The 41187-nt window shown below is 29.5% G+C and carries 47 protein-coding genes and 1 rRNA gene (1 of these 48 cut by a window edge); 4 read left to right on the top strand and 44 right to left on the bottom strand.

What is annotated here, in order from left to right:
- From ACUSRV_RS15365 to yabG, 32 genes are all read right to left on the bottom strand, one after another.
- Positions 1-91 (bottom strand): 16S ribosomal RNA (locus tag ACUSRV_RS15365); the annotation flags it as partial.
- Positions 92-332: 241 nt separating this feature from the next.
- A complete protein-coding gene (locus tag ACUSRV_RS15360) occupies positions 333-518 on the bottom strand; it encodes a hypothetical protein (RefSeq protein WP_490142848.1) in 186 nt (61 codons plus the stop codon).
- A 242-nt stretch (positions 519-760) separates the two neighbouring features.
- Positions 761-2233, bottom strand: a complete 1473-nt coding sequence (gene lysS, locus ACUSRV_RS15355; protein WP_490142850.1) for a lysine--tRNA ligase — start codon at positions 2231-2233, stop codon at positions 761-763.
- A 74-nt stretch (positions 2234-2307) separates the two neighbouring features.
- A complete protein-coding gene (gene greA, locus ACUSRV_RS15350) occupies positions 2308-2784 on the bottom strand; it encodes a transcription elongation factor GreA (RefSeq protein ID WP_490142847.1) in 477 nt (158 codons plus the stop codon).
- 105 nt (positions 2785-2889) lie between these two features.
- Positions 2890-3858, bottom strand: a complete 969-nt coding sequence (gene dusB / locus ACUSRV_RS15345; RefSeq protein WP_490142846.1) for a tRNA dihydrouridine synthase DusB — start codon at positions 3856-3858, stop codon at positions 2890-2892.
- 127 nt (positions 3859-3985) lie between these two features.
- Complete coding sequence (locus ACUSRV_RS15340) at positions 3986-4756, bottom strand: type III pantothenate kinase (RefSeq protein ID WP_490142845.1); 771 nt, start codon at positions 4754-4756, stop codon at positions 3986-3988.
- A gap of 17 nt (positions 4757-4773) precedes the next feature.
- Entirely contained in the window at positions 4774-5367 is a 594-nt protein-coding gene (locus tag ACUSRV_RS15335) for an ECF transporter S component (protein WP_490142844.1), read from the bottom strand.
- Between the two features lie 175 nt (positions 5368-5542).
- Positions 5543-6499, bottom strand: coding sequence for a P1 family peptidase (locus tag ACUSRV_RS15330; RefSeq protein ID WP_490142843.1), 957 nt, complete (start codon positions 6497-6499; stop codon positions 5543-5545).
- Positions 6492-7469, bottom strand: a complete 978-nt coding sequence (locus ACUSRV_RS15325; RefSeq protein WP_490142842.1) for a biotin--[acetyl-CoA-carboxylase] ligase — start codon at positions 7467-7469, stop codon at positions 6492-6494. The genes ACUSRV_RS15330 and ACUSRV_RS15325 overlap by 8 nt, the downstream gene beginning before the upstream one ends.
- Before the next feature lie 99 nt (positions 7470-7568).
- Positions 7569-8780 (bottom strand): sodium ion-translocating decarboxylase subunit beta, encoded by a 1212-nt coding sequence (locus ACUSRV_RS15320; RefSeq protein ID WP_490142841.1) that lies wholly within the window; start codon positions 8778-8780, stop codon positions 7569-7571.
- 45 nt (positions 8781-8825) lie between these two features.
- Complete coding sequence (locus ACUSRV_RS15315) at positions 8826-9227, bottom strand: biotin/lipoyl-containing protein (protein ID WP_490142840.1); 402 nt, start codon at positions 9225-9227, stop codon at positions 8826-8828.
- A gap of 28 nt (positions 9228-9255) precedes the next feature.
- Positions 9256-9648, bottom strand: a complete 393-nt coding sequence (locus tag ACUSRV_RS15310; RefSeq protein ID WP_490142839.1) for an OadG family protein — start codon at positions 9646-9648, stop codon at positions 9256-9258.
- Positions 9649-9663: 15 nt separating this feature from the next.
- Positions 9664-11211, bottom strand: coding sequence for a methylmalonyl-CoA decarboxylase subunit alpha (gene mmdA, locus ACUSRV_RS15305; protein ID WP_490142838.1), 1548 nt, complete (start codon positions 11209-11211; stop codon positions 9664-9666).
- Between the two features lie 22 nt (positions 11212-11233).
- Positions 11234-11644, bottom strand: a complete 411-nt coding sequence (mce, locus tag ACUSRV_RS15300) for a methylmalonyl-CoA epimerase (RefSeq protein ID WP_490142837.1) — start codon at positions 11642-11644, stop codon at positions 11234-11236.
- A gap of 2 nt (positions 11645-11646) precedes the next feature.
- Positions 11647-12624: a methylmalonyl Co-A mutase-associated GTPase MeaB gene (gene meaB, locus ACUSRV_RS15295; RefSeq protein ID WP_490142836.1), complete on the bottom strand. Its 978-nt coding sequence runs from the start codon at positions 12622-12624 to the stop codon at positions 11647-11649.
- Positions 12625-13029 (bottom strand): cobalamin B12-binding domain-containing protein, encoded by a 405-nt coding sequence (locus ACUSRV_RS15290; protein WP_490142835.1) that lies wholly within the window; start codon positions 13027-13029, stop codon positions 12625-12627.
- A gap of 30 nt (positions 13030-13059) precedes the next feature.
- Positions 13060-14733: an acyl-CoA mutase large subunit family protein gene (locus tag ACUSRV_RS15285; RefSeq protein ID WP_490142834.1), complete on the bottom strand. Its 1674-nt coding sequence runs from the start codon at positions 14731-14733 to the stop codon at positions 13060-13062.
- 445 nt (positions 14734-15178) lie between these two features.
- A complete protein-coding gene (gene ftsH / locus ACUSRV_RS15280; protein WP_490142833.1) occupies positions 15179-17074 on the bottom strand; it encodes an ATP-dependent zinc metalloprotease FtsH in 1896 nt (631 codons plus the stop codon).
- A gap of 36 nt (positions 17075-17110) precedes the next feature.
- Positions 17111-18502, bottom strand: coding sequence for a tRNA lysidine(34) synthetase TilS (gene tilS / locus ACUSRV_RS15275; RefSeq protein WP_490142832.1), 1392 nt, complete (start codon positions 18500-18502; stop codon positions 17111-17113).
- 163 nt (positions 18503-18665) lie between these two features.
- Positions 18666-18845 carry a XapX domain-containing protein gene (locus tag ACUSRV_RS15270; protein ID WP_490142831.1) on the bottom strand — a complete coding sequence of 60 codons (180 nt, stop codon included), beginning with the start codon at positions 18843-18845 and terminating at the stop codon, positions 18666-18668.
- Between the two features lie 3 nt (positions 18846-18848).
- Positions 18849-19028: a XapX domain-containing protein gene (locus ACUSRV_RS15265; protein ID WP_490142830.1), complete on the bottom strand. Its 180-nt coding sequence runs from the start codon at positions 19026-19028 to the stop codon at positions 18849-18851.
- Between the two features lie 20 nt (positions 19029-19048).
- Complete coding sequence (locus tag ACUSRV_RS15260; RefSeq protein ID WP_490142829.1) at positions 19049-19729, bottom strand: hypothetical protein; 681 nt, start codon at positions 19727-19729, stop codon at positions 19049-19051.
- A gap of 9 nt (positions 19730-19738) precedes the next feature.
- Positions 19739-20155 carry a YwiB family protein gene (locus ACUSRV_RS15255; RefSeq protein WP_490142828.1) on the bottom strand — a complete coding sequence of 139 codons (417 nt, stop codon included), beginning with the start codon at positions 20153-20155 and terminating at the stop codon, positions 19739-19741.
- Positions 20156-20220: 65 nt separating this feature from the next.
- Positions 20221-21027 carry a glutamate racemase gene (gene murI, locus ACUSRV_RS15250; RefSeq protein ID WP_490142827.1) on the bottom strand — a complete coding sequence of 269 codons (807 nt, stop codon included), beginning with the start codon at positions 21025-21027 and terminating at the stop codon, positions 20221-20223.
- A gap of 3 nt (positions 21028-21030) precedes the next feature.
- Entirely contained in the window at positions 21031-22119 is a 1089-nt protein-coding gene (locus ACUSRV_RS15245) for a D-alanine--D-alanine ligase (RefSeq protein ID WP_490142826.1), read from the bottom strand.
- 149 nt (positions 22120-22268) lie between these two features.
- A complete protein-coding gene (locus tag ACUSRV_RS15240; RefSeq protein WP_490142825.1) occupies positions 22269-22838 on the bottom strand; it encodes a cell wall hydrolase in 570 nt (189 codons plus the stop codon).
- A 12-nt stretch (positions 22839-22850) separates the two neighbouring features.
- The gene (gene spoIIR, locus ACUSRV_RS15235; protein ID WP_490142824.1) at positions 22851-23771 is read right to left on the bottom strand and encodes a stage II sporulation protein R; all 921 of its coding nucleotides are present in this window, start codon (positions 23769-23771) and stop codon (positions 22851-22853) included.
- Between the two features lie 238 nt (positions 23772-24009).
- Positions 24010-24696, bottom strand: coding sequence for a GntR family transcriptional regulator (locus tag ACUSRV_RS15230; RefSeq protein ID WP_490142823.1), 687 nt, complete (start codon positions 24694-24696; stop codon positions 24010-24012).
- Positions 24686-25564: a 4-(cytidine 5'-diphospho)-2-C-methyl-D-erythritol kinase gene (ispE, locus tag ACUSRV_RS15225; protein WP_490142822.1), complete on the bottom strand. Its 879-nt coding sequence runs from the start codon at positions 25562-25564 to the stop codon at positions 24686-24688. Before ispE ends, ACUSRV_RS15230 begins: the two co-directional genes overlap by 11 nt.
- A 99-nt stretch (positions 25565-25663) precedes the next feature.
- A complete protein-coding gene (locus ACUSRV_RS15220; protein ID WP_490142821.1) occupies positions 25664-27214 on the bottom strand; it encodes a DUF3794 and LysM peptidoglycan-binding domain-containing protein in 1551 nt (516 codons plus the stop codon).
- Positions 27215-27312: 98 nt separating this feature from the next.
- Positions 27313-27576: a Veg family protein gene (locus ACUSRV_RS15215; protein ID WP_490142820.1), complete on the bottom strand. Its 264-nt coding sequence runs from the start codon at positions 27574-27576 to the stop codon at positions 27313-27315.
- Positions 27577-27731: 155 nt separating this feature from the next.
- Entirely contained in the window at positions 27732-28586 is an 855-nt protein-coding gene (gene yabG / locus ACUSRV_RS15210; protein ID WP_490142819.1) for a sporulation peptidase YabG, read from the bottom strand.
- A gap of 280 nt (positions 28587-28866) precedes the next feature.
- On the opposite strand from yabG, the gene ACUSRV_RS15205 reads away from it, so the two are divergent.
- Positions 28867-29793: a pseudouridine-5'-phosphate glycosidase gene (locus ACUSRV_RS15205; protein ID WP_490142818.1), complete on the top strand. Its 927-nt coding sequence runs from the start codon at positions 28867-28869 to the stop codon at positions 29791-29793.
- Between the two features lie 35 nt (positions 29794-29828).
- Here ACUSRV_RS15205 and ACUSRV_RS15200 read toward each other — a convergent pair whose 3' ends face one another.
- The 3 genes from ACUSRV_RS15200 to ACUSRV_RS15190 are packed head-to-tail and all read right to left on the bottom strand — an operon-like array spanning position 29829 to position 31232.
- Positions 29829-29990, bottom strand: coding sequence for a hypothetical protein (locus tag ACUSRV_RS15200; protein ID WP_490142817.1), 162 nt, complete (start codon positions 29988-29990; stop codon positions 29829-29831).
- 9 nt (positions 29991-29999) lie between these two features.
- Positions 30000-30497: an SEC-C metal-binding domain-containing protein gene (locus ACUSRV_RS15195; protein ID WP_490142816.1), complete on the bottom strand. Its 498-nt coding sequence runs from the start codon at positions 30495-30497 to the stop codon at positions 30000-30002.
- Between the two features lie 30 nt (positions 30498-30527).
- Positions 30528-31232 (bottom strand): peptide arginase family protein, encoded by a 705-nt coding sequence (locus ACUSRV_RS15190; protein ID WP_490142815.1) that lies wholly within the window; start codon positions 31230-31232, stop codon positions 30528-30530.
- A 147-nt stretch (positions 31233-31379) separates the two neighbouring features.
- Here ACUSRV_RS15190 and ACUSRV_RS15185 point away from each other — a divergent pair, with 147 nt between their 5' ends.
- Positions 31380-32282: a TMEM165/GDT1 family protein gene (locus ACUSRV_RS15185; protein ID WP_490142814.1), complete on the top strand. Its 903-nt coding sequence runs from the start codon at positions 31380-31382 to the stop codon at positions 32280-32282.
- 12 nt (positions 32283-32294) lie between these two features.
- Here the strand turns inward: ACUSRV_RS15185 and ACUSRV_RS15180 are convergent, their stop codons facing one another.
- Positions 32295-32966: an RluA family pseudouridine synthase gene (locus ACUSRV_RS15180; protein WP_490142813.1), complete on the bottom strand. Its 672-nt coding sequence runs from the start codon at positions 32964-32966 to the stop codon at positions 32295-32297.
- Positions 32966-33841 carry a class I SAM-dependent methyltransferase gene (locus tag ACUSRV_RS15175; RefSeq protein ID WP_490142812.1) on the bottom strand — a complete coding sequence of 292 codons (876 nt, stop codon included), beginning with the start codon at positions 33839-33841 and terminating at the stop codon, positions 32966-32968. The genes ACUSRV_RS15180 and ACUSRV_RS15175 overlap by 1 nt, the downstream gene beginning before the upstream one ends.
- Positions 33842-34069: 228 nt before the next feature.
- Here ACUSRV_RS15175 and ACUSRV_RS15170 point away from each other — a divergent pair, with 228 nt between their 5' ends.
- Both ACUSRV_RS15170 and ACUSRV_RS15165 read left to right on the top strand, forming a co-directional pair.
- The gene (locus ACUSRV_RS15170; protein WP_490142811.1) at positions 34070-34585 is read left to right on the top strand and encodes a ferritin; all 516 of its coding nucleotides are present in this window, start codon (positions 34070-34072) and stop codon (positions 34583-34585) included.
- 130 nt (positions 34586-34715) lie between these two features.
- On the top strand, positions 34716-35084 hold the full coding sequence (locus tag ACUSRV_RS15165) for a hypothetical protein (RefSeq protein WP_490142810.1): 369 nt from the start codon (positions 34716-34718) through the stop codon (positions 35082-35084).
- 100 nt (positions 35085-35184) lie between these two features.
- Here ACUSRV_RS15165 and ACUSRV_RS15160 read toward each other — a convergent pair whose 3' ends face one another.
- The 7 genes from ACUSRV_RS15160 to ACUSRV_RS15130 all read right to left on the bottom strand — a co-directional run.
- Positions 35185-35544, bottom strand: coding sequence for a hypothetical protein (locus ACUSRV_RS15160; RefSeq protein ID WP_490142809.1), 360 nt, complete (start codon positions 35542-35544; stop codon positions 35185-35187).
- 172 nt (positions 35545-35716) lie between these two features.
- Positions 35717-36214 (bottom strand): hypothetical protein, encoded by a 498-nt coding sequence (locus tag ACUSRV_RS15155; protein ID WP_490142808.1) that lies wholly within the window; start codon positions 36212-36214, stop codon positions 35717-35719.
- Positions 36202-37725 carry a TrkH family potassium uptake protein gene (locus tag ACUSRV_RS15150; RefSeq protein ID WP_490142807.1) on the bottom strand — a complete coding sequence of 508 codons (1524 nt, stop codon included), beginning with the start codon at positions 37723-37725 and terminating at the stop codon, positions 36202-36204. Before ACUSRV_RS15150 ends, ACUSRV_RS15155 begins: the two co-directional genes overlap by 13 nt.
- Positions 37726-37855: 130 nt before the next feature.
- A complete protein-coding gene (locus ACUSRV_RS15145) occupies positions 37856-38536 on the bottom strand; it encodes a potassium channel family protein (RefSeq protein ID WP_490142806.1) in 681 nt (226 codons plus the stop codon).
- Positions 38537-38548: 12 nt separating this feature from the next.
- The gene (locus ACUSRV_RS15140; RefSeq protein ID WP_490142805.1) at positions 38549-38941 is read right to left on the bottom strand and encodes a potassium channel family protein; all 393 of its coding nucleotides are present in this window, start codon (positions 38939-38941) and stop codon (positions 38549-38551) included.
- Positions 38942-39144: 203 nt separating this feature from the next.
- Positions 39145-39663: a response regulator gene (locus ACUSRV_RS15135; protein ID WP_490142804.1), complete on the bottom strand. Its 519-nt coding sequence runs from the start codon at positions 39661-39663 to the stop codon at positions 39145-39147.
- 12 nt (positions 39664-39675) lie between these two features.
- Positions 39676-41187, bottom strand: the 3' portion of a protein-coding gene (locus ACUSRV_RS15130) for a HAMP domain-containing sensor histidine kinase (RefSeq protein ID WP_490142803.1). 315 nt of this gene lie beyond the right edge of the window; the window shows 1512 of its 1827 coding nt (coding positions 316-1827); its start codon lies off the right edge, out of view; its stop codon occupies positions 39676-39678.

Raw genomic sequence — 41187 nt, 5'->3', positions numbered from 1 at the left:
TCCGCCGCTAGGACCGAAGTCCTCGCTCGACTTGCATGTGTTAGGCACGCCGCCAGCGTTCATCCTGAGCCAGGATCAAACTCTCATGATAAACTTGGCATTACTTTTAAATAAATGGTGTTTAATTGACCTACTGTTTAATTTTCAAAGTTCAATTTTCTTATTCCTTTTTCTTAAGGACAAGTAATACTATATCATGTGTAAAAATAATCGTCAATACTTTTTATATAATTTTTTTCAAAATAAAATTATATATACTTATTTCACATAAATATATATAATTCTACCAAAATAATAAATATTTTTAAATAAGATTTTCAAATATCTACTAATTATTTAGCTATCTTTTCTGTATAGTAATATTCAAATACATAACTAGGAGTTTTAGATACTTCTTTATTTACTTTTATGACTTTACGTGTTTTTACATCTCCTATTGCCATTTTACAAAAATGAACCATAACTTGACCAACCAATAAAGATATGCTTATCAAACATATCCAGTTAATTAATAACATATAACTACTCCCCCTAAACAAAATAAAATAAAATAAAAAAATAATATACATTTAATAGATTTCTAAAACTTATTCCTATTTCCTTTAGTAAAATTATCGTATATATCTTCGGCGTTTTATTATATAATTCTATTTTATCTATAATATATTTAATATATACATAATAAGATGTCATTTAATTTGCTATTGTGTTGAATTTATAATATTAAAAAGCCCTCCTAAATCTAGGAAGGCCTTTTTCGTTATTCTTCGTTATTATTATTTGCCGAATTATTTATAGGTTTCATAGTTGGGAATAATATTACATCTCTTATAGACGGAGAGTTTGTAAGTAACATCATAACTCTATCTATACCTATTCCTAAACCGCCTGTAGGTGGCAATCCTACTTCTAGAGCATTTAGGAAATCTTCATCCAGCATTTGTGCTTCTTCATCACCTAATTCTCTTTTTCTTAATTGAGCCATAAATCTTCCTCTTTGATCTATTGGATCATTAAGTTCTGAGAATGCATTTGCAATTTCCCACTTATTTACAAATGCTTCAAATCTATTAGTTATAGTTGGATCATCTGGGTTTCTCTTAGCTAAAGGTGATACTTCTACAGGATGATGAGTTATAAACGTAGGTTGAATTAGATGCTCTTCTCCAAACTCTTCAAATAAAGCATTTATAACCTCTCCTCTACTCATTTCCGGTACTATTTCTATACCCTTTTGCTTAGCAACTTCTATAGCTTCTTCATCAGTTTTTATTGTATCAAAATCCACTCCTGCATAAACCTTAACAGCTTCTTGCATGCTCATCCTCTTCCAAGGAGGAGTTAAATCTATTTCTGTACCTTGGTAATTAATTTTAGTTGTTCCTAGTGATCTTTGAGCCATATAAGCTACTATATTTTCTGTTAATTCCATTATATCTTTATAATCTGCATATGCTTGATATAACTCCATTGCTGTATATTCTGGATTATGCTTTATTGACATTCCTTCATTTCTAAACATTCTACCCATTTCATACACTTTTTCGAATCCGCCTACTATTAGCCTCTTCAAATATAATTCATTAGCTATTCTTAGGTACATATCTATATCTAAAGTATTATGATGAGTTATAAAAGGTTTTGCTGATGCCCCACCTGCTATAGTGTTTAGTATAGGTGTATCTACTTCTAAAAATCCTCTTTCATCTAAATACTCTCTTAAAGCTTTTGTAGCCTTGTTTCTTATTAAAAATGCATTTTTAACTTCTGGATTAACTATTAAATCAACATATCTTTGTCTATATCTTAAATCTTGATCTTTTAATCCATGGTATTTTTCTGGAAGCACTTGAAGAGACTTAGATAGTAAAACTACCTCATTAGCCTTTACAGATATCTCTTCCTTTTTAGTTTTGAATACTTCTCCTTTAACACCTATAATATCTCCTAAATCATATGTAACAAAAATAGAATAATCCTCTTCTCCTATTCTATCTTGTCTTATATAACATTGTATTCTACCTTCTTGATCTTGAATATCTATAAAACCAGCTTTTCCTTGTATTCTCTTGCTCATTATACGACCAGCTATAGATACACTTTTCCCTTCAAATCCTTCAAAATCTTCTTTTATTTCAATAGAATGTTGAGCTTGATCATACTTTTCTACTTTGAATGGATCTTTTCCCATTTCCTGTAGTTTCTCAAGCTTTTCCCTTCTAATCTTTAACATTTCATTAAGATCTTCATCAGGTCTTACATTTTGTATATTTGGTTCTTCATTATTCATTTGTTATACCTCCATATTTATCTTCTTATTTCTAATATTTTAAACTTTGCAATACCATCTGGTACATGAACGTCGACTACATCACCTATTTTTTTTCCTAAAAGTGTTCTTCCAACAGGTGATTCATTTGAAATCTTGAAATCATATGGATCTGCTTCTGCAGAACCTACTATTGTATATTCTACATCTTCGTCGAATTCTACATCCTTTACTTTAACTATTGATCCTACTGTAACTACATTTATATCTATCTTAGACTCATCAATTATAACTGCTTTTCTAATCATATTTTCAAGTTTTATTATTCTTTCTTCTAGTTGAGCTTGTTCGTTTTTAGCTTCGTCGTATTCAGCATTCTCAGATAGATCCCCAAAAGATATAGCTACCTTTATTCTTTCAGCAACTTCTCTTCTTCTAACAGCTTTAAGAAATTCTAACTCTTCTTCTATCTTTCTATAACCATCTTCAGTTAATAATATTTCCTTTTTTTCCATAACCCCTACAACTCCTCTTTTAAAATATATTTAGATGTTTTTTCTAGATTTATACCTATTTTATTCCAATTTATTTATGCGCTATATTATAATCTACTATTATTGCTATGTCAAGGATTCCTCTTTGTATTGGCTCAATAGACCTATGACACCTTCAACGCTCTCTATTTTGTTTATTTCGTCTCTAATCTTTGCAGAATTTTTTAGTCCTTTGAGATACCATGATACATGTTTTCTCATTTCTCGTACAGCTATATACTCTCCATCTTCTTCTACAGCTAGTTGTATATGTCTTATAGCTGTATCTATTTTTTCCTCTAGAGTAGGTTCACACAGAACTTCTCCTGTTTTAATATAGTGATCTACTCTTTTAAATATCCAGGGATTTCCTTGAGATCCTCTTCCTATCATTATAGCATCACATCTTGTTTGATTAATCATGTTTATAGCATCTTGTATATCAAAAATATCTCCATTTCCAATTACAGGTATACTAACATTTTCTTTTACCTTTGCTATTATACCCCAGTCAGCTTTTCCAGAATAATATTGCTCCCTAGTTCTTCCGTGTACAGCTATAGCACTTATCCCTACATCTTGAGCTATCTTTGCTATTTCAATGGCATTTATATTATTCTCATCCCATCCTTTTCTTATTTTTAATGTTACAGGCTTTTTGGAGTTCTTAACTACTTCTTTTAGAATAGCTTCTGCTAATTTAGGGTTTTTCATAAGTGCAGAGCCATCTCCATTTTTAACAACCTTAGGTGCTGGACATCCCATATTTATGTCTAATATTTCATTCGGATATTCATTTAATATTTGAGCGGCCCTTCCCATAAAATCTACATCAGAGCCAAATATCTGCACTGCTACGGGATGTTCTTTTTTATCTATCCTCAGCATTTTCTTTGTATTTTCATCATCATAGCATAATGCTTTGGCATTTATCATCTCTGTATATAATAAACCACAGTTCATCTCCTTACATAACAACCTAAATGGCAAATCAGTAACTCCAGCCATAGGGGCTAGAAAAACATTGTTATCCAAATTAACATTACCTATTTTCATCATTAAATCTCCTTACTATACTATTATTATAATTTATATATTATCCTAATATTTTAATCTTTCTTGATATATACTTTTCTATTTATTATAAAAAAAGAATTGGAATAAAATATCCAATTCTTTCTTATTATTCTCTATTTTTATCATATATTATTCTTAATCCTTCTAGAGTTAAGAACTTATCTACAGAATCTATTCTATCGGTTTCTGATGCTATTAAAGATGATAATCCACCCGTTGCTATTACTTTAACATCTTTATTTTTAAATTCTAGTTTCATCATATCTATAATTTTATCTACTAATCCTACATAACCATAGATTATCCCTGATTGCATTGCAGAAACAGTATTTTTACATATTGCCATCCCTGGTTTTGCTAGTTCTACCCTAGGAAGCTTCGAAGCCCTTTGAAATAATGCTTCACTAGATATTTTTATTCCAGGAGCTATAGTTCCTCCTAAGTATTCTCCTTTTTCAGATAGCGCACAAAATGTTGTAGCTGTGCCAAAATCAATTATAATAAGAGGAGTTCCATACTTTTCAATCCCTGCAACAGCATTTACTATCCTATCTGCCCCTACTTGCTTTGGATTGTCATATTTTATATTTAATCCGGTTTTTACACCTGGCCCTACTATTAAAGGTTGTTTTTTACAGTATTTTATGGAAAAATTCTCAAGAGAATGCATAACATTAGGAACTACAGATGATATTATTACATCTTTTACATTCTTTAGATTTAATCCATCAAACTGAAATAAATTATTTATAAGCACTCCATATTCATCTGATGTTTTCTCTTTATCAGTGCTTATTCTCCAGTCTTTTAAAAGCTTCTTTCCCTCATATACACCTAAAACCATATTGGTGTTTCCAACATCAAATACTAAAAGCATCTATTTTGACCTTCTTTCTAATTTTTGCCTGCTTTTAAAGCCGTTATGACACCCGTTACAACTAATGTGGATACTATAGCCTCTGGTATTCCATTAGTTGTTCCTATTCCTAAGATAATAGCTCCTGCTGAACTAGTGTCTCCTCCTATAGCTTTAACAAATTGAGCGGCATATAATATATATATCATACCTAAAACGCCTATGGTATTTGTCAGAGAGCCAATAGCTCCTGTTATAATAGCAGCTACTGTTTTGTTTTTAGTTGTTTTTATTATGCCAGTATACACATAATAAGAAGCTATACCTATAAGTATTCTAGGTAAAACAGAAACTAGTGGGTTTATAAATGCAAACGAAGTTATAGTTGGATTAGTTATAGCTTGCATTAAGCTAGTTAACCCAAATATAAGCCCTATTGCAGCTCCTACTATAGGTCCTTCCATTACAGCTCCAATTATAACTGGTATATGCATGATAGTGGCCTTAGTTGGTCCAATAGGTATATATCCTAATGGAGTCATTGATAATATTATAGATATTGCAGATAGCATACCTATAATTGTCATTCTTCTTACATTAGTTCTTCTAACACTGTTTGCTTGTATTTGCATAATAATGCTACACCTCCGTTCCAGCTCTTTATAGATGCCGGACAATTTTTTAGTTTTCAAAATAATATTGTATTTTAATACAGTCAAGCTCCATTTTTATGGATGCCAGCTACAACAAATTTATTTTATCAACTATGTATACAATTGTCAATTATTCTGTATACAATTATTCTTATTACTTATATATCTCATTATAAGATACTATATCTTTTATACCTTGTGCACTTTTTATAGCATTTATTATACTTCTTTGAACTACTTCTACAGCCATTGAGCCTACTAGATTTATATCAGCTTCAACTTCACCCGTTGCTAAGGTAAATATTGTATCTCCATCGTACATGGTGTGTATTGGAAAGATAGCTTTAGCATAACCATCGTGGGCCATTTGCGATGCCTTTTTACATTCTGACTTATTTAATTTTGCATTAGTTACTACAACTCCTATAGTAGTATTGTCTATAGAAAATCCACCTTTGTTTAATCCATTTTTCATGCTTTCATATGTATTTATAAATGTCTTTTTGTTTTCATCTAGTGTACCAGCTATTATTTTTCCATCTTCATATACATCTCCAAAGGCATTTACAGCTATTAATGCAGATACAACGAGCCCATTATCTAATCTTATCGAATAACTTCCCACTCCACCTTTTGTTACATAGTTCATACCATTAAGCTTTCCTACAGTTGCCCCACACCCCGCTCCATAATTACCTTGATTTAATTCCATAGTAGAGGCTACTTCACAAGCCTTATATCCCATATGGATATCTGGCCTTGATTTATAATCACCAACAGCTAGGTCAAATAATACAGCACCTACAACTATAGGCACTTTAGTCACTCCTACATCAAACCCTATACCCTTTTCTTCTAAATATTTACTTACTCCACATGTAGACTCTAGTCCAAATGCTGACCCTCCTGACAAAACAACTGCATGGACTTTATCTATTAAATTTATAGGATCTAATAAATCTGTTTCTCTAGTGCCTGGAGCAGCTCCCCTTACATCCACACTACATGTAGCGCCATTTTCACATATTATAACAGAGCAACCTGTTAATCCATTCATATCCTGAACTTGTCCAACTTTTATTCCTTCTACATCTAGTATATTATTATACATATCCCTCTTCTCCTCTTATAGATACTTCTCCTGATATTATTTCTTTTACACTATTATCCTCAAATTGTACAATAAGATTTCCATCTTTATTTATATCTATACATTTAGCCCTTGTTTTCTCACCATTTTTTAATAAGTATATATTTTTATTCAAAATTGCAGAGTATTTTTTACATATGTTTAAAATTTCTTCTTTGTCTTCGTTATATATATAGTTATTATATAGATTTTCGAATTCCATTAGTATTTCTCTAACTATATCTATTCTAGATAACTTATATCCTTCTTTATACAGAGATGTAGCTATATTTTCTATATCTTCATCAAAATCTAATGTTTTAATATTCATTCCTATGCCTAATACTACATAATTTACTTTATCTATTTCGGCTGCCAATTCAGTCAATACTCCACATATTTTTTTATTATTAATTACAATATCATTAGGCCACTTAATACTGCTTTTTACACCTAACTTATTCAAACTTTTTACAATACTTGCACCTGCTATTAATGTTATAAACGGACAATCGTATGGATTTATATCTGGCTTTAGTATTATACTCATCCATACTCCATCTCCCTTTCTAGAATACCACTTACGCCCCATCCTTCCTCTGCCTTTTGTTTGTTCTTCACTTATTATAACTGTACCATTTTCCATGTCATTTGCTATTTTCTTTGCGTAATCATTAGTTGAATCTATAGTATCAAAATGAAGTATATTTCTTCCTATAAATTTGGAGTTTAAGTTATATGTTATATTTTCTCTTGTAAGTATATCGTTTGGAGTCTCCGATATCCTATATCCTTTTTTATTTATAGATTCTATATTATATCCTTTATTTTTAAGAGTATTTATATGTTTCCATACTGCGGTTCTAGATATTCCTAGTAATTCAGATATTTCCTCTCCAGAAATAAAATCTTTATTTTTATCTAATAATATTTTAAGTATTTCTTCTCTCATACATACACCTCTCTTATAAATTATACTATCCTTGTAATTAGAAGAAGCTTAGTATATAAGATACTAAGCTTCTTACTTTAACTATTTTACATTACTTTTTTATCCAAATAAACTCAATAATATACCAGCCGCTACTGCAGAACCTATAACACCTGCTACATTAGGTCCCATAGCATGCATCAATATAAAATTTCCTGGATTTTCTTCTTGAACTACTTTTTGCGATACCCTTGCTGCCATAGGAACTGCTGATACACCTGCTGATCCTATCAATGGATTTATTTTTTCCTTGCTGAAGATATTCATTATCTTAGCAAATATAACTCCAGCAGCAGTTCCAACCCCAAACGCTACAACTCCTAATATAAATATAAATAATGTTTGAGCACTCAAAAATATTTCAGCTTGTGCAGAAGCGCCAACTGATAATCCTAGGAATATAGTAACTATATTCATTAACGCATTTGAAGCTGTGTCAGATAATCTATCTGCTACACCACATTCTTTTAGTAAATTCCCAAACATCAACATTCCTATTAAAGTAGCTGCAGCTGGTAACAATAATGAAACTAATATTGTAACTAGTATTGGGAATATTACTTTAACCTTTTTAGAAACAGGTTTACTTTGTTTCATAACTATAGCTCTTTCTTCTTTAGTAGTTAAGGCTCTCATTATTGGCGGCTGTATAATAGGTACTAGTGCCATATATGAATAGGCTGCAACTGCTATAGGAGCTAATAGATGTGGCGCCAACTTTGTTGTCAAATATATAGCTGTAGGTCCATCTGCCCCTCCGATTATACCTATAGAAGATGCTTCTTGAGCAGTGAATCCAAATAGCAAAGCTCCTATAAATGTAAAGAATATACCAAATTGAGCAGCTGCTCCTAATAATATGCTTTTAGGGTTAGATATAAGCGGACCAAAATCAGTCATAGCTCCTACCCCTAAAAATATTAAAGGAGGGAATATTCCAAGTTCATCTCCTTGAAATAAATAATAAAGCAATCCCCCTGGTGTTTGTGTATTTATGTTACTTTTAAAAATACCTTGTTGTGCATTTTGAGCATCTTGCATATTTTCTGGATTTAAAAACTGTATCAATGTACTTGGTTCAGACATAACTCCAGATAGAGGAAGATTTGAAAGTAGCATACCAAAAGCTATAGGTACCAATAATAAAGGCTCAAACCCTTTAGCCATAGCTAGATATAATAATACACATGCTACTATTATCATAACTAGCTGACGCCAATCCATATTAAAAATCCCCATTGTCTGTGTAAAATTATATAAAACTTCTCCCACCGGTCAGTCTCCCCTCTCCATGACTTCTCTTTTGTAAGATTATTATTATTTAAACGAAACTAATACATCTCCCGCACTTACCGACGATCCCTTAGATATATTTACAGAAGCTATAACCCCATCTACAGGAGCCATTATTTCATTTTCCATTTTCATAGCTTCTAATATTAATAACACCTGGCCTTTTTTAACATTATCTCCTTGTTTAACCTTTACATCATTTATAGTCCCTGGCATTGGAGCATTTATAACATCTCCTCCTTGTATCGAAGATGCTTGAGGAGTTGTTTCTACTTTTGGGTGTGCTGTTGGTAACGGTTGTGCTTGTGGTTGTGTTTTTTCGACTACTGTTGGTCTTGAAACTTGAGATGATGAAGTTACTCCAACTTCTTCTACTTCAACTTCATACGTATTTCCATTAACAGTTATATTATATTTTTTTATCATTTTATTTTCCTCCCACATTTTATCTAGGCTATTCCATAGTGTCTAATACAGTCCTGCTCTGCCAATTCCCTTGGATATTGTTAGTTCTAATTATTCTTCTTACTATAATAGTATTATCTGAATTTCCTCTTGACGCTACTATAGCTGCAGTTATAACTGATACTAACTCCTCTATATTCTCTTCCTTAGGTTGAGTATTGTTTAATATAGTCGTAGCTTGCTCTTGTTGAGTTTTAATTTCTATTTCTTTTTTCTTAGGCTCTTTTTGTAATAGCTTTATAAAAAATTGTATTAATATCAATACTATAAAAACCATTACCATTGATAATACAGTTACTATTATCCCACCTAAAAATAATTGTCCTATTGTAAGTGACGATATATCATTTTTCATTAAATTAAGCAATTCACTTATATTCATATTTTACCCACCTTCCTATAGAGGTATATTACCGTGCTTTTTAGGAGGCCTTACTTCTCTTTTAGACGATAACATATCAAATGCATCAGCTAGCCTTATTCTTGTGATAGCTGGCTCTATTATATCATCCACAAATCCTCTCTCTGCTGCTTTATATGGAGTTGCAAATTCATCAGTATACTCTTTTATTTTTTCTTCTCTTGTTTCTTGAGGAGTTGATGATTCCTTTATTTCTTTTCTGAAAATTATATTAGCAGCTCCTTGCGGACCCATAACTGCTATTTCTGCACTTGGCCATGCAAAAACCATATCTGCACCTAAATCTTTAGAACACATAGCAAGATATGATCCTCCATAGGCCTTCCTAGTTATTAATGTTACTTTTGGAACAGTTGCTTCACTATAAGCATATAGCATTTTAGCTCCATGTCTTATAATTCCCCCAAATTCCTGTCCTGTTCCTGGTAAAAATCCTGGAACATCTACTAAACTTAATATAGGTATATTAAATGCATCACAAGTTCTAATAAATCTTGCAGATTTATCAGATGCATTTATATCTAGACAACCAGCCATAACTTTTGGCTGATTAGCTATTATTCCTATAGATTCTCCATTTATTCTAGCAAAACCAATTATTATATTTTGAGCAAAATATGGCTGAACTTCATAAAAATCTGAGTTGTCTACTATCTCATAAATTATTTCTTTCATATTATAAGGTTTATTAGAATTTTCCGGTATTATATTTTCTAATCCCTCTATAACTCTATTCGGTGTATCTCCATTTTCTATTATAGGAGTTTTCTCCGAATTATTTGACGGTAAAAAACTCAATAATTTTCTTATTTGCTCTAGACAATCCTCATCATTAGAAGCCATAAAATGCGCAACTCCTGATGTTGTATTATGAGTTGATGCTCCACCTAAAGTTTCTGCAGAAACATCTTCTCCTGTAACAGTTTTTATAACTTGAGGTCCAGTTATAAACATTTGACTAGTTTTATCTACCATATATGTAAAATCCATTAAAGCAGGAGAGTATACTGCGCCTCCAGCACAAGGCCCCATTATAGCTGATATTTGGGGTATAACACCAGATGCTAATGTATTTTTATAGAATATAATTCCATACCCAGCTAAAGCATCAACTGCCTCTTGTATCCTAGCTCCTCCAGAATCATTTAACCCTATTACTGGAGCTCCTACTTTTAAAGCTATATCCATTACTTTTACTATTTTTTTAGCATGCATTTCTCCTAGAGATCCGCCTAGTACAGTAAAATCTTGGGCGAAAGCATAAACTAATCTTCCATCAACTTTTCCATAACCAGTAACAACACCTTCACCTTGAGCCTCTTGCTTTTCCATGCCAAAATTAGTGCATCTATGTTTTACAAAAGCATCTATTTCTACAAAACTATTCTCATCAAAAAGCAAATTCAATCTTTCTCTTGCTGTTAATTTTCCGGATTCATGTTGTTTTTGAATTCTCTTTTCTCCCCCACCTGATTCTATCTTTCTTCTTTTTTCTCGAAGGAGATGCAATTTCTCTTGTGACATCAGATTACCCCCTAAAGTAAAATTATTTTCGTTCACTTAATTCTAAAAGTATTCCATGAGTACTCTTTGGATGACAAAAAGCTATCTTTGCTCCACCTGCTCCATATCTTGGAGATTCATCTATCATTTTATAACCTTTAGATTTAACTTCCTCTATAGCAGTTTCTATATTATCTACTCTTACTGCTATATGTTGTATTCCCCCTCTTCCACCATTTTTTTCTATGAACTTAGCTATAGGCCCATCTTCAGTAGTGGATTCTAATAGCTCTATTTCACTGTCTCCAACTGGCAAAAATGCAACTTTAACCTTTTGATCTTCAACTACTTCAGTTCCACCACACTTAAGCCCTAAAACTTCTTCATAAAACTTTAATGTTTCTTCTAGATTAGTAACAGCTATTCCTATATGATCAACTTTGCTTATATGCACATTTATTCCCCCTTAGAACTTACATAGCTTTTATTTGTTAATTTATTAAATATCATTTCACTTATTGTATATGGGTCTAATTCTTTATTTATAGTTTTTGCCAACAGCTCATCTATTTCCCTTGTATCTTCCATAGATTTTACTAAATTTTCTATCTTTCTATATATCAGTTCTTTTAACTCTAATTTATTTCGCTCTAACCTTTTTTGAGTTAAAATATCATTATTAATTAGATAATCTCTATGACCTAATATATTATCAACAGCTTCTTCTATTCCTTTACCATCCTGAGATACAACCAAACTAACAGGCGGCCTAAATTCCCAGTCTTTTTTAAAATCTAACATCATTTCTATCTCTAATGAAGTTTTTTTAGCTCCATCTTTATCTGCCTTATTAACAACAAATACATCAGCTATTTCCATAACTCCAGCCTTTATAGCTTGTATATCATCCCCTAATCCCGGAACCATTACAATAACAGTTGTATCTGCTGTTTTGACTATATCAACCTCAGACTGACCTACTCCTACGGTTTCTATAAATATATAATCACATCCATAGGCATCTAATATCTTTATAGCTCCCTGAGTAGCTTTTGACAATCCACCCAAACTGCCCCTAGTTCCCATAGATCTAATAAAAACTCCTGGATCTAAACTTAAGTCATTCATTCGTATTCTATCTCCAAGTATTGCTCCCTTTGTAAAAGGGCTTGTAGGATCTATTGCGATAATTCCAACTTTTTTACCTTGTTTTCTGAAATGCTTAGCAACTTTATCAGTAAATGTAGATTTACCAGCTCCAGGAGGGCCAGTTATTCCAATAACATAAGCTCTACCTGTATATTTATAAACTTCTCTAAGTAAATCCAAGTATCCTTTAGACTCATTTTCAACCATAGTTATAAGTCTAGCACAAGCCCTTTTCTTACCATCTATAAGTTCTTGAACGAGAGTATTAATATTAGTAGTAACCATCTACTCTAACGGTCTCTTTAAGTTATCTTTTATGAATTTTATGGTAATAGAAGTTGTAGTACCTGGAGTAAATATTTCAGCTATCCCTTTTTCTTTAAGGAAAGGTATATCATCATCAGGTATAACCCCTCCACCTACCACTAATATTTCATCATAAGCGCCTTCATTCTTAAGTAATTCAACTACTTTTGGCAATAGGTGATTATGCGCTCCAGATAGTATGCTCATAGCTACTACATCAACATCTTCCTGTATAGCAGCTTGAACTATATGTTCAGGCGTTTGTCTAAGCCCTGTATATATAACTTCCATTCCAGCATCTCTTAATGCTCTTGCTATAATCTTAGCTCCTCTATCATGACCATCTAATCCTGGTTTCGCAACTAATACCCTTATAGGTCTCATTTTATATCCCCCTCAAATCACGTTTTTTGATTATATCATAACAGTTTGCTTATACTCTCCAAATTCTTCTCTCATTACTCCACATATCTCCCCTAATGTTGCATAAGCTCTAACAGCATCTAATATGTATGGCATCATATTTTCATTTGAATTACAAGCTTTTCTTAATGCTTGTAGTGTCTCTTTAACTCTATCATTATCTCGCTTATCTTTTAGTTCATCTATTCTTTGTTTTTGTCCGTCACCTACAGTTGGATCAACTTTTAATAATCCCTTTGGTGAATTCTCTTCTATTTGGAATTTATTAACCCCTACGATTATTCTCTTGTTATCTTCTATCTCTTTTTGATACTTATAAGCACTTTCCATTATTTCTTGTTGTATAAATCCTTTTTCTATTGCGGATGGTGCTCCACCTAATTCGTCAATTTTGCTTATTAGGTTCATAGCTTCTTCTTCTATTTGGCTAGTTAAGCTTTCTATGTAGTATGATCCTGCTAATGGATCTATACTATCGGCAACTCCACTTTCATTAGCCACTATTTGTTGAGTTCTTAATGCTACTCTTACTGAATCTTCAGTTGGTAAAGCTAATGCCTCATCTTTTGAGTTAGTATGTAGTGATTGAGTTCCCCCTAGAACTGCTGCTAATGTTTGAATAGCGACTCTAACTATATTATTCTCTGGTTGTTGAGCCGTTAATGTACATCCAGCTGTCTGAGTATGGAATTTAAGAGCCCATGACTTAGGGTTCTTTGCATTAAACCTTTCTTTCATTATTTTAGCCCATAATCTTCTAGCTGCTCTAAACTTAGATATTTCTTCTAACATGTTGTTATGTGAATTAAAGAAGAAAGATAATCTTGGTGCAAAGTCATCTATATCAAGGCCAGAGTCAATCGCCGCTTGAACATAAGCTATCCCATCTGCTAATGTAAAGGCTACTTCTTGAACTGCATTAGCTCCTGCTTCTCTTATATGGTAACCTGATATACTTATAGTGTTCCAATTTGGGACATTCTTTGAACAATAATCAAATATATCAGTTATTAATCTCATCGATGGCTGAACAGGGAATATATATGTGCCCCTTGCTACATATTCCTTTAATATATCATTTTGTATAGTTCCCCTTAATTTGTCTGGACTAACCCCTTGTTTTTCAGCAACAGCTATATACATAGCAAGTAAAACTGATGCTGGCGCATTTATAGTCATAGATGTAGAAACCTTATCCAATGGTATTCCATCAAATAACATTTCCATATCTGCTAATGAATCAATTGCAACTCCTACTTTCCCTACTTCACCCTCAGATATTGCATCATCCGAGTCATACCCCATTTGTGTAGGTAAATCGAATGCAACAGATAATCCCATAGACCCTTGATCTATAAGATATTTGTATCTCTTATTTGACTCATCTGCTGTAGCAAATCCTGCATACATTCTCATAGTCCAAAACTTACCTCTATACATTGTAGGTTGAACGCCTCTAGTAAACGGATATTCCCCTGGGTATCCTAAGTCATTCTCATAGTCGATATTTTGAATATCTAGTGGAGTATATAGTCTTTTTACTTGTTCCCCTGTATCGAATTCAAAACCTTCTTTTCTTTCTGGAAATCTTGATAATGTTTTCCCAACCTTTTTTTCTTCCCATTCTTTAAACGACTCTTGTATAGAGTTAATATCATTATTCATTCATAACCCCCCTTAGTTATTTTATTTAACTATATTTTACCATAAAAAAGAATAATCTGTTGCAGATTTCTGTATTTTTTGAAGATTAAATTGCAAATGTTTTTGTAAGCTTATATAGAGATTAGCTTGTCTAAACTATTATATGTGCAGTTTATACCTTATTATGTTAGGTGTTTTTGTCGTTTTAATTGTTTTGTTAGCTAATATGTGAATGATACTTTTTTTTCATTGTTCCAAATTTTAAGAATCTTCCATCCTAATATAAGGTACCTTCTATTTATATGGAGTAGATTGCATTTCTATTCCATATGTTATAAAACCAAAGTCCATATTATCTCCTCTTTTTTGAACTTACTATTATATATTCAATAAAGAGATATATTACCATTATAAATTTTTTGCAAAATAATAAGGCTAGAATTTTATTCTAGCCTTATTAAATATACTATTCTTTTTTATTGTCATTATCTATATTTTCTTCTTGAACTTCTTCACTAGTTGCAGCAGTATCCTCATATAAAGACAACTCCCCATTAAATGCCTTTGCAAATTGATCAGCATCTAATGTTTCATATTTTAAAAGTGCTTTTGCCACATTGTGTAACTTATCTAAGTTTTCTTCAAGTATGCTCTTTGTAGATTTATGTGCCTCATCTACTATAAATTTGATTTCGCTATCTATTTGTGAAGCAACTTCTTCAGAGTAGTTTCTCTTACTAGCAAAATTATTTCCTACAAATACCTCGTCAGAAGGATCTCCAAAGGCCATAGGGCCGAGCTTTGAACTCATACCATATCTAGTTACCATGTTTCTAGCAGTATCTCCAACTCTTTCTAAATCGTTTTGAGCTCCTGTTGATACATCTTCAAGTACAATTTCCTCTGCAACTCTACCACCTAATAAAACTATTATATTTTCTTTCATTTCATTTTTAGTAGCATAGAACTTATCTTCCACAGGTAATTGCATAGTAAATCCACCAGCTCTACCTCTAGGTATTATAGTAACTTGATGTACAGGGCTTACATTAGGCAATAAGTGAGCTGCCACTGCATGACCTGCCTCATGATATGCTGTTAACTTTCTTTCTTTTTCGCTTATTACTCTAGATTTTTTAGCTGTACCAGCTATAACTTTTGTAATAGATTCTTCTATAGTTTCCATATGGATTTTCTTTTCTCTTTTTCTTGCCGTAAGTATCGCTGCTTCATTCATTAAATTTTCTATGTCAGCTGGAGTAAATCCTGGAGTTCTTCTTGCAAGAACTTTTGGATCTACATCATCTTCTAAAGGCTTATTCTTAGAATGAACTTTAAATATAGCTTCTCTACCTTTAACATCTGGAGGACCTACAACCACTTGTCTGTCAAATCTACCTGGTCTTAATAATGCTGGGTCTAATATATCCGGTCTATTTGTAGCCGCCATTATTATAATTCCTTCATTTACTCCAAAACCATCCATCTCAACAAGTAACTGATTTAGAGTTTGTTCTCTTTCATCATGGCCTCCACCTAGTCCTGCTCCTCTTTTTCTACCAACAGCATCTATTTCGTCTATAAATATTATAGCAGGAGCATTTTTCTTTGCTTGCTCAAATAAATCTCTTACTCTTGATGCACCAACTCCAACAAACATTTCAACGAAGTCTGATCCACTTATACTGAAAAAAGGAACTCCTGCTTCTCCAGCTACAGCTCTTGATAAATAAGTTTTTCCTGTACCTGGAGGTCCTACCATAAGTATACCTTTAGGTATTCTAGCACCTAACTCGATGTATTTTTTAGGATTTTTCAAGAAGTCTACAACTTCTGCTAAATCTTCTTTTTCCTCTTCTAATCCTGCAACGTCTTTAAAAGTAACTCTGCTTTTTTCATCGTCCTTATGCATCTTAGCTTTAGACTTTCCAAAGCTCATTACTTTACTTCCACCACCTTGAGATTGTTGCATAAATACAAACCAAAATATAACAAATATTAAAATAGTAAATATTGAAGGTAGTATTTCAAAGAACCATGGTGTAGTTGCCGGTGGATCACCAGCTACAACAATTTTTCCATCTGCAACTTGTTGTAATACTTCATCTGAAAAAGTATCACCTTCCATAGCCTGTGGTATGTACGTTTTAAATTTTTGATTAGTACTCTTAATAGTTCCTTCTATTGTTCTATTATCTAAAAAATGTATATTAGATATATCTTCACTTACTAATGATTTATATGCTTCAGAAAATTTTATATCCTCCACTTGTTCCGTTGGTTTACCATAAAATTGAACTATAGCAACTATTACTACAAATATTAATAAATAAAAACTTGCTCCCTTAAGAAATTTTTTCAAAAAGAGCCCTCCTTCCTAGATTGTTTTATAATATTTTTAGAGGTATTTAAAGCATATTTTTAATACTTCCTTTGTGCTAGTATCTACCTTATAACTTTCACTATCTCTATAAGTCCCAACACACATAATACCATTTTGATCAGCCATTATCGGTATATTATTTCTTTGCTCTTTCGGTATCTTTAGGTCTATAAATAAGTCTTTTATTTTTTTGTTTCCTCCTAAACCAGAAATTCTTATTTTATCTCCAGGCTTTCTATTTCTTATTACTATACCCCCTTCTACTTTATCTACATCAAATAATTTTGCATTTTTATCACTTTTCATATTTTTAATCTTATCTATATTTAATATTTTACTTTCAACTACCATATTTAATTCCTTTATTTTTATATATCCGTTAGTAGGAATATTATAACAGTATTCTACATCTTCATGTACAATTTCTTTATTGGTTATAGATATATAACTTTTATTTCTATAAACAATTATACCCCTAGGTAAATTAATTTTTTTATTTAGTTTATCTTCATATTCCATTTCTAGAACATCATCTATATGCTTTTGTTCTATTCCCTTTAGATTTCCTAATATGTAGTCTATACTCTTTCTTATTATTCTACTTTTTATTGACTTATGATACATATGGAAACTTTCTACATATATATTTATATTCTCATTTTCTCTTTCACATACCTCTTCAAATGCCTTGCTACATTGAATATCTATGTAGTCATTGTCTTCTTTTATAGTATGACTCATTCTAACTAAAGCATCTGTTATATTAGGATTAAAATTCTCTTTCATATAAGGTATGAGTTCTAGTCTTATTTTATTTCTAGTATATACACTTTCTAAATTACTCTCATCTATTCTAGGATTTAAATTGTTAGCCTCACAGTATCTTTCTATCTCATCTCTGTGTATGTCTATTAAAGGTCTTATTATTCCATCTTCTCTTTTATAACTAATACCTTTTAGTCCTTGTAGCCCTGTTCCTCTCATTATTCTCATAAGCACAGTTTCTGCTTGATCATTTAAATTATGAGCTATTGCTATTTTATTTGCACCTGTTTTTTCTTTTATTTGAAAAAACATTTCATATCTTAATATTCTAGCTCCTTCTTCTATAGATAACCCATGGTCTTTACAATAAGAAGGAACATCTATAGATTTTACAAAATATATTATATCAAGTTCATCACATAGTTTAGAAACATACATAGCATCCTTTTGTGCTTCTAGTCCTCTTATTTGATGATTTAGATGCGCTGCATATATTTCTATATTTAATTCATCTTTTAATGATTTTAATATATGTAAAAGACATACTGAATCAGGTCCTCCAGAGAGCCCTAATACAATTTTATCTCCTTTTTGTATTAAATCATGATCTACTATAGTACTTCTTACCTTATCTATAATCATAATTCTCCCTCTTAAGCTCAAATTTAATATAAATTATTAACTTTAATATATTTTCTATAGAATATGTTTAATCCCTTGTAATATTTTACAAAAAATAAAAATATGTATACATACTATAATAACAAATAAATTAAATAAAAGGTAGTGTTTTACACTACCTATTCTAAAACATTTGTTGAATTAGTACTCCAATCTTACTTCCAACGATAACACCAAATATACCTAATACACCTGATAATACTGGAGGCGCTGGTATCGGAAGATCTAACTTTTCAAATATAGCTCCTAATATTGCTCCAGCTATAGTTGCTAGTAATATTGTTAATATCCATTGAGTTGTCATTATTTACGCCCCCTTCTTTTTAAAGTATTTTTGCGTTATATATGAACCTGACCAGATACCAAATATACCCATAAACCCGGGTATATTTCCTGGAGCTGGTATAGGAAGATAAACTAGTTGGAATATAACTCCTACTATTAATCCAGCAACTAAGGATACTATACACCCTTGTAATCCACTCATAATTTCACATCCTCTTTTATTTAGTCCTTGCTACAATTGTTTAATGTGTTTTTTATCAGTGTATTTATGCTACTTGATATTGCTATAAAACTATATAGTTCATCTTTGCCTAGATATCTTATTATATTTATTTCTTCATACCTTAATATCATCTTAGATATTTCATTTAATTCTTTAATTAATATATCTTCCTTTTTATTATATTTAATTTTTTCATAAATATTTATAGTTTTATCTACTATTTCTTTTAGCTGTTTACTTATATTATTTATATTGAATTTTTCTATATCAACATATATTTTGTCTAAACTTAATACATTTATTATGGTTTCTAATCTAGTATATATATATATTATCTCTTTGTTATTTATTGAATTTATACTTTTTATATTGAATTCAATATCCATTTTTTGAATTTCCTTTAATATATCTATATAATTATTAGATGTAGAATAAAAGTTTATATATCCATTGTCCGACACTACTACTTTATAATATTTATTTATTTCAGGTTGTATATACTCATTTATAGAAACTCCTATATCATACGGTGCCTGTTTTAATATATTAATTAGTTTAAAAGATAAATTTGTATAAAAGTCTCCATTTTTCTTATCTTTATTATTTCTAACTTCTACTTTTATATCTTTTATATCTTTATATTTTAGATATTCTCTTAATGCATGGTATATATGTTCCATATTTTTCCCCTAGTTCACATTTATATTTATACTGTTGTTTGCCTCAAATAATCCATCTATTTTTATTTTGTATTTTATATATATACTTATTTTATTTTCTTCCTTTATGCTTATATTTATGTCATCTGTTAATATTTCCATGTTAAAAATTCCTTGTGCAGTCTCATATTTAGAAATATAATTTTTGTTTTTGCCAAATTCCATTGTAGAATTATTTTTACCAAAACGTTTTATAGTAACTTCATTATTTTGAATTTTTATTGTTGTAGTAGTATTTTCCATTCCAGTTATTTCTGATTCTTCATAAGTTACATATATATTATTATTTTTGCTATATAATTTAGCTTCACTTATAAACTCCATTGTATCTTTATCGCCATATTCATTTATCTGTTCAGATTTAATCTTAATCATAACTTTTTGCATAATATCACCTCAAAAACTAAATATAAACTTTAGATTTTATTCAATCTAAAGTTTATATTTAAAAATTAATATTTTTGTATTTCTATTTGTTCTATATTCTCTATATGTTTATTTAAAAACCCTTGACCTATATATGAAAATTTATCTGGTGCGTCAGAAACATAATAGCTATAGTATGGCTCAGCGTCTTCTTCTCTCAGTAAATTTTCATCTGATAATATACTTTTTAAATCTTTAGCTGTTTCTCTAGCTGGATTTACTAAAGTAACCTTATCTCCCATTACTTTCGATATAGTGTTTATAAGTAGAGGATAATGTGTACATCCTAATACTAAAGAGTCTATATTCGAGTCCTTTAACTCTTGTAAATACCTTGTTGCCGTCAAATAGGCTACCTCCGTATCAGACCATCCTTCTTCTGCTATAGGTACAAAAAGTGGGCATGATTTTCCCAATATATATATAGATTTGTCTAATTTATGAATTTCTTGTTCATAGGCCTTTGAGTTTATAGTTCCTTCTGTACCTATTACTCCCACCTTATTATTTTTTGTCATTTCAACCGCTGTTCTAGCTCCAGCTTCTATAACCCCAACAATAGGCATATTATAGTGTTGTTGTGCTATAACTAAACTTGTAGCAGTTGCTGTATTACAAGCTATAACTATAGCCTTTACATTTTTTGTTAACAGAAAGTTTATAGCTTGAAATGTATATTTTATAACTGTTTCTTTTGATCTAGGTCCATATGGAACTCTGGCTGTATCTCCGAAATAAATTATATTTTCATTAGGTAAAATATCCATTATTTCCTTTAAAACAGTCAAACCACCTAGCCCTGAATCAAATACGCCTATAGGATTATTTATCACTGTCTATACACCTCTTGATTTCTTTTCTTTACTATTTTCTATAGCTAGTTCTATAAGCTTATCTATAAGCTTAGGATATGGTAAATTTGTAGATTCCCACATCTTTGGATACATACTTATATTTGTAAAACCTGGCATTGTATTTATTTCATTTATATATATTTTATTAGTGTTTTTTTCTACAAAGAAATCCACTCTAGAAAGTCCAGATCCGTCTATTGACTTAAAAGCTTCAACTGCCATCTTTCTTATTTCACCCAGAATATCTTCGTCTACAGGCGCTGGGATTATAATCTTAGATGCACCATTTATATATTTATCTTCATAATCATAGAATTCTTTAGCAGGAACTATCTCTCCAGGTATAGATGCATAAACTTCTTCATTACCTAAAACAGCAACTTCAATTTCTTTAGCATTTACTCCTTGCTCTAATACTATTCTCTTATCGTATTTTAAGGCCTCTTCTATTCCTTTTATAAGTTCTTCTCTGTTATTAGCCTTCGATATTCCTACACTAGATCCTAAGTTTGCAGGTTTTACAAATATAGGATAATTCAAATTAGATTCTATTTTAGTTATTTCTTCATCTTTATTTTTATTAAATTCCCACTTTGTAGTATAAGTATACTCTACTTGAGGAAGATTTGCTTGAGAAAATACCTTTTTACATATTAACTTATCCATGCCCACACTAGACGCTAAAACTCCACATCCAACATAAGGTATTCCACTTATCTCAAATAGACCTTGAATAGTACCATCTTCTCCGTAAGGTCCGTGTAAAACCGGGAATAAAACATCTAATTTTACAATCTTTCCATCTTCAAATTTTAAACCTATCTCTTTATTTCCAACAGGTATCAAGTTTATTTCTACATTTTCACGGGCTTCTTCTATCCATTTGCCATTTTGTATATTTTCTTGTATTCCTTCATAATACAGCCATCTACCATCTTTAGTTATTCCTATAGTATATATATTATATTTTTCTTTATCCATAAACTTGTATATTGATGATGATGATGCAAGAGATACTTCATGTTCTCCAGATTGTCCGCCAAATATTAAGCCTATATTTAATTTCATCATAATCCACCCTTCTCTTTTATAATAATTTTTTCATATATATTGCTATGATTATTATTATATGCAACTAGTTACTTAAATGATTATAGTTGATTCCGACAAAAAAATAAAGGAGCAAATTAATGCTCCTTATCTTGGTATTTGAAAAATTACTATTTGGCAAATACGTGGTTACCTATTCTTTCATGGGGTTCTAGTGTTTTTATCCAACTACAAGTTGCTATATCTGGATTCCAGTAAAATACGGCTCCCTTAGTAGGATCTTGTCCTTCTAATGCTTCCCTTGCAGCTTGTATAGATGTATCTGTAGGTGATAAATTTATTTGTCCATCTGATACTGCTGAAAAGGCTTTAGGCTGATATATTACATCTTTTATAGTTTTGGGAAATCTTGGGTCTTGTACTCTATTTATTACCACCGCTGCCACAGCTAGCTGGCCTTCATATGATTCTCCTCTTGCTTCACCAGTTATAAGCTTTGATAATAAATATAACTCGTCATTACTAAAGCTTATTACTTCTTTAGCTTCTGGTTCTCTATTTATTTGTTCTCTTTTTATTTGTCCTCTATTTGTTTCTTCTCTTATTTCTTCTTTATTTATTTCTTCCTTGTAATAACTTGTATTGAAATCTAAGTTATATGCATAAGTTGTATTAAAAGAAAAGCTAGTTATTAACATCATAGTAAGTATTAATATAGTTCTAATAATAAATGACCGCATAATTTTCACTCCTTATTGTGTTATCATATTATACTCTTTTTCACTTAACACGCTTCTGAGATTATCTTCTATTTCTTCATCGGTTATGCTATTATCTGCAAGTGATGACTTCTTATCTTTTAATTTTTGAATGACTTCTATTATTTTAAAATTTAATTCTTTATTTTCTACATTTGTGCTTACTTGATCTGCTATTATGTTATACTCTCGTTCACTTAATTCCTTTTTAGAATTATAGCTTTCTTCTTGACTTGGTACACTATTATCTGCAAATGATGCATTATCATTTTTTATTTTTTGGATAATTTCTATTATTTTAAATTTCAATTTTATATCTTCTATATTTGTTTTTTCTTGTGATGCTATCATACTATATTCTTTTTCACTTAATACCTTTTTTAGGTTATTTTCTGTTTCTTTACCTGTTATACCATTGTCTATATCTACAAAACATAATGGAGGAAACATAACACACCACCAGTTTTTGCCTTTACCTTCTCCTATTACTACTTTTAAAGCTTTATATTTACCTGCTGGTAAAACTATATTTGAATATTGTTTTGTTGGAAAATTACTATATCCAAGTTCTGCTTTCACATCATATTTATATTTATTTTCTTTAATTACTTCGTTTGAAATTTCTACTATCTTTCCTTTATTTTCATTTATTATTTTTTCACTTTCTTCTATACTTTTTGATTTATCTAACATAGGGTCTAAATAAGCTATAATTTCATCTCTAACTTTGAGTTTTAATTTTTGATCTTCATCAGAATCACTATTAGCTATAACATGGAATCTTATTAATTTTTCTTTAAAAACAGGAACTGCCTTATCTACCTTTTCCATTTCATTTTTTATATAAACAGTTGTACTACCTATTATTATCAACAGTAGAGTAAATAACATTACTAACTTTTTTCTTATTTTCATTTTTTATCCCCCCAATTTATATTTACATTTGAATTATCCCCATTTATTTTTCATTTATACATATTTTTAAATACTTTTTAAAAAACTTATTTTTCCCATTCACAAAATTTTTATGTATAATATTTTCAAAAATAAAAAATTTACTTTGCTCATAGAGCCAACAACCCTGATAATATGGCCTGTTGCTCGATTTTATTAGTTAAAAATAAAAAAAGCCTTGTGTTAATCACAAGACTTTTTAAATAATACCGCTTTTTCCGGCTTTCTCCATTATAAAGTTTTCTGCTATCTCTATATGTTCTATCGCATATCTTTGTGCTAACTCAGAGTCCCTATTTGTTATTGCATCTAATATATTTTGATGTTCTTCTATTATCTTTAATGACATATCAATATCAGATAGATAAGTTACTCTAAACCTATGAACTTGTTCCCATATAGAATTTATTAATTGAACTAATTTTTTATTATTAGTTGCATTAAATATACATTCATGAAAATCAATATCTTTTTTTAATTGAACTTCTATATCTTCATTATTTATAAGGCTTTGTTTAAATTCTTCAGCTATTTTCTTTAACTTTACTATATCTTCATCGCTGATCCTTTCTGTGGCAAGTAAAGCTGCTAGCCCTTCTAAAGATGCTCTTATCTCTAATACGTCTATTATGTCCTTTAAAGATACATTTGCAACATAAGCTCCTTTTCTAGGAAGCATAATAACTAATCCCTCTAATTCTAACTTTCTTATAGCCTCTCTTACTGGTGTTCTACTTACCCCTAACTGTTCAGCTAGTTGAACTTCCATAAGTCTTTGTCCTGGTTCTAATCTTCCCTCTAATATAGCCTCTCTTAAATTTTCAAACACTATATCTCTTAGTGGTTTGTAATCATCTAAGTTTAATTTCGGTAAACTATCTTTCAAATTCGACACCCCTCTCACTGCTTTCTACTAAATATGTCTGGTTATATTGTTCTTTTAAATTTTTTCTTGCACAAACTGCTTTTTCATATTCATCAAATAATCCAAAAACAGTTGGCCCACTGCCACTCATAATAGAACCCAATGCACCATGTTTAATCATTATACCTTTTATTTTGTTTATATCTTGATGATTATTAGACGTAACACTCTCTAGTACATTCACCATATTTTTGGCTAATAAGTTAATTTCTTGTTTTTCTAAACAACTTAACAGAAATTTATTGTCAGGTCTTTTGTCTACCTTTGTCATATCTAAATTTTTATAAACTTCTGCTGTAGATACAAATACATCCGGCTTACACACAACAATATACGACTCATTTAATCCTTTTATTTTTGTAAGCTTTTCTCCTATACCTTGAGCTAATGCAGCTCCTCCAGTTATACAAAATGGAACATCTGCCCCTAATCTAAGGCCTATATCTATAAGATCTTGTTCATTTATATTTAAATTCCACATTTCATTTAGACCTACTAGAATGGCAGCGGCGTTAGAACTGCCACCTGCCATACCCGCTGCTACAGGTATATTTTTTTGTATATATATATCTAAACCTTTGTCTATGTTGAATTTTTCTTTTATTATTTTTGCAGCCTTGTAAACTATATTATTTTCATTCAATGGAATATTTTCACTATTGCTTTTAATATTTATTTTATTATTATCATTATCCCTCATATTTATATAATCATATAAGTCTATTGTTTGCATAATCATTTCAACTATATGATATCCATCATTTCTTTTTCCTAACACATCTATAGACAAGTTGATTTTAGCTCTACTTTTTAAGTTTATATAAGCCATATGTTCCTCCTTGTATTTTGTATAACGCATAACATTTATATTATACTACAAAAACAAAAAAATAGGGCTTGATAGCCCTATTTTTTGTAAAATTAGTTTTTAAAGTTCACATACTACTTTTTTCTCTATTATTAAACATTGACCTTCTCTTAATCCATCTTCTTTTTTTATCTCATTTACTTCTATTATTTCATCTATTGTTGTATTGTATCTCTTAGCAACATCCCATATTTTATCCCCATCTTTAGCTATATATATAGTTATACTTGGTCTTAAAGACATATCTATTACTCCATGGTCTTCGCCTTTAACTATAAATTTATCCTTAACTCTGTCTAATACTTCAGTATATCTCTTAGCTTTTATACTTATATCTATTTGATCTCTATTTAAGTCATACTCAACTCTATCAACCTCTACTGTGCTATATGAACTCATAGTATCCTTATCTTGTGATAAATCTATAGTATGTTTAAATGGTATCTCCTCAGTCAATCTATAAACAGGTCTTAAACCTTCTACTGGAGTATATAGTAAATCTACCTTTACTATTCCTTCTACAGTATTTTTTCCTTCTAATAAAGAATTGTTTTCTACGAATATATTTGCATCTACATTAACTATATCCTTTATTTGTATATCTTCATTACTATTTCTTATAGTTTCTCTTATGTTGAAATACTCTACTCCGCCATCAACTATTTTATTTAATTCCACATTTCTATTTTCAAATTTTAAGTTTCTATATGGGCAATATGCATCTTGTAATACTTCTCTGGATACATCTTCACAAACTTTAACCTTAGATCTTAGTGTTGCGTCTATTTCTAGTAAACTAGCTGAGTTTTCCTCATTTTGCTTTAATGTATACATAAAGTCTACTATTTCAACCATAGCTTCTTCTCTCATGCCATCAGAAGCTCCTGGCACTTCTATAAATTGAGTAAAATCTAGTCCAAATCTGTCTAGTTCTACTAATTGTCCTTCATATGTGTATGCAACTGGATTTATTTCTAAAGTTCCACCTACTATAACCTTATTATCTGAAACTCTAGTTTCTTTTACTTTTACCTTTGGACTTAATGATACTAAAGTTTCTATTTCTTGATTATTTATAGCAACAGTATCTCTTATAACACTTTCTGATTTTTCTATTCCAACTATATCTTCATACTGAACTTCTTTTCTATGTTTTTGTATATCTTCTACTTGAGCTATATCTTTTACTATATCTATTCTTGATTTTTCAAATAAACTTCCTTTTACATTTACTAAAGCTCCTACTCTTATCTTTCTCTCATTTATTATATTGCAATCTATGTGCTCAACTTCTGCTTTTAACATATTCTCCATTTCTGCAATTATATTATCTTTTTCAACTACCTCGTTTAAATCTATTCTACCTTCTACATTAGATACAGTTTTTTTGTCTTCACTTAAGTATATAACATTATAGTTGAAGCTTCCTCTTAGTATTATCTTTCCGTCTAAAACCTCTTGTTTTTTTAAAGATATGTATCCTTCAGTCTTTATTATGTCATATACATCATCTTTCTTATCTGGAACTACAACTTCAGCCTCAATAAATGTTTGGAATCTACCAAAATCGACTCTATTATCTACTTTAATTATGTCTTTTATTAAATCCATTTGTTTTCCCCCCTGTTAAAAATATATAATATATCACACTATATTTATATTTACAAAACACAAAAAAAATTACACCTATTTTTAATAGGTGTAATTTTTTAACTTACATTTAATTTATCTTGATTTTTAAATACTTGCAGCTTCACATTAGATGTCAATAAGTCTGAATAACTATAAGATAGTCTAGTGCATCCATTTTCATCATCTACTTTTATAACAAAAACGCTAGGATATACTTTTTCAAGAATACCTTTTCTAGTTATTATCTGCTTTCTTCCCTTATTTGCTTTAAGCAATATGTGTTGACCTAAATATTTCTCTAAGTTTTGTCTTATCTTGTTTAGGGTTTGTACAGTGGCCATTTGATCACCTTCTTTAATCCTTTGATGTTTACATAATATCATATTTATCATAATTTGTCAAATGTAAACTAAATATTTTATATATTTTTTTTATAAAAGTCAATACTATACTTTTAAAAATAATATGCATTTATACATATTTTTAAAATTTTCCATTAATCATATATAGATTTCGGCATTGCTAGTCTATATTTACCTTTTGTCTCTAATCCTCCAACTCCTTTAGTACCAGTTATAGTGTGTTCAAATACTTCCTCTAGTGGAACTACCTTGTCTATTCTAGAGCATGCTATTTTTTCTACTATAAAAACAGGATCTAGCGCATGTATCATTATTCTATGAGGAGAACTTGCAAAGTTAGCTCCGCATTTTAATATCTCTTCATAGTTGGATTGACAAGCTCCTGCAAATATAACTAAGTTGTCTAAACTAGGTTCATATTTTCTTGCTTCTTTTACTGCTTTTATAAAGTTCATAGTATTTCTATAATTTGCTACATCTTTTAAATCGCCCTTGTTGTTTACTATTGAATCATGACCAGTTATAACCAATATATCTGGATTATGTTCTTCAAGAAGAGCTCTAATTTCCTTATACTGACTATCTTCTGATATAGCCTTTCCTACTGCTGGTATCCCTAGTTTAGAGTATACTTCTAAACATATTTTAAGATACTCGCTATCTCCATCTAAGTGAAGTACCTTTCCTGGTTTTCCATAGGTATTTGTTGCATTAGTATTTGTTTGTCTATAGTACTTTTTCTCTTTTTCTTTCATATCTCTCAGTACTTTATACAGTAAGCTTTCAACTTCTCTGTCTATTATATATCTATGGATGTCATAGTCTTCTATTCTTTCTAAATCATCAATGTAGGAATCTGCTAATATTCTAAGAGCTACCCCTTTTAGTACAGCCATTTTTTTCCTTGAGTCATCTTCAACAAACCCTACTATTCTAAAAACTATATCTTTATTGTGGGACTTTCTAACCACCATGTCTCCTATTCTCATTATTGTCCTCCCTTATATCAAATAGTATTAATTTATTTTATGTTCAAAAAAAAATAATGTTCCTTATATAATGAGGAACATTATTTTTAGAAATATTTCTACTCTATAATACCTTTCTTCAGAATGCAATTAACATATATTATAATTTATTAGTATTTTATTATAAAAATAAATTTTTAAATAATATGTATAAACTCTTATGAAATATATGCATAATACACTGATGAAGTGTTATATTCTCCATAATATTTTAAATTTTACAAATGTAGGAGATGATTATATGTTCGAAAATTATTTAGAAATACATGAAGAGGTTAAAAAAGCTTTAAGAGCTGGAGAACCTATTGTAGCTTTAGAATCAACTATAATATCACATGGAATGCCTTATCCTCAAAATGTAGATATGGCAAAGGTAGTTAGCAAAATAGTTAGAGATAATGGAGCAATACCTGCTACTATAGCTATAATAGATGGAAAATTAAAAGTAGGTCTTACTGATACAGAAATAGAGTTATTAGCTACAAGTAAAAATGTTGTAAAGGCTAGTAGAAGAGACTTACCTTTTATAATATCTAAAGAATTAACTGGAGCTACTACAGTTGCATCTACTATGATAATAGCAGCTCTTGTAGGTATTAAGGTATTTGCTACAGGTGGAATAGGCGGTGTTCATAGAGGCGCTCAACAAACATTTGATATTTCACCTGACTTATTAGAACTTGCTAATACTAACGTTGCCGTTGTTTGTGCAGGAGCTAAATCTATATTAGATATAGGACTTACATTAGAGTACCTAGAAACTAATGGAGTTCCTGTTATAGGTTATGAAACAGATGAATTCCCTGCATTTTATACTAGAACAAGTGGGTTTAAAGTTGACTACAGGGTAGATTCTGCAAAAGAACTTGCATTTGCTCTAAAATCAAAATGGGATTTAAATTTAAAAGGAGGCGTTGTTATAGGAAATCCAATTCCAAAAGAGTATGAAATGGATTATAATATTATAAATAATGCTATACAAAATGCTTTAGATGAGGCAGTGGAAAGAAACATATCCGGAAAAGAAGTTACTCCTTTCTTATTAGATAAGGTAAAAACTAGAACATCCGGTAAAAGCTTAGAATCTAATATAAAGCTAGTTTATAATAACGCTATGGTTGCTGCCCAATTAGCAAAAGAATTATCTAATTTATACAGAAATAAATAATAAAAAAGTTCCTAGAGAAACCTAGGAACTTTTTGTTATTCTTCTTTTAGATTAGGAACTACTTTTTTTATCTCTTCCACTTGATGCCATATTTTTTCAAAACTATTATTTGTAACATAATCTTTTAAATCATTTAAAGTGTCAAATTCCTTTGTAGCAAGATTATCATCTTCATCTATATATTTAAGTACAAACATTTATATACCTTACTTTCCACAACACTTTTTATGTTTCTTTCCACTTCCACATGGGCATGGATCATTTCTTCCTACTTTATCTTCTCTAACTATAGTTTTAGACGATTTATAAGTTTTTTCAATTTGGTTTCTTAAGTCTTGCGGTAATATATCTTTCCATCCATCTAAATTATATAGCCAGTGAGCTTCTACATGTACCATATTATAGTATAACTTTTCCCAATCTATATCTAACTTTATATTAGTATCTTCTTCTATTTCTTCTAAGTTTACTTCACTTTTTAAACTATCACTTATACCATCTATGAATCCCATAAAGTATTCAACAGATATATTGTGTTTAGATGCTAATTCTGATACTTTACCTTCTATAACTTCTGTTTTATTATTTAATATTTCATTGTATATTTCCATTTCTTTTCTTAAATAATCTTCCCAGAACTTTACTTCATCCTGTTGTTGTCCATGATTTTCGCTTAAACTTCTCCATTTTGTATATAAATTCATTTATATTCCTCCTTAGTATTTCATTAACCTCTATATTATACCATAATTAAACATATCTTTTAATACTTTTATAGCATAGTTTTGATTTATGAAAAATGGACTTGTAGCTATTGTTATAACATTAGTATTTTTTATATACTCTCTTATTTTATTTATTTTTAGTTTATAATCAATATAATCCATATCTTTAGAAAATATATCTAAATCAATATCTAGTACATAATCATCTTCGATATTAATTGTAAATCCATAAGAATTATCTATTATTATAACATCTGAAAATATATTATGGTATAATGCAGGTTTTATAAAGTTACCTACATTTAAAACATAGTTAGTATATCTAAATACATCTTCAATATTATTTATATCTATATCATAGTCTTCAGGCTCTCTCATATCCTTATGTTGATCTATATGTACTAACTTGCATCCTTTATTAAATTTTCCATTTTGCAAGCTAATTATCCAGAAATAAAATGCATGATTGTGATTATCGAATATATATATATCCTTGCTTCCTAATTTATATTTAACTATATTTTTTAATCCTATAGAACTTATTTCCTTTTCATCTTCTATCTCACTAAAAACAATATTATCTCCTATGCAAACATCACTTAAGTTACCTTCTATTAATTTTGGTACGTATATACTCTTATTTTTTCTTTCATGATATGAAAATTTATTATTTCCTATGGGCTCATTTATAAAAAATCCATTATAATGTAACATAATAACTCCTTCTTATTTTATTCTTCTTTGTAAACAATACTTATTATATACAAAATTTTATATAGCTTTCAAACAAAAATCTACATTTTTATCTATATATATATGATATATTTATTTATGTGTATTTTATTTTTGGAGGTGTACATATTGTTACAATCTTTTTTAACTGCATTTGCTTTGATATTCATTGCAGAAATGGGGGACAAGACTCAATTTCTCGCCTTAGCATTTGGCTCAAAATATAAAATGACTAGTGTCATAACTGGTATAGCTATAGGTTCTGCAGCAAACCATGGATTAGCCATAGTCTTAGGAAGTCTTTTGACTAAATTTATGCCTATAAGTGTTATTCAGATTTTTGCAGCCTTTTTATTTATATTCTTTGGATTATGGTCGTTAAAATTTGAACCTCCAGAAGATGAAGAAGATGAAACAAAGAGTAACTATGGGCCTGTTGCAACTGTAGCACTTGCCTTCTTTATAGGAGAGTTAGGTGATAAAACTCAACTTACAGCTATGACATTAGGGGCCACAGCAAGTTATCCATTGTTTACATTGTTAGGTGCTGTAACAGGAATGATTGTAGTTGGTGGTATAGGCATAATAGTTGGAAAATTACTAGGTAAAAAAATACCTGAGGCTACTATGAAAATATTAGCATCTGCAATTTTTATATTTTTTGGTAGTTTAGGCTTATACAACTCTTTAAAAGAATCTGGATATGGTTATGCTATAAATCCTATAAATATTGTTGCTTATTTGGGTATTATAACATTATTAATATTATTAGTTATTAGACATAATGCTATATCAAAAGATAGACATTATCAAGAAAAACTTGGTGAAATTCTTGCTAAATGCACCGGTTGCGGTAAGTGTTCTGAAGGTTCTTGTTCTATAAATAAAGCTAGAAAAGAATTAGAAGTTCAATACTTCGGAGAAAATATACCTTATGTTGGTGATATAATAAAATATATCGAAAATATAAATAAAAAAGATATGGATTCAGGACTAAAAATAGCAGAAACCTATAGAAAAAATAAAGGCTAAAAATTTTAGCCTTTATTTTATATTAAATAAATTCCAAGGATGTTTATCTGGTGGAGTAGATTTAAATATATGTGTCTCTTTACTTATAGGATGCACTATTTCTATAGAATTAGACCATAGCGCTATTTGTTGACCTACCTTATTTATACTTTTCCCGTATTTCTGATCTCCATATAAAGCATGTCCCCTACTTGCAAATTGTACCCTTATTTGGTGAGACCTTCCTGTTTTTAAATTTATTTTTGCTAAGCTTAAATTTTCTTTTGAGTCAATTATTTCATATTCTAATTCCGCATCCTTTGAATTTGGATATCCCTTTTTAACTACACTAACTGTATTGGTTTTACTATCTTTACATAAATAGTCTTTTAAAGTGTCTTTTTTATTCATATTTCCATGAATTACTGCGAAATAAGTTTTTTTGAAAGTTTTGTTTCTCACTTGTTCAGATAATCTAGATGCTGCCTTAGAAGTCTTTGCAAATATCATTACTCCACCAACAGGTCTATCTAGTCTATGTATAAGACCTAAATACACATTTCCAGGTTTATTATATTTTTCTTTTAGATATTCCTTTAATATGGTTAACATATCTCTATCATTGGTTTCGTCTTCTTGAGATAATATGTTAACAGGTTTTTCAACAACTAACAAATGATTGTCTTCATATATGATATCTACCATTACTTAGACTCCCATCTCCCAAATATACCACAAGGAAGCACCATATTAGATTTACTTATAGGTATCCCTAATTCTCCACCATATACTTTTCCGTGAGTATATTTTTTACCTACAGACATAGTTAGTAGATTTTCTAAAACTATAGGTGAAAAACCAGTTGTATATGAGTTTATTAAGAAAAATAATGGATCATCTGATAATATATTCATGCATAGTTCTATAAACTCATGAAGCTTTTCTTCAATTTGCCATATTTCACCTTTAGGCCCTCTTCCATAAGAAGGTGGATCCATTATTATAGCATCATATTTTTTACCTCTTCTAATTTCTCTTTGTACAAACTTGAATACATCATCTACCATAAAACGAACTTTTCTATCTTGAAGGCCTGATAGTTCTATATTTTCTTTAGCCCAAGTAACCATACCTTTAGATGCATCCACATGGCACACTTCTTCTGCACCTGCATAAGCGCAAGCTACAGTAGCTCCACCAGTATATGCGAATAAATTTAAAACTCTTATTGGTCTATTTGATTTTTTGATTTTCTCTATCATCCAATCCCAATTAGCCGCTTGTTCTGGAAATAATCCTGTATGCTTAAAACCTGTGGGCTTTATGTGAAATTTTAAATCATTATAATTTATTGTCCATTGCTGAGGATATTTCTTTTTATGTTCCCATTCTCCTCCGCCTTTACTGCTTCTATGATAATGTCCATGTGGATTTTTCCATAAGTTCCACTCTTCATCCAAAGGCCATGCTATTTGAGGATCTGGCCTTCTTAATACATAGTCTCCCCAACGCTCTAACTTTTCTCCGTCTCCTGTATCTATAAGTTCATATTGTTTCCATTTATCTGCTAATAATAACATTTCCTACCTCCTATGTAATAAACTCAATTTAAGTATTATATCATATTATTTTTTATATTTACTATATAGTTTTATTAGTTTTTCATTTTATATTCTATTAGTTTAATTTTGATTGATTTAAATTAAATAATTTATAAGTAATATATTATTATCTATGTTTAATAATATATTATGTAGTGTATAAAAATAATTAATACAATATTTACCATTAACATGGAGGTGTTTTTTATGGCAAGCGAAAAAATAATAAATGCTTTAAATAGCCAAGTTCAAAAAGAATTTTTTTCTGAGTACTTTTACATATCTATGGAGGCTTATTTCTTAGATAATAATCTAGATGGTTTTGCTAATTTTTTTAATGCCCAATCAAGAGAAGAAAGAGACCATGCGTACAAAATATTCAACTATATAGGTAAAGCTGGAGGTAAAGTAGTTCTTGAGGCTTTAGAAAAGCCACAAGCTGAATTTTCAAGTCCTCTCGAAATATTTGAATTAGCTTTAAAACACGAGAAATTTATAACTAAATCTATTCATGAAATATTAGATATAGCTATAGATGAAAGAGATCATACTACATCAGCCTTTTTACAATGGTTTGTAAATGAGCAATCAGAAGAAGAAGAAAGTATGGATAAGATAGTTAGAAAGTTAAGATTATTAAATAACAATCCTGCTGGTTTATTAATGTTAGATCAAGAATTAGCTCAAAGAGTTTATACTCCGCCAACACCAGGTCAAATTTAATTTCCAAAAAACTGTATTTAAGTAAAATACAAGTTGGTAAAGATTATAAAGGATTTATATCTTCCTTTAATGTAATAATATTATTGAGTCTAAGTTAAGACTTAATAATAAATTAGAGGAGGATTTTTTTATGGATAATAAAAACTTAGGTACTGAAAAAGATACTTCTAGAAGAATAGATCACTTAGTTAATTTAGTTGATAAACATACTAGAACTGAAAGACACCTAGAACAATATTCTAGTATAAGTTCTCCTGAATCTTTACAACGAGCTAAAGAAGTACAACAAAATAGAGAATCTGAAATAGAGAATCTTAAGAATATAATAGCTTATGGAAATCATCCTAAAGCAACAAGTGAATACGAAAGCGTTCAAAAAAGATACGAATATGCACAAGGTTATTTGCAAAATAACAAAGATCATATAAATAATGAAGATTTACAAAAACTAAAAGAAAAGCAAGAGCATAGACAAGAAAGATTAAATGAATTTAAATAATATATAACTCTACATACCTTCTATGCATATATTAATCAATAATATGTATAGAAGGTTTTTATGTATTTTAAAAAAATAAGCCCCATAAGCTAATGGGACTTTACTTAAACTCACTCCATATAGGTTTTATATTTCTCATAAGTATACCTACTAGTGTAATGTATAATAGTATCTGAGGAAACTCTTTTATTGTAAATGATATAGCACTAGTTATTAGTAATGCTAATACAAACCAATATACTCCCCATTTTCTAAAATAAAATATACCTATTACTGATGTCATTCCTACTACTGACACTACACCTAAAGTCAAAAATACATTGGTTTTTATAGAGTCTAGATCTAGCGGAACTACATATATATAAGTTAATACTATGAGAGATAATGCAGTATAACCTATAAGAGATATTAATAAATATAATTTAAAACCATTACTTAATTGCTTTAACTTGTTGTCCATTATATTCAAACCTCCTAAAAAGAGATTTCCTTTTATTAGGTTTACCAATATATATATCTATAATTCATAGTAATTCATTTAAATATATTGGATATTCCTGAAATTAAATTATCCTTTAAAATTTAAAACTTTTATTACTATTATTATATTCATTTCCATTATTAATGTTATATTATATTTTTTTCTTTAAAGTTACATATAGTATATATCCTATAGATAAAGATACTGTAGTTAATATTATTGAAGTAAGTATTTTATATTGAGGTATATTTTCTTTTATAGAATATCCCATTTTTATTACTTCTACTTTTTTTGCATGGATATCTAAATCTCCACCATGTTCACTACAAGCTCTATTAAATGTTCCTTTTACCTGTATTATATCTCCTTTATTTTTATATCCTCCATATATTTTTATCTTATCACTATATTCTTTTGGCATCCATACACCAATAGCATTAGTTCCATCATTAATATTTATCCAAGCATATTCTCCTCTTTCTAAAGCCTCTCCTATAACTTCTCCCTGTACAGTAATTGTTTTTTTATCTAATTGCTTTGCATTTTCAACTAAATCATTTAGTGTATATTCTTGAGCATAACTTCTAGATGATAATAAAATTAATGTTGTTATACATATTAGGGATATATTTTTTATTATCTTGCCCATAATTTTTTAATCCCTCCAATTGTAAATCCTATAAGTGCAAATACAGATATAAACTCTAACCTACCTAAATACATAGCTATTATATAGTAAATTTTAAGTCCTAAAGGCATAGCAGCTGATGTGATTCCTATAGATAACCCTACATTTCCAGTTATTGAAGCTGATTCAAAAGCAGAATCTAAAAGAGGATATCCATAGTAAGTACCCATTGCTGTGCCTATTACAAATAAAAACACGTAACATATTATTATCAATCCACTTGATTTAATTATATCACTATCTAGTACTTGCTCTTTTATGTGATGAAATTTAAATATTTTTACTCTTCTTTCTGATACTAAAGATTTTTTTATATCAGCTATAAGCCCTTTGAATACTATCCCAACTCTTAGTCCTTTAAATCCACCTGCAGTAGAACAAGCAGAACCACCTATTAGCATGGCTATTATCATCATAACTATAGCAAAATCTCCCCATTCTAGGGCATATTGTCTAGCATAAACACTCATAAATCCTGTAGTAGTATGGGCTGATAATAGGTGATATACTCCTTTTCTAAACATAGATATTGCATCTGGATATACATTAAGTTTAGCTAAGCCTTGAACTGTTAAAAATGATAATATTATTACTGTTATAAAAAAACTTTGAGTTTCTATATTTTTATATACCTCTTTTTTGTTTCCTTTCCATATTGCATAGTGTAATCCAAAGTTTAATGATCCTAGTATGAAAAATATTATAGTTAAAATTTCATATGAAAAACTATGATAATATAACATATTTTGGGTCATTGGAGAAAATCCACCTGTACTCCAAGAAGATGCAAATATTGAAAATGCATGGAATAATGCATTTAGTGGCTCTAACCCTATTACTATTCCATTTATCCATAAAGCCGTTGTTCCTACAAAAAGATATACTAAACTTATAATCCATATAATTCTAGCCGTTCCCTTTACATTAGGAACTAATTCTATATCTTTTCCTTCTCCTACATACATCTTATAAGCCCCTTGGGCACTTCCAAATAAGAATGTTATACCAAGAACAACCATTCCTTGACCACCTACAAAAGTAAGTATATGTCTCCATAAATTAAGACTTATACTTACATGGTCTAAGTCTTGTAAAAGGAATACTCCTGTAGTTGTAAATCCACTCATAACATCAAATAGTGCATCTATAAATGAAAGCATATGCCCACTTAAAAAATATGGTATAGAACATAATACCATAAGTACTATCCAAGACAAAGCCGCTATTATAAACCCGTGTTTCCATTGCATTTCTACTTTTTCATTATTTATACCACCTAATATCATAAGTATAAAACCAACTATTAAAGATATGTTTATGCTTATAATAAAATCAAGTAAGGGTTCAAATTCTTTTAAAAATAAAGCTGTTAATATAGGTATTAGCATAAGTAATGCAGTTCCTATAACCATATATCCAGTATAATAACTTATTATCTGTAAATCATTTATACTTCTCTTAGCTCTTTTCATATTATTACCTCGCAATTATAAAACTAGATCCTATTAATAGAAATGTTATTAATAAACTCATATATACTATTTCACTTAATACTCCATTTACTATATCTTTTTTGTGTAACATACTTCTCCCTCCAAAAAATTATTTAGAGAATTCGTCAGCTAATAACTTAAATATATCATCTTCTAAATTCCCCATGGCACTACTATCCGTAACTACTAATACCTTATCCTTATCTTGTATTAATGTATGCCCTTTAGGATATACAACTTGTTCGTCTCTAAATATGGAAACTATTACACATTTTTCTGGCATACTTATATCTTTTATATATTTGTTGCACCAATCGCTTTTTCTATCTATAATTATTTCTACTAATATCATTTCACCTCTATCAAAAGTTTGAACTATTTTTATTTTGTCATTTTCAAATTCCCATTCTATTAAGTTTGATATTACTTGTGTGCTGCATACAGTATTGTCGACTCCTAAGCTTTTGAATACATTTTCATTTTTAGGATTATTAACTCTAGCTATAGTTTTTTGTATATTAAAGTTAATCTTAGCCATTTCACATACAACTAAGTTTTCTTCATCTTTTCCAGTAACTGCAGCAACTACATCTGCTATATCTATATCAGCATCTTTTAGTACATTTATATCAGTTCCATCACCACATATAACATCTATATCTAATTGTTCAGATATCTTATTACATATATCTTTATCTTTTTCTATTAATGTTATCTCGTGTTTTCTTTGTTTTAATGTCTTTATAAGATAGTATCCTACCTTACCTCCACCTATTATAATAATTTTCATATCAGCACCTTCTTATATTCTAGATTTTAGGTCTTCTACACCTAGCTTAATAGGATTTATATAATCTATATCTAAAGATTTATATATATGCTCTTTATTTGTATCTGACACTTTTGCCATAACCTTAGGCACATTAAATATATTCTTTGCTATTTGACATGCAGTTATATTTATACTGTCATTTTGTGTTAAAGCTAAGAATATATCTGCCTTTTTTATGCCTGCTTCAATTAATATGTCATTATCAAATTCGATACCTAGCATTCTAGTTGCATTTAATCCTGTCCCTAGGGAATCTAATCTTTCTTTACTTCTATCTATTATAACAACATTATGACCTTCATCTGAAAATTCCTTTGCTATGAGACTTCCTGTTCTTCCACACCCTGCTATAACTATATACATGTTTATCACCTCTGATATATTGTATTCCCTCAGTATATTTTTTGCAATTTCCTAAAATTAATGTATCTGAAGCCTTATACTTCTTATCTAGTCTATATTTCTTTATTTTATATCCATATCTAAGTTTTTCTTATCTTTTCTCAAAGAACTAATCTAAATCATATAGATATGAAATAAAAAAATAAAGACGATTATAATCGCCTTTATTCTTCTAAAACCTCATATATTTTCTTAAATATATTACCTTCTTTTTCATTTGCTTTTTTGTAGTATAAATCTGATAATCTTAAGTACACTTGTTTATCCAGCGGGTTAATACTTAACTGTTTCTTTAGCGCCTCAATTTCTTCATCTAAATCTTTTTCTTCTATATTTATTTCCTCTAATATTTTATTTATTTTATCTGCTGTAAATGGCTTTTGTACATAATAGACAGCTCCCAACTTAGTACATTCTATAGCATTTTTTACAGTTGCATATGCGGTCATTATTATTACTGGAATTTTTATCCCCTTAGTTCTTATTGTTCTAAAAACTTCGGTTCCACTTATTTCCGGCATTTTTATATCTAAAAAAGCTAAATCAAAAACTTCATTTTCAAATAATTCAAGTGCTTCAGCTCCATTTTTCCCAACAACTACATTAAATCCATGTAATTCTAAACATGTAGTAAGTAATTCTCTTATATTTTTAGTATCATCTACCACTAGTACCTTTTTCAAAATTTAACCTCCCTATATTCTAATAGGTACATAAAAAATGAACTTACTTCCTTTTCCTAATTCACTTTCACACCATATGCTCCCATTATGTGATTCTATAATATTTTTACATATATATAATCCTAATCCACTACCTTCTATTCCATCATCATTTTTAATTTGAACAAATTTATCAAATATCTTATTTATATACTCTTTAGGTATACCCTTGCCTCTATCCTCTATCTCTATATATATTCTACCTTTCTTATTATAAATTCTTATAATTATTTCTCCCTCATATTCACTATACTTTATAGCATTAGATATTAAGTTATTTAAAACCCACGTAGCCTTTTCCTTATCAATATATATATTAGGCATATTTTTTTCTATATAGGAATTGATGTTTATCTTTTTATAACTTATTGATTGACTAAGATTACTTAATGATTCATTTAATATATCTATTATATTACACTTCTCTATATTTAATATATTATCCTCAGATTCTATATGAGAAACTTTTAATAAGTTACTAACTAAATGAGATAGCTTTTCTCCATCTTCTTTTATTGTGTTTATTATTCTTTTCTGTTTATCATTTAAATGACCAATATTTTCATTAGAAATTAGATCAGCTCCCATAACTATAGATGTTAGCGGTGTCTTAAGTTCATGGGATATAGAGTATATAAAGTCTGTTTTTACTATTTCTATTTCTATTAGACTAGTTATATTTCTAAGTAGTATGACTATATTACTTACTTTACCTTGTGTATCTTTAATTATTGTAGCTATTATATTAAAGTAATATGTTTTATCATTTATATATAAACTGATTGTCTTTTTATTTATATTTTTACCATTTGCTAGATTCCATACATATTCGTATATATCATTATTTTTTATAGCCTGAAGCAAATGATTTCCTATAGAATCTTCTGCTTTTATATTTAAGTATTTCTCACATGCATCATTAATTAATTGAATTTTATAATCTGAATCTAATACTATTAGAGGATCTAATATACTTTTTACTATAGCGAATGATTTATTATTCTCTTCTAATAGTTTTCCTAATGTGCTTTGTTCAAACTCATATAACCGTCTTGTCATATTATTAAATTCCTTAGCTAGTTCTCCTACTTCATCTTTAGATAATATTGGAGCTTGTTTATCTAAGTTCCCTTGTTTTATATCTTTAACCGTCTCTATTAATGCATATATAGGATTTAATGCTTTTTTTATAACTATACTTGATATTAAAAGCGCTCCTACTACTCCTAAAATAGATATTATAGATATCCTATTCATCGAATCTATAGCTTTCTTTGTTACAGACTCCTTGCTCTTAAACATCGCTGACTCATTTATTTCATTTATTTTATATAAATTGGTTTTTATATTCTCATATATTGGAATTAATTCATTTTTATAATAATTATTAGATTGTTCTATGGTACTATTATTTTTTATTTCTTGTAACCTAGAAAAAGTTTTTATATATAAAGCATAGTTATTACTTAATTTTTGTAACTCAGG

The organism is Sporacetigenium sp. TC11 (genome assembly GCF_058146105.1).
The sequence above is the reverse complement of the archived record's forward strand: the minus strand, read 5'-3'. Positions and strand labels throughout refer to the sequence as shown.

What these genes read in the sequence shown, in the direction of transcription:
- ACUSRV_RS15170 (WP_490142811.1), top strand. Translation starts at nt 34,070, where the DNA reads ATGGCAAGCGAAAAAATAATAAATGCTTTAAATAGCCAAGTTCAAAAA.
- meaB (WP_490142836.1), bottom strand. Translation starts at nt 12,624, where the DNA reads ATGGTTACTACTAATATTAATACTCTCGTTCAAGAACTTATAGATGGT.
- ACUSRV_RS15240 (WP_490142825.1), bottom strand. Translation starts at nt 22,838, where the DNA reads ATGCGGTCATTTATTATTAGAACTATATTAATACTTACTATGATGTTA.
- ACUSRV_RS15160 (WP_490142809.1), bottom strand. Translation starts at nt 35,544, where the DNA reads ATGGACAACAAGTTAAAGCAATTAAGTAATGGTTTTAAATTATATTTA.
- ACUSRV_RS15260 (WP_490142829.1), bottom strand. Translation starts at nt 19,729, where the DNA reads ATGGAACATATATACCATGCATTAAGAGAATATCTAAAATATAAAGAT.
- ACUSRV_RS15180 (WP_490142813.1), bottom strand. Translation starts at nt 32,966, where the DNA reads ATGGTAGATATCATATATGAAGACAATCATTTGTTAGTTGTTGAAAAA.
- ispE (WP_490142822.1), bottom strand. Translation starts at nt 25,564, where the DNA reads ATGGCTTATATAAACTTAAAAAGTAGAGCTAAAATCAACTTGTCTATA.
- ACUSRV_RS15340 (WP_490142845.1), bottom strand. Translation starts at nt 4,756, where the DNA reads ATGCTTTTAGTATTTGATGTTGGAAACACCAATATGGTTTTAGGTGTA.
- ACUSRV_RS15315 (WP_490142840.1), bottom strand. Translation starts at nt 9,227, where the DNA reads ATGATAAAAAAATATAATATAACTGTTAATGGAAATACGTATGAAGTT.
- ACUSRV_RS15215 (WP_490142820.1), bottom strand. Translation starts at nt 27,576, where the DNA reads ATGGCCACTGTACAAACCCTAAACAAGATAAGACAAAACTTAGAGAAA.
- ACUSRV_RS15360 (WP_490142848.1), bottom strand. Translation starts at nt 518, where the DNA reads ATGTTATTAATTAACTGGATATGTTTGATAAGCATATCTTTATTGGTT.
- ACUSRV_RS15220 (WP_490142821.1), bottom strand. Translation starts at nt 27,214, where the DNA reads ATGGATTTAATAAAAGACATAATTAAAGTAGATAATAGAGTCGATTTT.
- lysS (WP_490142850.1), bottom strand. Translation starts at nt 2,233, where the DNA reads ATGTTAAAGATTAGAAGGGAAAAGCTTGAGAAACTACAGGAAATGGGA.
- yabG (WP_490142819.1), bottom strand. Translation starts at nt 28,586, where the DNA reads ATGAGAATAGGAGACATGGTGGTTAGAAAGTCCCACAATAAAGATATA.
- ACUSRV_RS15195 (WP_490142816.1), bottom strand. Translation starts at nt 30,497, where the DNA reads ATGAATTTATATACAAAATGGAGAAGTTTAAGCGAAAATCATGGACAA.
- tilS (WP_490142832.1), bottom strand. Translation starts at nt 18,502, where the DNA reads ATGATTATAGATAAGGTAAGAAGTACTATAGTAGATCATGATTTAATA.
- ACUSRV_RS15325 (WP_490142842.1), bottom strand. Translation starts at nt 7,469, where the DNA reads ATGAGAGAAGAAATACTTAAAATATTATTAGATAAAAATAAAGATTTT.
- mmdA (WP_490142838.1), bottom strand. Translation starts at nt 11,211, where the DNA reads ATGTCACAAGAGAAATTGCATCTCCTTCGAGAAAAAAGAAGAAAGATA.
- ACUSRV_RS15310 (WP_490142839.1), bottom strand. Translation starts at nt 9,648, where the DNA reads ATGAATATAAGTGAATTGCTTAATTTAATGAAAAATGATATATCGTCA.
- ACUSRV_RS15155 (WP_490142808.1), bottom strand. Translation starts at nt 36,214, where the DNA reads ATGGGCAAGATAATAAAAAATATATCCCTAATATGTATAACAACATTA.
- ACUSRV_RS15285 (WP_490142834.1), bottom strand. Translation starts at nt 14,733, where the DNA reads ATGAATAATGATATTAACTCTATACAAGAGTCGTTTAAAGAATGGGAA.
- greA (WP_490142847.1), bottom strand. Translation starts at nt 2,784, where the DNA reads ATGGAAAAAAAGGAAATATTATTAACTGAAGATGGTTATAGAAAGATA.
- ACUSRV_RS15330 (WP_490142843.1), bottom strand. Translation starts at nt 6,499, where the DNA reads ATGTATAATAATATACTAGATGTAGAAGGAATAAAAGTTGGACAAGTT.
- ACUSRV_RS15190 (WP_490142815.1), bottom strand. Translation starts at nt 31,232, where the DNA reads ATGTTACATTATAATGGATTTTTTATAAATGAGCCCATAGGAAATAAT.
- ACUSRV_RS15205 (WP_490142818.1), top strand. Translation starts at nt 28,867, where the DNA reads ATGTTCGAAAATTATTTAGAAATACATGAAGAGGTTAAAAAAGCTTTA.
- ACUSRV_RS15290 (WP_490142835.1), bottom strand. Translation starts at nt 13,029, where the DNA reads ATGAGACCTATAAGGGTATTAGTTGCGAAACCAGGATTAGATGGTCAT.
- ACUSRV_RS15335 (WP_490142844.1), bottom strand. Translation starts at nt 5,367, where the DNA reads ATGCAAATACAAGCAAACAGTGTTAGAAGAACTAATGTAAGAAGAATG.
- ACUSRV_RS15265 (WP_490142830.1), bottom strand. Translation starts at nt 19,028, where the DNA reads ATGAGTGGATTACAAGGGTGTATAGTATCCTTAGTTGCTGGATTAATA.
- spoIIR (WP_490142824.1), bottom strand. Translation starts at nt 23,771, where the DNA reads ATGAAAATAAGAAAAAAGTTAGTAATGTTATTTACTCTACTGTTGATA.
- ACUSRV_RS15140 (WP_490142805.1), bottom strand. Translation starts at nt 38,941, where the DNA reads ATGTATATAGTTATAGCAGGGTGTGGAAGAACAGGAAGTCTCATAGCA.
- ACUSRV_RS15165 (WP_490142810.1), top strand. Translation starts at nt 34,716, where the DNA reads ATGGATAATAAAAACTTAGGTACTGAAAAAGATACTTCTAGAAGAATA.
- dusB (WP_490142846.1), bottom strand. Translation starts at nt 3,858, where the DNA reads ATGAAAATAGGTAATGTTAATTTGGATAACAATGTTTTTCTAGCCCCT.
- ACUSRV_RS15145 (WP_490142806.1), bottom strand. Translation starts at nt 38,536, where the DNA reads ATGAAAATTATTATAATAGGTGGAGGTAAGGTAGGATACTATCTTATA.
- ACUSRV_RS15175 (WP_490142812.1), bottom strand. Translation starts at nt 33,841, where the DNA reads ATGTTATTATTAGCAGATAAATGGAAACAATATGAACTTATAGATACA.
- ACUSRV_RS15270 (WP_490142831.1), bottom strand. Translation starts at nt 18,845, where the DNA reads ATGACAACTCAATGGATATTAACAATATTACTAGCAACTATAGCTGGA.
- ACUSRV_RS15150 (WP_490142807.1), bottom strand. Translation starts at nt 37,725, where the DNA reads ATGAAAAGAGCTAAGAGAAGTATAAATGATTTACAGATAATAAGTTAT.
- ACUSRV_RS15245 (WP_490142826.1), bottom strand. Translation starts at nt 22,119, where the DNA reads ATGATGAAATTAAATATAGGCTTAATATTTGGCGGACAATCTGGAGAA.
- ACUSRV_RS15200 (WP_490142817.1), bottom strand. Translation starts at nt 29,990, where the DNA reads ATGTTTGTACTTAAATATATAGATGAAGATGATAATCTTGCTACAAAG.
- ACUSRV_RS15255 (WP_490142828.1), bottom strand. Translation starts at nt 20,155, where the DNA reads ATGCAAAAAGTTATGATTAAGATTAAATCTGAACAGATAAATGAATAT.